The following is a 56586-nucleotide window of genomic DNA, read 5'->3' on the forward strand; positions in this document are numbered from 1 at the left end:
GAAAAATCGGTATCAACAAACTTGGCACACTATTGAGTTCTCAAACAACAGACACATTCGAATATTCCCGAAACAATCCACCTTCGTGAATTCCATTCCGTATTTCTTCGCTGCGATGTTTCAATCTTATTTGATTCAATTTCGCTTTGCAAATCCGGTTGTTTTCCCGGAATTCATCCTGCAAATAAATCCACCCGCCATAAAATGGAGCAATTCTTCGTTGGGTGCTTACGCACGTGCTGAAGTTGCTTCAGTTTTTGGTGGGGTTTGGCCGCTATTTTTCCGCTTCAGCGGCGGCGACTCAGAAAACAATACACGCTCCCACGCGGCCGTGCAAATCGGCCGCGGAGGAGCGTGCAGAGGTCTTTCGGGCGGTTGAAAAGAGCCTAGGGAACCAGTACCTCCACCGTGGCCAGGTTTTTCTTTCCGCGGCGCAGGAGCAGGTACTGCCCGTGCAGCAGTTCGGACTCGGAGATCACCGCTTCCGGGTCCGAGACCTTCTCGTTGTTGACGTAGGCTCCACCTTCGCCAACGGTGCGCCTGGCTGCGGACTTGCTTTCGGATAGCCCCGAAGCAACCAGCAGATCCACGATGCCCATGGCGTCGACCTGCACCGTGGCGGACGGCAGCTCGGACGTTGCCGCCTGGAGCGTTGCCTTATCCAGGGCAGAGAGGTCACCGTTACCGAAGAGGGCTGCGGATGCAGCAATCACTTTTTCAGTGGCTTCGACGCCGTGAACGAGGGAGGTCACTTCGTAGGCGAGCTTCCGTTGGCCTTCACGGGCGAACGGCCGTTCAGCCACAGCAACAGCAAGCTCTTCGATCTCGGCACGGGTTAGGAACGTAAACACCTTCAACCGGTCCACCACATCCGCATCGGCGGTGTTGAGCCAGAACTGGTAGAAGGCATACGGGCTGCACATCCCGGCGTCGAGCCAGATGGCGTTGCCCTCGCTCTTGCCGAACTTCGTGCCGTCGGCATTGGTAATCAGCGGTGTACCCAAAGCGTGGACACTCTTGCCCTCAACCTTGCGGATCAGTTCCGTGCCGCTGGTGAGGTTGCCCCACTGGTCGGATCCACCGGTCTGCAGCACGCAGCTGTAATCCCGGTAGAGCTGGAGGTAGTCCATGCCCTGCAGGATCTGGTAGCTGAATTCGGTGTAGCTGATGCCTTCGTCCGAATTGAGCCGTGAGGCGACGGCGTCCTTCCGCAGCATCGTGCCAACACGGAAGTGCTTGCCCACTTCACGCAAAAAGTCGATGGCACTCAGCGGCGCGGTCCAGTCCAGGTTGTTGACCATCCGCGCCGCGTTGTCTCCCTCGAAGCTGAGGAAGCGGCTCACCTGCGCCTGGAGGTATCCCACCCATTCGGCCACGGTGTCCTTGGTGTTCAAGGTGCGCTCGGCCGTGGGACGGGGGTCGCCGATCAGGCCGGTGGATCCGCCCACCAGCCCCAGCGGCTTGTGGCCAGCCAGCTGGAGGCGCCGCATGACGAGCAGCTGGACGAGGTTGCCCAGGTGCAGGCTCGGCGCGGTGGGGTCGAAGCCGCAATAGTATGTGACCGGTGCACCGGCAAGGAGCTTTTCCAGCTCTGCTTCGTCGGTGGACACGTGGACCAGGCCACGCCACTTCAGTTCCTGCCAGATGTTGGCGAAAGTGGGGTCGTTCTGCTGCGATTCGAGGCTGTTGATTTCCGGCACGTTTACTAAATTAGCAGTAATACCAGCCGCGGGATCAGCGCCGGATCCCTGCCGGCACCGGTTCTGCAGCAATAAGGCGCAACCGCTGGGTGGCGCGCGTCATGGCCACGTACAGGTCCCCCACCTTGCCGTGCTCATGGTTCAGCATCATGGCCGGTTCCAGCACCACCACACCGTCGAACTCCAGTCCCTTGGCCTCCCGCGGGCTGATCACCACGATGTCCTGTTCATAGCTGCCGGCACCCGTGCCCACCCGGCGCCCGTAGGCGGCGCGCAGGGCAGCGGTGGCCTCAGGCAGGAACTGGCCGTCGGCGATGACAGCCAGCAGGCCGCCGTCGAGCGCTTCCAGTTCCTCCGGCAGGACTTCGACCAGGCGCCTCACCACATCACCCGGGGCCACTTCGTCAATGACCGGCGACCAGCGCCCTTCACGGACAGCCTTGGGAGCGGAGACCACCAGGCCGGCTGCGTTCGCCATCCGGACCGCGGCTTCGGCGATCTGGGAAGGAGTGCGGTAATTGACCGTCAGCTCCTCCAGTTGCCAGCGGTCGCCAAACATGGGGGCGAGCGCGCCCTGCCAGGAATTGGCCCCGGCCACTGAACTTGTCTGGGCGATGTCGCCCACGATGGTGAAGGACTTCAGGGGGCAGCGGCGGACCAGCAGGCGCCATTGCATGGGCGACAGCTCCTGCGCCTCATCCACCACGATGTGGCCAAAGGCCCAGGTACGGTCACTCGTGGCGCGTTCAGCTGCAGTCAGCCGGGCTTCCTGTTCGCGGTTCTGCTCGGCAAGCTCTTCGGCGGACATCAGCGGATCCACGCCTGCAGCCTCCATGTTGACCAGCGTTTGCTTCGCATTGGCGAGGTCACGGGCACGGTCGTGTTCCTGCTGGGCGAGGCCGCGTCCGGCCGCAGGATCCAGCTCGCCCAGCAGTTCGGCAGCCTCATCCAGCAAGGGGACATCGGACTCGGTCCACGGCGCGTCGGCGGGGCGCAGCAGCATGGCGCGCTCCTCAGGCCTCAGGTTGGGCGTGCACGCTTCAAGGATCGCGGGCTTGCTGAACAGCTCGGAGATGAGCTTCTCCGGAGTCATGGGCATCCAGCAAAGGTTCAGGGCAATCCGCACGTCACGGGCAGTACGCACATCTTCCGCAAGATACGAGCGGTCCGCGTTGTTGCCGATGTTTCCGGCCTCAACCAGCTCCGTCATCTGTTCAGTGAGCTCCCGCAGCAGGATCTTGACGAACGTCACGCGTGCCTCGTTGTGCGGCTTGCCCGTGGAACGGGCCTTTTCCCTTGCCCGGCGCACCTGCCGCTGGGTCAGTACCAGCTTGCGGCCGTCAACCTCAAGGGACCGGTCCCCGGCGGGCATCCGCTGCCGGTTGGCCACGGCATTGGCCACGACAGCGGCCATGTCCAGCCGCCCCTTGATGGCGGCAACCGCGGAGTCCTGCTCGGCCACGGCGTGGATTCCGGGCATCAGGCGGCCCAGGCTGGCCATTACGACGCCGGTCTCACCGAGGGACGGCAGCACCCGTTCGATGTACTTCATGAACGACGACGACGGGCCCACCAGCAGCACCCCTGCGGTCTTGAGGCGGTCGCGGTGGGTGTAGAGGAGGTACGCGGCGCGGTGCAGCGCCACGGCGGTCTTGCCGGTGCCCGGCCCGCCCTGCACCACGAGGGCACCGGAAATCGATGACCGGATGATGCGGTCCTGCTCCGACTGGATGGTGCTGACAATGTCCGACATGCGGCCGGTGCGTTTGGAGTTCAACGCGGCCAGCAGGGCGCCTTCGCCCTGCAGCGATTCACTGTCCGCGAGCATCTCCGGATCAAGCACGTCGTCCTCGATGGCCTTGACCTCGCGGCCCTGCAGGATGAGGTGGCGGCGGCGCCGGACGCCCTGCCGGTCAAACGCCGTAGCCTGGTAGAAATGGCCGGCCTCGGGCGCGCGCCAGTCCACCATCAACCGCTGCAGGTCCTCGGTGGTAAGGCCAATGCGGCCAATGTACTGGGCTTCACCGGAATCCAGGTCCAGCCGGCCGAAGACCAGCCGGTCATCAACGGCGTCCAGCTGGGCAAGGCGGTCCTCATACAGTGCGGCGAACGCGTCGCGCTCGGAAACGTTCTGCATGGTGCCCACGGCCCCTGCCCGCCGGACCTGCGCCAACTGGCGGCGCTTCTCCTCGCGCAGCTCTTCCAGCCGCGCATACAGGCCGGCAACATAGTCCCGTTCGTGGGCCAAATCGGCGTCGTGCATCTAACGTTCCCCTATCGCAAAAGACAGACCTACCATTCTACAACCTTTTCCCCTCAACCCCGTTTCGGGGCTTCGCTGCCTTGTACTGCGAAACTGTGGGGTCGCCGGTGATCCAGAAGCGCCAGGAGTACTGGTCCGTGCCGCCGGCGCCGGAGACGCCCACCCTCGGCCCGGAGCTTACGGACCCGCTGGGCCCAGGCGGAAGCACCAGCCCAAAAGGGGGCGCCAGGGCGTCTCGCCCACTGTCCGCCGTCGTCAGGCCCAATGCCTTAGCCAGCCGCGCCGGACCCCTGGCCAGATCTGAGGGGTTATTCGACGTCGGCCTCCGCCGCCGGGCCAGTTCCACACCGTCCACGATTTCCCCTGCCCGCAGCAACAGTGCAGATGCAACCCCTTCCGGCCCGCAGACGAGGTTGGTGCAGTGGTGCATGCCATAGGTGAAGTAGACGTACAGATGGCCCGCGGGACCGAACATGGGGGCATTGCGGGGCGTGGGTCCGCGGTAGGTATGCGATCCCGGGTCCGGGTGCAGCGAATCCTCGGGCCCCAGGTAGGCCTCCAATTCCGTGAGCCGGACGGACACCGCACCGTCCCGGGACTCATGTGTCAGGACGGCGCCCAGCAGCAGCGGGGCCAGCTCCCGGGCGTCGCCTGAAAGGAACTCCCGCAGCGGCCGGCCGGCCGCCAGCGGATTTCTGCTCATGGGCAGACTCTATCCAATACTTGCGGCCGGACCCCGGTATTACGGCCTCCGGCAGCACCACGGCCGTGTCCGATTTCCGCTAGCTGAACCACCTGCGTGCTGGCAGGATGGAGGAATGGATTTCTGGCAGCGCTACCGGGCGATAGATGCCCGGGACACCCGCTTCGACGGGCAGTTCTTCACTGCCGTCCGCACCACTGGGATCTACTGCCGCCCGTCCTGCCCGGCGCGGACCCCCAAAGCTTCCAACGTCACCTTCTATGAAACGTCTGCCGCCGCCCATGACGCCGGCTACCGGGCCTGCAAGCGCTGCCTCCCCGAAGCAGTTCCCGGCACGCCCGCCTGGAACGTGCGCCAGGATGTTGCGGCACGGGCCATGCGCCTGATAAACGACGGAGTGGTGAACCGGGACGGCGTGGACGGACTGGCAGCGCGCCTCGGCTATTCCTCCCGCCAACTGAACCGCATCCTCAGCCACGAATTGGGGGCTGGTCCGCTGTCGCTCGCCCGCGCCGGACGGGCGCAGACGGCCCGGACCCTGCTCGTGTCCACATCCATGAAACTTGCCGACGTCGCCTTTGCTGCCGGATTCAGCAGCGTCCGGCAGTTCAACGAAACGATGGCCGAGGTCTTCGACATGACCCCCTCGGCCCTGCGTGCCGCCAGTCGCCCGAAAACCAGCGGCGGCGCCACCGCACTGACCCTCAGCCTCCCCTACCGTGAGCCGTTCCATCCCGGTATTTTCACCTTCCTGTCAGTGCGCGCCATCCCTGGAATCGAATCCGGGACGGCAACGTCCTATGCACGGATGCTGGCGCTGCCGCACGGCGACGCCCGCTTCAGGGTGGAGTACGACGCCGTCACGCCAGGGCGGCCGCTGACCCTCACTATCGGCGCAGTGGACTTGCGGGACCTGCCGGCCCTGCTGAGCCGCGTCCGGCGGCTCTTCGATGTGGATGCAGATCCGGTGGCCATCGATACAACACTGGCTGCCGATGCGCGGCTGGCAACGGCGGTGGCCGAGGCTCCGGGCATCCGCATGCCCGGAGCCCTGGACCCAGGCGAAATGCTGATCCGGGCCATGGTGGGCCAACAGGTCACCGTGGCTGCCGCGCGGACGGCACTGACCCGGCTTTCCGCCGTCGGACGTTCCAGCCAGAGCCCGGGCGAGGGCCTGGAGCACATGTTTCCTACTGCCGCCGAAATCGCTGCTGACGGCCATGCGCTGGTGCGCGGACCCCGGAAACGCGCCGAAGCACTTCGGGCGGCAGCCGCCGCCCTCGCTGACGGCAGCCTGGACTTCGGCTACGGCGACGACGTGGACAGCCTGGCCGCGAAGCTGCTGCCGCTGCCCGGGGTCGGACCCTGGACCGCCGGATACCTTGCCATGCGCGTGCTCGGCGCCCCGGATGTGTTCCTGGGCAACGACGCGGCGGTACGGAACGGGGTAAAAGCCTTGGCCGTGCCAACGCCTGCCACTGCGAGCAGCCCCGGCGGAACGGCCAGCCCGGACTTTCGCGAGGTAAGCCCATGGCGCTCCTACGCCACCATGCACCTGTGGCGGGCGGCAGCCCAACCCCGTACCAGGGCAGGAAATGTGCCCATAAAAAACAGCGTTGCCGCCAGCGTGTGAACTGCAGAGAAAGCGAATTGATGAAAGCCCAGTTGCTTCAGATCTCCACCCCTGACGGCCCGTTCACCGTCCTCGCCCGGGACGGCACTGTCCTCTCGAGCGGATGGACCGACAAGCCCGGCGACCTGACCGGGCAAATTCACCCTTCTCTGCGGCCCGCCACCGTCGAACTGGTCACTGAGCTGGGAGGAATCGCGGCCGCCGTCGAAGCCTTCTACGCCGGCGATCCACTGCCGGCAATGCAGGTCCCGGTACTGCAGAAGTCGGGCCCCTTCCGCGCGCATGCCTGGGACGTGCTGCGGCTGGTCCGGCCCGGATCCCCCGTTACGTACACCGAGTACGCGGGCCTCGCCGGCAACCCGAAAGCCGTCCGGGCAGCCGCCAGTGCATGCGCCTTCAACGCGGCAGCCCTGTTTGTCCCGTGCCACCGTGTGATCAGGACCGATGGTTCGCTCGGCGGTTTCCGCTGGGGGCTGCCCATCAAGGAAAGCCTGCTGGCGCGCGAGGCGGCCTGGCTGCGCCTGTGATCCCGCCGAGGTGGCAGTTCCCGGCAGTGTTGCGCAGCAGGATCGCCGCCAACTGTCATCTTGCCAAAGGCCCGGGGGCAACCGCTATTTCGGCCCCGGGGTTCCGGCCGGCCAGGGCAACAGGGCCGGCAGGTCGGCACCGTCGGCCGCCGCAGATGCCCGAAGGCTGCCCAGCGTTGGCTCACGGCCGGCAAGCCAGGCCGCAATATCGGTGATCATGCCGCTGATTACGGTGGACCTTTTGCCGGTTCCAATACTCACGGGCGGAAGGCCGAGCGGCTGCAGGATAAGCCTGTCGTCCGGCTGCACGCGGGCGGCGAGGAAATCGAACAGGTGCTCGCAGAAGGGGCGGCTCCAGGTTTCCGGTCCCCTGCCTGTCAACAGGTCTGCGTTGTGGATGACAAGTTCCCGCCACAGTGCAAGGCCCCCGTCCAGGACCACTCCACCCCGATAGGTGATGGGTGCCCACCAGCCCGTCCTGTTGGCGGAGGAATCCTTGACGCCGGGCAGCACATCGAACGCCTTCAGTGCCCGTGCCACGGCCTTGTTGAGGTCCTCGAGGTGTGTGGCGGCGTCGTGTCCGGCCGCAAGGTTGATCGCCTTGTTCCTGCCGTCCATGCCGCCGTCGTACAGCTCTACGGTTTCCCCGCGGGCGGCGTATTCAAGCTGCCGCGCCATGGCATTCGAGATTCCCGTGAGGTGCGCAAGCACGTGGCCGCGGGTCCAGCCAGGGAGCGCGGACGCCGCCCGCACATCCTCGTTGCTGAACCTGGCGGCATCGGAGGTGACGTCGGCGGCGGCCTTGTGAAGCCCTGCCAGCAGTTCATCAGGTGCGGGAGCTGTCATGGCGCTTATCCTAGCCCCGGACTGCGCCATCCGGCCCCAGGCGGTGCCGGACATGCTCGCCGTCGTTGCTGGCCTGCCAGAACTCGTACTCCGTGGGCTGGAGTGCATAAAGCTGCCAGTGCGGGTTGGTGCTGCCGTCCGCCCGCGGCCGCTCTGCCCAGTCCCGCGCCGAGGCCTCGGCCGACAGCTGGACGACCGGTCCGGCGAAACGGAGCTGCCGGCCGAGCGAAGGCCAGTAAAAATTCATGGCAGCCTGGGGCACGGTGGCCAGCTCCTGCCCCTTGCGGGAGGTGCGGGAGGTAGCGAAATGCCAGCCGTCGCCGTTGATATTTTTCAGGATCAGCATCCGTGATGATGGTTGCTGCCCGGCACTGACAGTGGCAAGGCTGAAGGCGTGCGGCTGCTGCTCCCCCGCGTCCAGCGCCTGGTCCAGCCACTGCTTGAACAGCTCCACGGGGCTCCGCGGCGCTGTGGCCGGATCGAAGGCGGGAAGATCAGCCGGAAAATCGGGCAGGCTGCGAAGGAACTTGCGGAAGGTTTCGCTCATGCGGCCATGGTAGCGGGCAGTGTTGCGCGCACACCGTAAACCCTCTCGCAGTTGATGCGTGAAAATTGGCAACGCTGTTTCACTTCCCTTGGGAGAGTGAGAGAGCGCTGGCCAAAAAGGGGCGTTAAGTGAGAGAGCGTTGGTCAAACCTGCGGCGAGTCCCCGCCCGCGCCCTGCGGACGGGGACTCCTTCGCGTGCCGGTTACCCCGCGTACTCGCGCACGCCGGCCAGCTCTGCTTCCAGCGCGGCCAACTGGCGTTCGACGGCGGCCGGTGCCGTTCCGCCCTGGGAGTTGCGGCTGTTCAGCGACCCCTCCGTGGACAGGACCGTCCGGACCTCAGGGGTGAGGTGCGCCGAGATGGCCGCATACTCGTCGTCGGTCAGGTCCCACAGCTCCACGCCGCGGGACTCCGCCTGCTTGACCGCGGCGCCGGAGAGCTCGTGCGCCTCACGGAACGGGACACCCTGGCGGACCAGCCATTCGGCGATGTCCGTGGCAAGGGCGAACCCCTGCGGCGCCAGCGATTCCATCCGCCCGGTATTGAACTTCAGCGTGGCAATCATGCCGGACACGGCCGGGAGCAGGAGCTCCAGTGTGTCTGCGGCGTCGAACACCGGTTCCTTGTCTTCCTGCAGATCACGGTTGTAGGCCAGCGGCAGGCCCTTGAGCGTGGCCAGCAACCCGGTCAAGTTTCCGATCAGGCGCCCCGCCTTGCCGCGTGCCAGTTCAGCCACGTCCGGGTTCTTCTTCTGCGGCATGATCGAGGATCCCGTGGAGTACGAGTCGTGCAGCGTGACGAAGGAGAACTCCTTGGTGGCCCAGAGGATGACTTCCTCGGAGATGCGGGACAGGTCCACCCCGATCATCGAGCACACCCAGGCGAATTCAGCGAAGACGTCGCGGGATGCGGTGCCGTCAATGGAGTTGTGGGCCGCTGAGTAGAAACCCAGGTCTGCTGCCACAGCCTCCGGATCCAGTCCCAGCGACGAGCCGGCAAGCGCACCGGAACCATAGGGCGAGACGCCGGCGCGCTTGTCCCAGTCCTGCAGCCGCTGCACGTCGCGCAGCAGCGCCCAGGCGTGGGCCAGGAGGTGGTGGCTGAGCAGTACCGGCTGGGCGTGCTGCAGGTGGGTACGGCCGGGCATTGCAACGCCGTGGTGGGCCCTGGCCTGCTCCACCAGCGCGTCCACCGTGGCCAGGACACCGCGGGCGATGATCCGGGCGTGGTCGCGCAGGAACATCCGGCCCAGGGTTGCCACCTGGTCGTTGCGGGACCGGCCGGCGCGGAGCTTGCCACCCAGCTGCGGTCCGGCACGCTCGATCAGGCCGTGCTCCAGCGAGCCGTGCACGTCCTCGTCGGATTCTGCCGGCACGTAGGCGCCCGAGGCCACGTCCTCATCCAAGCGGGTGAGGGCTTCGAGCATGCCTTCCAGTTCGGCGTCGTCCAGCAGGCCCGCCTTGTGCAGCACCCGGGCGTGGGCCTTGGAGCCGGCGATGTCATAGCGTGCGAGCCGCCAGTCGAAGTGCGTGGACTTGCTCAGCGCAGCCAGGGCATCGGCGGGGCCGCCGGCGAACCGGCCGCCCCACAAGGCGCCTGTGTTTGTAGCCTCGGATTTTGCTTCAGCCACAGGGGCTACTTTCCTGCGACGCGGATGTCGCGGCCGGAGGCGACCTTGGCGGACATGCCCCACAGCTCGATAAAGCCGCGGGCCATGGACTGGTCGAACGTGTCGCCTGTGTCGTAGGTGGCAAGGTTGAAGTCGTACAGCGACGTCTCGGAGCGGCGGCCGTTGACGATGGCCTGGCCGCCGTGCAGGGTCATGCGGATGTCACCGGAGACGTACTTCTGGGTGTCTTCGATGAAGGCGTCCAGGGAGCGCTTCAGCGGGGAGAACCACTGGCCGTCGTAAACCAGCTCGGCCCAGCGCTGGCCAACGGTGGCCTTGAAGCGGGCCTGCTCGCGCTCAACGGTGATGTCTTCGAGGTGCTTGTGCGCGGTGATCAGGGCCATAGCGCCCGGGGCCTCGTAGATTTCACGGGACTTGATGCCCACCAGCCGGTCCTCGACGACGTCGATGCGGCCAACGCCCTGCGCGCCGGCGCGGCGGTTGAGTTCCTTGATGGCCTGCAGCGGGGTGACCTTCACACCGTCGATCGCCACGGGAATGCCGGCCTCGAACGAGATGATGACCTCATCCGGCGCCGGCGGGAATTCCGGGGTGGCGGTGTAGTCGTAGATGTCCTTGGTGGGGGCGTTCCAGATGTCCTCGAGGTAGCCGGTTTCCACGGCGCGGCCCCAGACGTTCTGGTCGATGGAGTACGGGTTCTTCTTGGTGGTTTCGATCGGCAGGCCCTTTTCCTCGGCGAAGGCGATGGCCTTGTCGCGGGTGAGGGCGAGGTCGCGGACCGGTGCGATGCACTTCAGGTCCGGGCCGAGGGTCTGGATGCCCACTTCGAAACGGACCTGGTCGTTGCCCTTGCCGGTGCAGCCGTGGGCCACGGTGGTGGCGCCGAATTCGCGGGCGGCCTTGACCAGGTGCTTGACGATCACGGGCCGGGAGATAGCGGACACCAGCGGGTAGTGGCCCTGGTACAGTCCGTTGGCCTTCAGCGTGGGCATGCAGTACTCGTTGGCGAACTCGTCCGAGGCATCAGCCACGTAGGCTTCGACGGCGCCGCATCCGAGGGCGCGCTGGCGGATGGTCTCGAGCGACTCTCCGCCCTGTCCAACGTCGACCGCCACGGCGATGACTTCGGCGCCGGTGGCCTCACCGATCCAGCCGATGGCTACTGAGGTGTCCAGGCCGCCTGAGTAGGCCAGCACAATGCGTTCAGTCACTTCACATGCTCCTTTGTGGGGTGTTTTGGTTTGTCTTCAAGCTTATTGCCCGGCTTCTGCGGCCAGTTGCAGGAACTTGGCGGCGAGGTCCGGGCCGCCCTGCGGGTCACGGGCCACCAGCAGCACGGTGTCGTCCCCGGCGATGGTCCCCAGGATGGACGGCATCACCGAATGGTCGATCGCCAGGGCGAGGAAGTTCGCTGCACCCGGCGGCGTCCGGAGCACGGCGATGTTGGCTGAAGCTTCCGCAGTGACCAGCAGTTCACTGCAGAGCCTTGCCAGCCGGGCGTCCAGGATTTCCTGGCTTACCCCGCTTTTCGCAGTACGCTCACCGCCTTCGCCGGGTACCGCGTACACCAGCACGCCTTCCTTGCCGCGGACGCGGACAGCGCCGAGTTCCACCAGGTCCCGCGACAGCGTCGCCTGGGTGACCTGGACGCCGTCGTCCGCCAGCAAGGTTGCCAGCTCCGCCTGGGAACGCACGGATTCCCCGGTAAGGATGGCGGCGATGCGCGCCTGGCGCGCAGTCTTGGTGGCCGGGCTGGAGCCCGGCACCGACGGGCTGGTGGACACTAGAACGTGCTCTCCCCGGTACCTTCAACGGGGGCGAGGCCGTCCACGAACGCCAGGCCCGAGCGGTGCATCAGCCAGGCCATCAGGGCCTTCTGCGCGTGCAGCCGGTTCTCGGCCTCGTCCCAAACGATGGACTGCGGTCCGTCGATGACTCCGGCGGAGATTTCGTAACCCCGGTAGGCGGGCAGGCAGTGAAGGACGACGGCGTCTTCCGCCGCATGTGCCATTGCCTCCTCGTCCACGGAGTACTCGCGGAACAGCTGCAGCCGGGCTTCCTTTTCGGCTTCCTGGCCCATGGATACCCAGGTGTCCGTTGCCACGACGTCGGCCCCCTTCAGGGCTTCCGCGGCGTCCGTGGTAATCAACACGGAGCCGCCGGTTTCCGCTGCGCGCTCCTCGGCCGCAGCCACGATCTCCGCCGCCGGCAGGTAGCCCTCCGGCCCCGCGATCCGGACATGCATTCCCGCCGTGACCCCCGCCAGCAGGTAGGAATTGGCCATGTTGTTGGCGGCGTCCCCAAGGTAGCTCATGGTGAGGCCCGTGAGTTCGCCCTTGTGCTCCTTGACGGCCAGCAGGTCCGCGAGCAGCTGGCACGGGTGGTAATCGTCGCACAGCGCGTTGATGACGGGCACGCTGGAGTTTGCCGCCATTGCCACCAGGCCTGCGTGCGCCCCGGTCCGCCAGACGATGGTGGAAACCATGCGCTCCAGGACCTTGGCGGTGTCCTCCACGGACTCCTTGTGGCCGATCTGCGCCTCGCCCGGGTTGATGATGAGAGCGTTTCCGCCCATGTCCGCGATGCCCGTGGCGAACGAGACCCGGGTCCTGGTGGAGGTCTTGTCAAAGATCACGGCCACGGTTTTGCGGCCGCTTCCCTCGGCGGCGAAGGGCTGGACGCTGTAGGGCGCCGCCTTCATGCGGGCTGCGAGGTCCAGGACCTCCGCCTGCTCCGCCGGGCTGAGGTCCGTGTCCTTGAGGAAATGCCGGGTGGAGCTGGGCACTGATGTCACTGGGCGTCCTTAGCTGCTTGGAGGATGGCCGGAAAGGCGTCGAGGAAGGAATTTGCCTGGGCCACGGTGAGGACCAGCGGCGGGGCCAGGCGAATGGTGCGGGGTCCTGGGCTGTTGACGATGAACCCGGCATCCAGGCCGGCCTGGACCACGGCCGGGGCCACGTCTGCGTCCAGGTCGAACCCGACGAGCAGGCCTTCACCCCTGACTTCGGTGACGCCGGTGAGGGCGGCTAGGGCCGAACGCAGGTGCTCCCCCACCTCGGCAACGTTCTGCAGGATATGCTGGTTCTCAATTGCATGCAGGGTGGCCAGGGCGGCCGCTGTGGCTACAGGGTTCCCGCCGAAGGTTGTGCCGTGCTGGCCCGCGGTCAATAACGACGACGTCCCCGCACCGAACGTGATCAGCGCACCGATAGGGAATCCACCGCCCAGGCCCTTCGCCAGGGTGACGGCGTCCGGCGTGATCCCGGCGTCCTCGCTGGCCAGCCACTTTCCCGTGCGACCGATGCCTGTCTGCACCTCGTCAAGGATCAGCAGGGCTCCGGCTTTGCTGGTGAGCTCCCGTGCTGCCCGGAGGTACCCCGGGGGCAGCGGCCGGACCCCGGCCTCACCCTGGATGGGTTCCAGGAAGACCGCGGCAACAGTGTCATCAACGGCGGCGTTGAGTGCTTCCACGTCCCCGAAGGGGATATGGACCACGCCGCCGGGCAGCGGCTCGAACGGCGCCCGGTAGGCTTCCTTGGCGGTCAGGGCAAGGGCGCCCATGGTCCGGCCGTGGAAGGCTCCCTCAAGGGCGATGATCTTGGTCCGCTTGGCCGCCCCGCCACCCGAGTTGCGGCGGGCCAGCTTGAAGGCTGCCTCGTTGGCCTCGGTCCCGGAGTTGGTGAAGAACGCCTTGGACCCGGTTGGCGCATTGGTAAGCGCCAACAGCCTTTCGGCCAGCGCGATCTGCGTGGGGCTGGTGAAGAAGTTGGACACGTGCCCCAGGGTGGCAAGCTGGCTTGCGATAACCGAGGTGACGAACGGGTTCGCATGGCCGAGCGCGTTGACGGCAATGCCGCCCAGCAGGTCCAGGTACTCCTTGCCGTCGGCATCCCACACCAGGCAGCCGGCACCGCGGACCAGAACCCGCTGCGGAGTGCCGAACACCCCCATCAGCGAGGCGGAGTAGCGGGACAGCCACTCGGAGCCCGCATGGCCGGTGGTTTCCACCAGCTCAGCCACAGGTGTCCGGTGAGCGAGGTTTTCAGTCGTGTTCATCCGTCGATCTCCTCATCCGGGACCACCTGGGTGCCGATGCCGGCGGTAGTGAAGGTTTCCAGCAGCATGGAGTGCGCCAGCCGCCCGTCCACGATGTGCGCGCGTTCCACTCCCTCGTCGATGGCCTTGAGGCACGCAGCCATCTTGGGGATCATGCCCGACTCGAGCCTGGGCAGCATGTCCCGCAGTTCTGAGGCGGTGAGTGAGGAGATCAGGGACGACTTGTCCGGCCAGTTGGCGTACAGGCCCTCCACGTCGGTGAGGATCACCAGCTTCGAGGCGCCCAGCGCCGAGGCAACGGCGGCAGCGGCGGTGTCCGCATTGACGTTCAGGACCTGGCCGGTGGTCTGGAAACCTGCCGCGCCCAGGAAGCCGTCGCCAGCGTCCACGATTTCGGGCGCGACCGTGGAGATGACAGGGATGCGGCCGGCGTCGAGGATGTCCACGATGCCTGCCGGATCTACGCCCACCACTTCGCCCACCAGCCCGAGGTCCACTTCTTCACCGTCCACCACCGTCCCGGTGCGGACGGCGCGCAGCAGCCCGCCGTCTTCACCGGACATTCCGACGGCGTAGGGTCCGTGGGAGTTGATGAGCCCCACCAGTTCGCGCCCCACCTGGCCGGTGAGGACCATCCGGACCACGTCCATGGCCTCGGGCGTTGTGACGCGGAGGCCGCCCTTGAATTCGGACTCGATGCCGAGCCGGGCCAGCATGGAGTTGATCTGGGGTCCGCCGCCATGGACGACCACCGGGTGGATTCCCACGTGGTGCAGGAACACGATGTCCTCCGCGAAGGCCCGGCGCAGTTCGTCATTGACCATGGCGTTGCCGCCGTATTTGATCACCATGGTGGTACCGGCAAAGCGCTGGATCCAGGGCAGCGCCTCGATCAGGGTGGCGGCCTTGTCCTGGGCGTCGGACATGCTGGTGGTCTCGCGAGTCTGGGTGTTCATACCGTCTCTTCCGAAAGCTTCCACAAGGGGGTGCCTAGCTTGAGTAGGCGCTGTTCTCGTGCACGTAATCGTGGGTGAGGTCGTTCGTCCAGATGGTGGCCTCGGCGGTACCGGCCTGCAGGTCGATTTCCACCAGGACCTCGCGCGGCTCCAGGTTGACGAGGCTGCGGTCGTCGCCGATGCTGCCGTTGCGGCAGATCTGGACACCGTTCATGGCCACGTTCAGCTGGTCCGCCTCGAACACCGCGTCGGTGGTGCCCACCGCCGAGAGTACGCGGCCCCAGTTCGGGTCCTTGCCGAAGATGGCAGCTTTGAACAGGTTGGACCGTGCCACGGAGCGGCTGACGGTTTCGGCGTCCGCTTCGCTGGCGGCATTGAAGGTGCGGATGGCAATGTCGTGGCTGGCGCCTTCGGCGTCGGCAATCAGCTTGCGGGCAAGTTCGGCGCACACCTTGGTCAGGCCGGCGCTGAACACTTCGGCGGACGGCACTGCACTGGAAGCTCCGGAGGCCATCAGGACCACGGTGTCGTTGGTGGACATGCAGCCGTCCGAGTCTGTCCTGTCGAAGGTGACCCGCGTGGCGTCCCGCAGGACAACGTCGAGCAGCTCCGGTTCCACCACGGCATCCGTGGTAAGGACCACCAGCATTGTGGCCAGGCCGGGTGCCAACATGCCGGCGCCCTTGGCGATGCCGCCGATGCTGAATTCCTGGCCGTCCCCGTCCGTGCCGATGAACAGGGCGGACTTCGGGACCGAGTCGGTGGTCATGATGGCGGTGCCGGCATCCGGGCCGCCATCGACGCTCAGGGCAGCAGCAGCCGCCTCCACGCCCGGGAGGACTTTGTCCATGGGAAGCTGCTCCCCGATGAGGCCGGTGGAGCAGACAAAGACATCAGTGGCGGAAATCCCCAGCACTTCGGCGACCTTCTCCGCGGTGCCGTGCGTGTTCTGGAAGCCGGTGGGGCCGGTGCAGGCATTGGCCCCGCCGGAATTCAGGACCACGGCGTCGACGCGTCCGTCCGAGACAACCTGGCGGGACCAATGGACGGGGGCGGCGGCCACCCGGTTGCTGGTGAAGACGGCGGCGGCCGCCTTTGCGGGTCCGTCGTTGACCACGAGCGCGAGGTCCGGCTTGCCGGAGGCCTTCAAACCGGCGGCGACGCCGGAAGCACGGAAGCCCTGGGGTGCGGTAACGGTCACGGGGCTACTCCCTGCAGGTTGAGGCCGGCAGTTTCCTGCAGGCCGAGTGCGATGTTCATTGACTGGACGGCTCCGCCGGCCGTTCCTTTGGTGAGGTTGTCGATGACGCAGGTGACGATGACCCGACCGGTGTGCGGGTCGAAAGCCAGTTGCAGCGCGGCATGGTTTGATCCCTGCACGGATTTGGTGCCCGGCCACTGTCCCTCAGGCAACAGGTGGACGAACGGCTCGTCGTCGTAGGCGTCCGTCCATGCCTGGCGCAACTGCTCTCCGCTGGTGCCCGGCTTCACTCTGGCCGTGGCAGTGGTGAGGATGCCGCGGCTCATGGGCGCAAGCGTGGGGGTGAAGGACACAGTCACCTGTTCACCGGCGGCGTTGGAGAGGCCCTGCTCGATCTCGGGGGTGTGGCGGTGGCCGCCGCCCACGCCGTAGGGGCTCATGGAGCCCATGACCTCGGCGCCGATCAGGTTGACCTTGGCTGCCTTACCCGCACCTGAGGTGCCGGACGCTGAAACGATGACCACGTCGTCGGGCTGCAGCAGGTTAGCGGTGAATCCGGGCGTGAGGGCCAGCAGGGCCGACGTCGGGTAGCAGCCGGGAACGGCAATGCGTGTGGCACCCTTGAGCGCTTCGCGCTGGCCCGGCAGTTCGGGAAGGCCGTAGGGCCAAGTGCCGGCGTGGGCGGAGCCGTAGAACTTCTCCCACGCTGCGGCGTCCTCCAGGCGGTGGTCGGCACCGGCGTCAATCACCACCGTCCCCTCGGGCAGCCGGGCAGCGATCTCCGCTGATGCACCGTGGGGCAGGGCAAGGAACACCACGTCGTGGCCGGAAAGGTTTTCCACGGTGGTATCTTCAAGGATTCGGCTGGCCAGTCCGTGGAGGTGGGGCTGCAGCTCACCCAGCCGGGAGCCGGCGTTGCTGTGGGCGGTGATGGCCCCGATCGTGACATCCGGGTGCCCGGCGAGGAGCCGGAGGACCTCTCCCCCGGCGTAGCCGCTGGCTCCCGACACTGCAACAGAAATAGTCATGATCCGACTATACAGTAAAACTATGCACTGACTCCGATATTTATGCATGCCGCCGAATGGCTCTGCCGAAAAGTGTCCCTAGGATGGTTCCAGCAGGCCGGGGCGGACCACGCCGGGCCCTTGAAAGGAGAGCCAATGACGCATGCAATAGTCGCACGGGAAGCAGGCGGACCGGAAGTCCTCACCTACACCCAGGTTGACCCTCCGGCCCCGGGGCCCGGGCAGCTGCTGATCAAGGTGACCGCAGCTGGGGTCAACTTCATTGATACCTACAAGCGCAGCGGCACCTACAAGGTCCCTTTTCCCTTCACCCCCGGCTCCGAAGCTGCCGGAACAGTGGAAGCCGTGGGCGAGGGGGTCACCGCTTTCACCCCCGGCGACCGGGTGGCGACTGCCGAGGGCATTAACTGCTACGCCGATTATGCGCTGGTTGCCGAGGACGCCGCCCTGCCCGTCCCCTCCGGACTGGACGATTTCACCGCCGCCGCACTCCCGCTGCAGGGAATGACGGCGCATTTCCTGATGAATTCCACATTCAGGGTGGAACCCGGGCACAGGGTGCTGCTGCATGCGGGAGCCGGCGGGGTGGGCCTGCTCCTGACCCAGCTGCTGAAGGCAAGGGGCGCAGAAGTCATCACCACCGTCTCAACCGGGGAAAAGGAAGAACTGGCGCTGGGCGCCGGTGCGGACCACGTGCTGCCGTACAAGGGGTTCGCTGGACGGGTGAGGGAGATTACCGGCGGCACTGGTGCCGACGTGGTGTATGACGGAGTCGGAAAGGACACCTTCGACGGCTCGCTTGAAGCATTGCGGACACGCGGAATGCTGGTCCTCTTCGGTGCCGCGTCCGGACCGGTACCGCCGGTGGATCCGCAGCGCCTCAACTCGGGCGGCTCCCTGTTCCTCACCAGGCCCACCATTGCCCACCATCTGAGGGACGCAGCGGAACGGCGCTGGCGCTCGAGGGAAATCTTTGCCGCGGCTGCCGACGGCAGCCTCGACGTCCGCATCGGTGCCCGCTATCCGTTGGCGCAGGCAGCACAGGCCCACCGCGACCTCGAGGGGCGGCGCACCACCGGAAAGGCCCTCCTGGTCCCGTAGCTGCATGCGCCCGAAAAAACGGAGAGTCCCCGCCGCCGGCCAGCTGCGTGGACTCTCCGTTTCAGTAATGCGCAGCGTCAGCGCTGGACGGCTCCGAAACGCTCGCCGGCGAGTGCCACGGCGCTTTCGCGGGCTGCGGAAGCCTCGTCCGCCGTCAGTGTCCGGTCGGCGGCACGGAAGCGCAGGCTGAAGGCCAGGGACTTCCTGCCCGCCTCGATACCCTTGCCGGCGTAGACGTCGAACAGGGCGACGTCCTCCAGCAGTTCGCCGGCACCTTCGCGCAGTGCCACCAGGACGTCGTCCGCGGGCACGTCGGCGGGGACCACCAGGGCCACGTCCTGGGTTGCGACGGGGAAGGTGGAGATTTGCCGGGCCACGATCACGTCGGGTGCGGCGTCGAACAGCGCGTCTGCATTGATCTCGAGCGCAACCGAGCGGGCCGGCATGTCCGAAGCCGCCAGCAGCTTGGGGTGCAGCTCGCCTGCATAACCCACTACTTCGCCGGTCCGCAGTGACAGCTGGGCTGCCCGTCCGGGGTGGAACGCCTGGTGGCTGCCCTGCCGGACCACCAGTTCCACGCCCAGGATATCCCCGGCGAGCCGGGCAATATCCAGGGCATCTGCCCAGTCCCAGGTCCGGGGGGCATGTGCTGCTGCCGCCGGGGAATCATGTCCGGTAAGCACTGCGGCGAGGTGGAACGGCTGGGCCGGGACGCCGTCGTACAAGGCATCCAGTACCTCATCGGCGGGCTTGGCGCCCAGCGGCGGGATGGACTCGGTGCCCATTTTCCCAGCAGGCAGGAACACCAGGCCCGACTCGAAGAGCGCGAGGTCGCGGAAGCCCCGCGAGTGGTTGCGCTTCGCCACCTCGATCAGCCCCGGCAGGATGGAGGTGCGCAGGTAGCCTTGCTCCTCACTGATCGGGTTGGCCAGCTTGACGGCCGTCCTCGCCAAGCCCTGTTCAGCCACGCCGAAGGTGTCGTTGGCGGCCTTGGAGACAAACGGGTAGGACAGGACTTCGGTGAGCCCCGCGTCGGCGAGCGCCTGGACCAGGCGGCGGCGCTGCTGCTGGACCCGCGTCAGGCCACGTCCGGGGGGTGCCACGGGAAGCGTGGCGGGGATCTTGTCGTAGCCCACCAGCCGGGCAATTTCCTCGGACAGGTCTTCCTTGGTCTCCAGATCATTCCGCCAGCTGGGAGCCGTGACGGTCCAGCCGCCGTCGTTCTTCACTACTGCCGCACCGAGGTCCTCGAGGGACGTGACTATCTGCTCCTCAGTGAAGTCGATGCCGATCCTGGCGGCAGCGAAGGCCGCAGGCAGCTCGATCGTCACGGAGTCAGGTGCAGTTCCGACGTCGGTACCGGCCTCATCCGCCGTACCGCCTGCCAGTTCCACCAGGAGGTCGACGGCGCGCTGGGCGGCGATTCCTGCGACCTGCCAGTCCACGCCGCGCTCGAAGCGCTTGGACGCTTCAGAAGGCAGCTTGTGGCGCCGGCGGGAGCGGGCGATGGAGACTTCCTCGAAGTGCGCAGCCTCCACCAGGATGTTCGACGTCGTGTCCCCCACCTCGGTGGCGGCACCGCCCATTACGCCGGCGACGCCGATGGGGCCGGAGGCATCGGTGATCAGCAGGTCCTCGGGATCGAGCGGACGTTCCTTGCCGTCGAGAGTGGTCAGCTTCTCACCGGCAAGGGCGCGCCGGACCACAATGTCACCGGACAGCTTGTCCTGGTCATAAAAATGCAGTGGCTGGCCGAGTTCCAGCATGACGTAGTTGGAGATGTCCACCGGCAGTGAGATGGACCGGATGCCGGCCAGTCGGAGCCGGGACACCATCCACTGCGGGGTCGGCCTGTTGGCGTCTACTCCGCGGACAGTACGGGCAACGAAGCGGTCGCAGCCCGGCTTGCCGTAGATAGGGGCGTCATCGTTGATTTTGACGCCGTAGCCTCCGGAGAGTGCTGCAGGAGCCAGGACCTTGCTGGCCGGGTCCGTAAACACTGTCCCGGTGGCATGTGCGTACTCGCGTGCCACTCCGCGGATGGAGAAGGCATAGCCGCGGTCAGGGGTGACGTTGATTTCGGCGGCTTCATCGTAGAGGCCCAGGAGCTCCATGGCGTCGGCGCCCACCTCGGGGTCCAGCCCGATGCGCGACAGCACCAGGATGCCGTCGTGGTCCTCGCCGATCCCCAGCTCGCGGACGGAGGCGATCATGCCGGCTGAGAGGTGACCGTAGGTCTTCCGGGCGGAGATGTGGAAGTTTCCTGGCAGCACGGCGCCCGGAAGGGTCACCACTACCTTGTCACCCTCCACGAAATTGTGGGCGCCGCAGATGATGCCCTGCACACCGGAAGGGTCGATGCCCTTACCGGTGAGCTTCTGTTCCTGCCCCTCGGGGACAACCCGGACCTGGCACCAGTTGATGGTTTTGCCGTTGGTCTGCGGCTCCTTGACCAGGCTCAGCACCTGGCCCACCACGATGGGACCCTTCAGGGTGTCGGTGGGACGGTGGACGTCCTCTTCTTCGAAGCCGACCTTGACCAGCTCGGCCATCACGTCTTCGGCCGTCGCTCCGGCCGGTACCTCTGCGAATTCACGCAGCCAGGAAATTGGGATACGCACTGTTAGATCTCCATCCCGAAGTGCTCGCTGAAACGTACATCGCCTTCGATCATGTCGCGCATGTCCCCCACCTCGTTGCGGAACATGAGGGTGCGCTCGATGCCCATGCCGAAGGCAAAACCTGAATAGACGTCCGGGTCGATTCCGGCAGCGCGAAGGACGTTGGGATTGACCATGCCGCAGCCGCCCCACTCGATCCACCGGGGTCCACCCTTGGCGCCGGGGTGGAAGATGTCCAGCTCGGCAGAGGGCTCGGTAAACGGAAAGTAGTTGGGCCGCAGCCTGATCTGGGCCTCGTCGCCGAACATCTGCCGCGCGAAGTGCTCCAGGGTGCCCCGGAGATCGGCCATGCTGAGCTTCTTGTCGATGGCCAGGCCTTCGAACTGGTGGAACACCGGCGTGTGCGTGGCGTCCAGTTCGTCGGTGCGGAACACCTTGCCCGGGCACAGCACGTAGATGGGCAGCTCACGTTCGAGCATCGAGCGGACCTGTACAGGGGAAGTGTGCGTGCGCATCAGCAGGTGGGCCTCGGGCGGCTCGACGAAAAAGGTGTCCTGCATTTCGCGGGCGGGGTGGTCCGGCCTGAAATTCAACGCATCGAAGTTGAACCATTCAGATTCAACCTCGGGTCCTTCCGCAATTTCCCAGCCCATGCCCACGAAGATGTCTGCGACGCGGTCCTGCAGGGTGGACAGCGGGTGCCTGGCGCCGGCACGGCGACGCCGCGGGGCGGCCGTGACGTCAACTGTCTCTTCCAGGAGGATCCGGGCGTCGTTTTCCGCTTCCAGCTCGGCCGTGCGGTCCGCGAGCGCCTTATTGACCCGGCCGCGGGAGGCACCCATCAGCTTTCCGGCCACAGCCTTCTGCTCCTTGGGCAGCTTCCCAATCTCTCGGTTGGCAAGGCTAAGCGGGGACTTCTCGCCGGTATGGGCAAGCCTCACCGCCTTCAGCTCGTCAAGGTCGGCCGCGCCGGCGATGGCGGCGATGGCCTGGTCTACAGCGGCAGTAATGGCGGCTCCATCCGTGGGATTCGGGATGGCGGCGCCCGGCAAAGTTTCAGTCATCTACTGTTCTTAGCTACGAGTCGTGGCTGCCGGTGAACGGGCAGCCCTGTACGGTTCCCCGCGGCTTGTCCGTCACTGGCAGGTCATGGATGAATGCCCTCAACAATCAGCGCATCCAATGACCAGGTCAAGGCCCACCGGTGAAACCGGCGGCCACTGGCATCCAGTCTAATTCAAGGCCCCGGCTACCATGGTCTCATGACAGTGCTGCCGGGATCCGGAGGGCAGGGGCCCCTGACGGCTGCCCAGCGGCTGAGGCAGGGGGCAAACCTGGTAAACGGCACTACGCTCCTTGGCCTTGCTGTGGCCGTCGCGGCCCGGACTGATCTGGCCAAGGGCCCCCGGGGCCTGCTCATTGCGGGCGGGTACCGGTGGCGGCTGCCGTTTGCGGGGGCCTTTGCCTTGGGAAACGTGGTCCTTTGCCGTTCCACTGCCGGCGAACTGCTGGCCCGGCGTGAACTGCTCCGGCACGAGGAGAGACACTGCAGCCAGTACGCCTGGTGCCTTGGCGTGCCGTTCCTGCCGCTGTATCTCCTGGCTGCCGGCTGGTCAGTGCTGCGGACCGGAAACCCGGGCACGGCCAACGTCTTTGAGCGCCACGCGGGACTTGCCGCAGGAGGCTACCCCGCCAAGGGATCCCTTCGTCATGGGTCCGCCCCGCACGAGGTTCGGGACCCCCGGCTGTGGGGCCGGCGTCGTCGCCGCACGCCTTGACTTTTATTCGAACGTAACTTCGAATGGTCTTCATGAGATGGGACGCGCAGACGCTGACGCCGCCACCGGGCGAAGCTTCGGGGGGCGCCGCTCCGGCACTTCTGCCCCTGGCGGGACTGGTGCGCTCCGTCACCACTCCAGAGTTCGCAGGCATCACCTTCCACGAGGTCACCGCCAAGTCGGTTCTGAACAGGGTGCCTGCCGGCTCCCGGATGCCGTTCGAGTGGACCATCAATCCCTACCGGGGCTGCAGTCACGCCTGTGTCTACTGCTTCGCACGCAAGACCCACACCTACCTGGATTTCGACGCCGGGCTGGACTTTGACCGGCAGGTGGTGGTGAAAGTCAACAGTGCGGAAGTGCTGCGGAAAGAGCTGGCCAAACCGTCCTGGGGCCGCCACCAGGTTGCCCTGGGCACCAACACCGACCCCTACCAACGGGCCGAGGGCCGGTACCAGCTGATGCCCGGCATCATCACTGCTTTGGCCGAGTCCGGCACCCCCCTGTCCATCCTCACCAAGGGGACGCTGCTGGCACGGGACATTCCGCTGCTCAAGACCGCCGCCAGCCAGGTGCCGGTGGGCCTGGGCATTTCGCTGGCCATGACGGACGAGGCACTTTCGGAAGCCGTGGAGCCGGGAACGCCGGGACCGCGGGCCCGGCTCAAGCTCGTATCCCGCCTCCGTGAAGCGGGCCTTCCATGCGGCGTCATGGCCATGCCCATCCTGCCGTGGCTCTCGGACAGTGACGAGGCCCTGGATTCCCTCTTTTCATCCCTTGCGGCAGCAGGGGCCACCGGCGTCACCGCCGGCGCCCTCTACCTCAAGCCCGGCGGCACCAGGGAGTGGTTCATGAAATGGATCGCCGCCCATCATCCCGAACTCGCCGGCCGTTACCGCCGGCTCTACGGCTCAGGCTCCTATGCCGCCAAGGAGTACCGCTCCTGGCTGGCAGGCAAAGTCCGGTACTTCAAAGCCCGGCATGGTTTCGGCAATTCGTCCGGCTTCAGCCACAGGGACCTGGAGGACGATCCCCGGGGCGAGGAAGCCGAGTACCCCGCGGGCATCATCCCGCAAGGACCAGCGGGTACTCCGGGCTCCGGCACTCCTGCAGGCGCCGGCCAACTGACGCTGTTCTAGTTTCCTGGCGTTTGGATTGCCGGCGGTTCAGTTGGGCGGGTTGCTCAGTTTGCTGTTTGGCCCGCCGGCATACACAACGTAGACAACAGGGCCCGCACGATCGGAAAATCGGCCGGGATCCACGGCAGGCCAAGTACGGCGTCCGTTTCAGCCAGCGGCACCCAGCGCAGCTCGTCATGGTCTTCGAGCGGCCGGGCCACCCCGTGGGCGACCTCCGCAAACCACACCCGCATGCTGGCACGGTCGTTCAGCGGCCACCCGCTAGGCAATTCCGAAACCAACTCGTTACCCAGGCGGACTTCAATTCCCAGTTCCTCGGACAGCTCCCGGGCCAGTGCCTCCTCCGGCGCCTCGCCGGGTTCCACCTTGCCGCCCGGAAACTCCCACAGCCCGGCCAGGTTCTCAGGTGCGCTGCGCCTGGCCACGAGCAGCAGGGAAGGCTCCGCGAGGCTGTCCACCACCGCTCCGCCCACTACCTGTATCAGTCCGGTCACCGCCCTATTCTATGGGGGACAATGATGGAACCGGACCCCTTGCCCGCCTCGGGAATACCCCTCCACTATTCCGGGTTGTTTGCAGGGACCGGTCTGACCAGCCCCACTGCCGTGGCTTCAGCACCTTTCCCGTTCCAATCCCGAAAAAGCAGGCATATGAGCAGCGTCCTCGAAAAGTCCACGGCAGCCTCCACCAGGTCCTCCAACCTCGCGATGGCCATTTTCTCTCTGGCCATGGGCGGAGTGGGTATCGGGGTGACGGAGTTCACCATGATGGGCCTGTTAAAGGAAGTTGAGCAGGGACTTGCCATCTCTACGCCCGAAGCCGGCCACCTCATTTCGGCCTACGCGCTGGGCGTGGTAGTGGGAGCTCCCTTATTGGCCGCCGTCGGCGCCAAACTCCCCCGCAAGCATCTGGCACTCGGGCTGATGCTGTTCTTTACCGTCGCCAACTTCGCCTCCTACCTCGCGCCGGATTACGGAACGATGCTCGCCTCCCGGTTCGCAGCCGGCCTGCCGCACGGCGCCTTTTTCGGTGTGGCAGCTGTGATCGCTGCATCCCTGGTTCCGCCAAGCCGGCGTGGGTGGGCAATTTCCATGGTGATGGCAGGGCTGAGCATCTCGAACGTCGTGGGAGTTCCCTTCGCCACCTGGCTGGGGCAGACGTACGGATGGCGGCTGCTCTTTATCCTGGTGGGCTTCATTGGCCTTGCGACCCTGGCGATGGTGTGGAAATTTGTCCCCTTCCAGGAGGCCCATCCCGACGCCAGCATCAGGCGGGAGCTTGGCGCACTTAAACGGCTGCAGGTCTGGCTGGCCATCCTGATCGGCATTGTAGGTTTCGGTGGATTTTTTGCCACCTACACCTATATTTCCCATACCATGACGCTGGTCGCGGGCATCCCGTCGGCGCTGATTCCGCTGGTGGTGGCGCTGTACGGCCTGGGAATGGTGGCGGGCAACATCGTTGGCGGCAGGATTGCGGACAGGTCGGTCATGGGAACGCTGTACAACGTATTGCCCGCCATTGCTGTTGCTTTGGTGGTCTATGCTGTGGCCGCCCACTGGCCCTGGTCTGCATTTGTCATGGTGTTCGTGGTAGGCGCATCCGGATCCATGCTGATCCCGGCGCTGCAGACACGGCTCCTGGACGCATCGCCGGACGCCCCTTCCCTGGCCTCGTCGCTGAACCACGCGGCACTGAATGTCGCCAACGCCCTTGGCGCGTTCCTGGGCGGACTCGTCATCGCGCTGGGCTGGGGCTACGTGGCACCGGCGCTGGTGGGTGCCGTCCTCGCCCTGTTGGGGTTGGGCGTCGCCGTGGCGAGCGGCCTCCTCGAGCGCAAAAGGCCGCTGACTGCCTGATCCTGGACCCTGGCAGGAGCAGCCCGGTCAGCTGCGAAAACCAGCCCAGCACCGTGCCCGCAGGCCTCTGGGCAACCCCCGACCTGCCGGACAGAGGCTCTCCAGAAGCCTGCTGACTTTATGTCGGCGTTATGTTAGCTTGAGCCTCATCGGGACCATCACATCCCGGTAAACATAAGGAGGAGAGATGGGTTTTCTTGCTTGGATCATCCTCGGCCTCATTGTCGGGGCCATCGTTAAGGCGGTCATGCCGGGACGGGTTGGCGGCGGTTGGGTTACCAGTCTTGTTCTCGGCGTCGTGGGCGCCATCGTAGGCGGCTGGATCGGCAGCCTCCTGTTCAACCGGGGCGATCTGGCTTTCTTCGACCTCGGCACCTGGATTCTGGCCATCGTCGGTGGCCTGGTGGTCGCCGGCATCTACGGGGCCATCACAGGACGCGGAAAGGCAACCCGCGCACCCTGACGTGCACCGCGCCGAACATTTAGCACCACCAAGGCCCCGGCTCATCCGGGGCCTTATTTCGTTCCGCAACACTTCGTTCTGCACTGGACCGGAGACTTACTGATGTCCGAAGTGCCGGAAGGAGCCAGGAAGCGGTGCAGGTTCCTAGCTGCTGACCGCTGCGGGGACCTGTTGGGAACGTGCGCTGGCATAGAGGCAGACCGTGGCTGCTGTTCCCAGGTTGAGGCTCTCCGCGGATCCATAAACCGGTACCGCAACCCGGTGGTCGGCCAGTGCAAGTTCTTCCTCGGACAGCCCCTGGGCTTCATTCCCGAAGAGCCAGGCAGTGGGTCTCTCGAGGGCATAGGCTGATTCAGCGCCCTCCCCCGTGAGCCGCCGCCGGGCATTTTCATCCTGAAGGTTATCCAAATTAAGGGGTCCGTAGCCGTCGGCTGCAAGGATGCCGATCCCCCTGTCCCGGCAGGCAGCTGCAAGTTCCCCAATGTCTGCCCCAAGCACCACCGGAAGGTGGAACAGGGAACCAGCGGTGGAGCGGACAGCCTTGGGGTTGTAGATGTCAACGCTGGAAGCTGTCAGGACCACAGCATCCGCGCCTGCTGAGTCAGCCGCACGCAGGACCGTTCCTGCGTTCCCTGGATCCCTCACCTGGCAGAGGACGGCAATCAGGCGGGGACCGGCGTCGAGCACTTCCCCAAGCGGAACGTCCACGAAACGGCAGACGGCAATGATTCCTTGGGGATTGACCGTGTCAGCCATGGCAGCCAGGACCTCGTCGGTGGCAAGCCGGGAATTCACGCCTTGGGACAGCTCTACAAGTTCCGGAAAGCGGTCCAGGCAGCTGTCGCTCGCGAACACTTCGGTGACCACACCGGTCGCTCCTGCTGCCACACGCTGCTGATGGAGTTTGAGGGCTTCACGGACAGCCTGTGGCCCTTCTGTGAGGAAATGGCCCCGCTTTAAACGGGCCGGGCGCCCTGCAAGTTTCGCCACGTCCTTCACCCGATCAGCTCGGGGGTTGGACAGTGGAAAATCTTGCGGGCGCCCGGTTTCGTTCATATAAGAACTGTAGTGGCTGGGGCCACGGGTTCCTGAACTGCTCCTGGGAGGGACCTGCGGTTGCTAGGCAACAGCCTTCTTGGCTGAGGTGTCGGCAGGCAGGGAATCCTTGGCAACCTTGACCAGCGCTGCGAAAGCGTTGGCGTCGGAAACGGCCAGCTCGGCCAGCATACGGCGGTCAACCTCGACCTGGGCAGCCTTGAGGCCCTGGATCAGGCGGTTGTAGGTGAGGCCGTTGGCGCGGGAAGCAGCGTTGATGCGCTGGATCCACAGGCGGCGGAAGTCACCCTTCTTCTTCTTGCGGTCGCCGTAGCTGTACACAAACGAGTGCAGCAGCTGCTCTTTGGCCTTGCGGTACAGGCGTGAACGCTGTCCGCGGTAGCCCTTTGCGCGTTCGAGAACAACCCGGCGCTTCTTGTGGGCATTGACAGCCCTCTTCACACGTGCCACGTGCGTACTCCTTCGAAAATCTGATCCCAAGCATCTACTGCCGGTGTCCCGGCGGCCTGAGAAGGCTTTTTGGCAGTTGACCATCCACCAGGCGGTGGCTGGTCAAAGAACTTGGAAATTAGATGCCGAGCATCTTCCGGATGACCTTGGCGTCGCCCTTGAAGACGATCCTGTCACCGGCAAGGCGACGGGTCAGCCGCGAGGACTTGTGCTCGAGGTAGTGGCGGCGGTTGGCCTGCTGGCGGCGCAGCTTGCCGCTGCCGGTCAGCTTGAAGCGCTTCTTGGCACCACTGTGGGTCTTCATCTTCGGCATGGGAACCGATCTCCTTACGTATCCGCAGGCTGGGCCTGCAGCTCTATCACGCAGCCGCCCCTTCGGGCAGCGTGCTGGTTGCTGACTGCCGGAGGGATGAACCTCCGGCAGCTGTGGACTAAGTGGTCTTCTTACCGGCCGGCTTGGGCGCTGCCTTGGGGACAGGGCGGGCAGCAGGCTTGGGCGCAGCGGGCCTGGCCACGGGCTTCGGCGGAGCCGGAACCGCTGCCGGCTTCGGCGCAGCAGGTGTGGCTGCAGCAGGCTTGGCGGCTTCTGGCTTCGGGGCGGGAGCAGCCTTGGGCTCTGCGGCCTTTGGTGCAGCCTTTGCCGCGGCTGCCTTTGGAGCTGCCTTCGGCGCCTCCCGCCTGGGTGCTTCGGCAACCTCTGCGGGAGCCTCGGCCGCGGCAGGTTCGACGGCGGCAGCCGGCTCCTGCACCGGCGTTTCCGCTTCTGCAGCAGGCTCCGTGGAGACGGTGAACCCCTCGGGAAGCAGGTCCGCCAGTGACTGGGTCAGGGGGGCCTGGTCATTCCCGGAAGTGTCCACGCGGCCGGACGCCTTGGCTTCGTTCTGCGCTTTTGCCTCAGCACGCTGCGTGGCGCGGCGCGCTTCAGCCTTGGCCTCTGCCTTGTTCTTCAGCGGACCGACCACCATGACCATGTTGCGGCCGTCAATCCGGGGGCTGGACTCCACCACGCCAACTTCGGCAACGTCGTCGGCAAAGCGCTGGAGCAGGCGGATGCCCATTTCCGGACGCTGCTGCTCGCGGCCGCGGAACTGGATCATGGCCTTGACCTTGTCCCCGGCGCCGAGGAAGCGCAGTGCATGCCCGCGCTTGGTCTCGTAGTCGTGGGTGTCGATCTTCAGGCGGAAACGGATTTCCTTCAGAACGGTGTTCGTCTGGTTCTTCCGTGCTTCACGCGCCTTAACCGCAGCCTCGTACTTGTACTTGCCGAAGTCCATCAGCTTGCACACCGGAGGCTTGGCCTGAGGTGCAACTTCAACGAGATCAAGGTCGGACTCGGCAGCCAGACGCAGGGCATCCTCAATACGGACGATTCCTACCTGTTCACCTGCAGGGCCGACCAGCCGCACCTCGGGGACGCGGATACGCTCATTGATTCTTGGCTCGCTAATGTTAAAGCTCCTGTTGTTGTTGTGGAATCCCGGAAACTGGAGAAGGCCCCCAACTGCCGGAGCAATCGAAGGCCTCTAAAAGATTGGGATGCGGGTCCCCGTCAGGGACTGCATGCACGGGATCCGGCCAACGCCGTTTCCATGCCCAACCAGGTACCCGGCAACCTTACGTCCGGAGGTGTTCGTGATGAACGTCCGGAACAGCGGCTGACGCGGGTGGGAGAGAACTCCGCTTGCAAACTGCATGTCATTTTACAGAAAAAATTCCCGTCAACGCAGTAAGCGCCGGTGGGAACCTGATTGTTGGTGCAATCCTGAAATAACGACATCCAGTCGGTCTATGTCAAGCTTACCAGTATGAGCACCCCAGACAGTAATTCACACGTTTTCGAGCCGGCCGGCCCCGCGGATGTCTCCCAGCAAATCCGGGACATCTCCGAGGTGCCCGCCGTGGAGGTCATCACCACCGCTGCCGTCCACCTCATGAGCGCCGCTGCCGTCAAGCTTGGGCTTGCCGCCGAGGACAACGCCGAGGAACTCAAGGACCTGGACGAGGCCCGGAAACTTATCACCGCGCTGGCAGGCCTGGTCACGGCGGCCGCCCCGGAGATTGGGTCCCAGCATGCCGGCCCGTTGCGCGATGGCCTCCGTTCGTTGCAGCTGGCCTTCCGCGAAGAGTCACTGATCCCCGACGCCCCGGGCAAGGGTCCCGGTGAGAAGTACACGGGCGCAGTCAACTAAAGCTTTTTGGCAATCCGCGACGGCGGGCCGGCCTCCAAAGGCCGGCCCGCCGTCGCGCGTTTAACCCCACTCGCAGGAGAACCCTCAAGCCGGCCTACGCTGAAACCCTGCGCCGGCGCCGCTCCTGCAGGACCAGGCCCGCAAAGCAGAGCGCCACGCCGGCCACTCCCACTGAGACAAAACCTCCGGACGGGCCCGTGCTGTCGATGAAGACGCCCGCAAGCGGCGCACCTAAGGCAACCCCGGCGGTCAGCGCGGACCCGTACCAGCCCATGGCCTCCCCGCGCCGTTCCTCAGCCACCAGGTCGGCCACCTTTTCCGAAGCGGAGGACAGCACGGGTGCGCACAGCAGTCCCGGCAGGAGTGAGGCGAAGGCCAGCGTCCAGGTGTCGTGGGCGAATCCCATGGGGATGGTCAGGGCAGCCATGCCCAGCAACAGGACAATGGGCGAGACGGGCCGGTGCATTGCCCCGTATACGAGGCCGCCCACCACGGAGGCGGCGCACCAAAAGACAAAGACAATGCCGATCTCGCGCTGGTGCCCGCCCAGCTCCAAGGCGGCAACAATCCCGACGTCCGTCCCGCTCAACACCATGCCGGCACCTGCTGCAACGGCAAAAACGGCCGCGACCGCGGCAGTGAACCACGCAAAGTTGTGCGCCATCTTGCCCCGGAGGCCGGGCCTTCCACGTGCTTCCGCATGCGCCAGTTCCGCTGCCGGCTCCTGCAGGTGTGCGGGGGCGGCCGTGACCACAGCGGCTTCGGCAGCGTGACGCTCGTCGTCGCCGCATTCCACGGTCTGCGCGGCACTCCGGGTGGGCGGGTTGAACCACATCAGGAACAGCCCGGCCAGTGACGTGGATACCCCCACCACGGTCAGGCCCAGCACCGTGAATCCGCTGGTGGCCACGATGGCACCGGCAGCGGGACCGATCATGAACACCATCTCGGTGGTGATCGCATCCAGGGCGAAGGCGGTGCGCCGCTGGTCTCCGTCGGCCAGCACGCCGAGCGACTGGCGCACCACGCTGAAGATGGGGAGCGTCAGCAGGCCGCCCACAAACACCAGCGGCAGAAGCCATTGGTAGGACACATGGGGAACGATGGACCAGATGACGGTTTCCGAGATCACGGACGGGATCAGGGCGGTGCGCAGTCCGACGGTGTCCACCCGCCGCCCGCGCCAGGGAGCACCAACGGCGATACCGATGGTCATCACAGCGGCCGCAGCGCCTGCTGCGGCATACCCCTGGTCCAGGGTGAGGACGATGTGCAGGGTCAGCAGCACGCCTGCGGCGGAGTGGGGAACCCGGGCAACCATGCCCACCAGCAGCAGCCTGCGGATGGGCCGGACGGCGAGCAACTCCCGGTAGAGAGCGAAATTCACGAAAGTGATCCTTACGTCTGCCGCAGTGGGCCGGGGATCACCCCGCCTTGCTGCCGGCTAGTGGTCGGCGCGCCTCAACTTGATGTCTATCGAGTCGACGCGCTCCCCAAACAATACATTCCGCGACCACTGCGTCTGGAGCCCCGTCACCAGCTCCTGCACCCCGGCGGCGTCCAGTCCGTCCTCAAGGTAAAGCACTACCTGCAGTTCGGGACCTGCGCCGCCGCCGGCCACGACAGATCCGTCAGCTGCCCGCGAGGCCACTCCCCTGCCGGGTACCAGTTCAATGTTCCGCACCGCGGAAAAATCCGCGGCGGCGCGGCCCATTTCGGCAGCGAGTTCCTCGTCTGCGTAGGACGGGATCCAATCATGCTGCTGCGCCAGCGCCCATACTGCCGGACGGCGGACAACAAAGGTGAAGTCCGAGCCGGGGTCCAGGACCAGCAGCTCCGCGCCTTCTGCAACGGCGGAAAGGGCAGCCCGGGCAGCGAAGACGGCGACTGGCCTCGCTTTAGGATGCCAGGCCGTCAACGCGGCGGTGGAAGTGAAGGCGGGCAGTGCAGTCCTGCCGTCGGCCGCCTTGAGCGTGACGAGTGCCATGTCCGCCTGCTTATCGGAGTGCAGCCCATGCAGTCCGTCCGCCTCCTCGGCGAGCTGGGCGACGATGGGGATGAAGACGCGCGCCGTCGCCAGCGAGGCGATCACGCCGGCTTCATTCCCTGTTCCGCCCCGAAGCGCCGCTACCGCGGCGAGGTAGCCGTCGTCGGCCGTTCCGTCGTCGTCGTCAAAGTTATGAATTCTGGCCTGCTCGCCTGCCAGGCTCCGGCCCGCCCAGGGCTGGCCGGCAGAGTCCGCCGGACCGCCCGCACCGGCCAGCGCAGCAGCGATATGCCCGGGAAGCGGGCGCGGGGACGGAGCTGCGGGTTCGTTGCTGGCCATGGCGGTCCTTCGGTCCGGGCGGGAAGCCTAGCGGCGGCCGGCGACGTCGAGTGCTTCGGGCAGCGTGAAAGCGTTGGCGTAGAGTGCCTTGCCCACGATGGCGCCTTCAACGCCCAAGGGAACCAGTGAACGCAGGACCTTGAGGTCGTCGAGGCTGGAGATGCCGCCCGATGCCACCACCGGCTTACCGGTCTTCTCCACCATTTGGCGCAGGAGTTCCACGTTGGGCCCCTGAAGAGTGCCGTCCTTGGTGACGTCCGTGACCACATAACGGCTGCATCCGGCTTCCTCAAGGCGGCCCAAAACATCCCAGAGGTCACCGCCCTCCTTGGTCCAGCCCCGGCCGGCGAGGGTGGTGCCGCGCACATCCAGGCCGACGGCGATTTTGTCGCCAAAGCGCTCGATGGCCCGGCGGGTCCACTCGGGGTTCTCCAAAGCGGCTGTTCCCAGGTTGACGCGGGCGACGCCCAGGTCCAGGGCCGCTTCAAGGGTCTGGTCGTCCCGCAGTCCGCCGGAAAGCTCCACCTTAATGTCCAGCCGGCCCACTACTTCGCGGAGCAGCTCCGCATTGGAGCCGCGGCCGAAAGCGGCGTCAAGGTCCACCAGGTGCACCCATTCTGCGCCCTGCTGCTGCCAGTTCAGCGCGGCTTCCAGCGGGGTTCCATAGCTGGTCTCACTGCCCGCTTCCCCCTGGACCAGCCGGACGGCTTGGCCGTTGACGACATCGACGGCGGGCAGCAGTTCAAGAACCGGCAGTTCGGTGGCGGTGGTCATGTCTATCCTCAGGGTTGGGGGATGTGGGGTAGCGCCGGTCAGGCGGCCGGCAGCGTCAGCAGGTAGGCGGCCAGCAGCGACATGCCCGCCAGGACGTAAAACGAAATCTGGGTCCAGAGCGGCTTGTGCTGCTGCCTAAAGGACAGGGCGCCACCAATGAGCAGTCCGGCGAGCCCCATGAGGAGGATGGACCACATCTACGCTGTGCCGCCGGCCGGTGTCTGTGTGGTGCTGCCCGGTTCCGGGGTGCCTGCCGGCCTGCGCAGGGCCTCGACCCAGTTATGCAGCAGGCGGGCGCCGGCGTCCCCGGATTTCTCCGGGTGGAACTGGGTGGCACACAGCGGACCGTTTTCGACGGCGGCGATGAACGGCGCGCCGTGCTCGGACCAAGTCACCAGGGGCGGAGCCATCCGCGGCTGGACAACGTCGAAGTTCCATTCCTGGACACCATACGAGTGCACAAAGTAGAACCGCTCGCTCTCGACGCCGGCAAACAGCTTGGAGCCCTCCGGCACCTTTACGGTGTTCCAGCCCATGTGCGGCACAACCTCCGCCGGCAGGAGCTCAACCTTCCCGGGCCACTCACCGATGCCTTCCGCCTCAGTGCCGTGTTCGACACCGGCCTCAAAGAGAACCTGGAGGCCTACGCAGATGCCCAGGACGGGCCGTCCGCCTGCAACGCGCCTGCCGATGAGGCGGATGCCGTCCACGGCTTTGAGCTCACGCATCACAGTCTCGAAGGCGCCGACGCCAGGAACCACCAGGCCATCCGCGTTCAGGACGTCCTCCGGCTTTGAGCTGAGGATGACTTCTGCGCCCGCCCGCTCCAGGGCGCGCACGGCCGAGCGGACGTTGCCTGAACCGTAGTCCAGGACGGTGACCGTCGGCTTTCCCTCGGGCGAAGGCAGCTTCCGGGAGGCGGAGGGGTCGATGATGGCGCCGTCCCGAAGGACCTGGCCGCTCACAGTGCACCCTTGGTGGAGGGGATTCCCTCAACGCGGGGGTCCGGTTCCACGGCCGCGCGCAGCGCCCGGGCGAACGCCTTGAACTGGGCCTCGACGATGTGGTGCGGGTCCCGGCCGGCGATGACGTTCATGTGCAGGCAAATTCCTGCGTGCAGCGTGATTGCTTCGAAAACGTGGCGGGTGAGGGACCCGGTGAAGTGTCCGCCGATCAGGTGGTACTCCTGGCCGGCGGGCTCGCCGCCGTGCACCAGATAGGGACGCCCGGAAACATCAACGACGGCGTGGGCCAGAGCTTCATCCAAGGGGACGGTAGCTTCGCCGAAACGGCGGATGCCCGCCTTGTTGCCCAGTGCGGTGCGCAGCACCTCGCCGAAGGTGATGGCGACATCTTCCACTGTGTGGTGGACATCGATGTGGATGTCCCCCGTGGCCTTGACCGTCATGTCAATCAGGGAGTGCTTGCAGAGAGCCGTCAGCATGTGATCGTAGAACGGCACCGACGTGTCGATGTCCGCGCTGCCGGTGCCGTCAAGGTTGATTTCGACAAGCACGGACGACTCGCTGGTGGCGCGTTCCATGCGGGCAGTCCGGGCCGCAGCCACGTTCGATCCGGTGGTACTCATGCTTAGGGTCCTTTTGGGCAGGAAATGGGTTTGTTCGGGCGTCCAGCGCCGTACTTCCAGTCTAGGCGGGAAGCGCGGCCTGGTTTGCAAGGATGTTTTCCAGGGAGGTGAGGAAGGCTGTGGTTTCGGTCTCAGTTCCCGCGGTGACACGCAGATGGCCAGGAATCCCCACATCGCGGATGAGCACACCGGCGTTCAGCAGTTCCTGCCAGACGCGGTGGGGGTCTTCCAAGCCGCCGAAGAAGACATAGTTGGAGTCTGAGGCGGCAGGCTTGAGCCCCATCCGCGTTAGCTCGGCTACGATACGGTCCCGCTGCTTTTTGATGTCTTCCACATCCGCCATCAGCGCCTCACGGTGCTGGAGCGCAGCGAGGGCCGTTGCCTGCGTAATGGCGGAGAGGTGGTATGGAAGCCGGACAAGCCGCAGGGCATCAGTAACTTCGGGGGCCGCCGCCATATAGCCGAGCCGGGCCCCGGCCAGGGCGAACGCCTTGCTCATGGTCCGGGAAACGATCAACCGTTCCCGCCCGGGGAGCAGCGTCAGGGCGCTGGGCGTTCCGTCATGGGCGAACTCGTGGTACGCCTCATCAACGATGACGATGGTCCGGCTGGCTTCGCCGGCCTCGTAGACTGCTTCCACCACATCCAGTCCCAGGCCCGTTCCCGTGGGGTTGTTGGGCGAGCAGAGGAACACAATGTTGGGACGCAGTTCCCCGACCTGCCGTGCAGCAGATTCCGCGCTGAGGTCATATCCTTCAGCCCGCTCCCCCACGATGTATTCGGTGTCCGTTCCGCTGGCGAGCAACGGATACATGGAGTACGTGGGCGGGAAGCCGAGCGCTGTACGCCCCGGGCCACCGAAGGCCTGGAGTATCTGCTGGAGCACCTCATTGGACCCGTTGGCGGCCCAGAGGTTGGACTCATCCAACCCGTGGCCCAGGTATTCCGCCAGCGCTTTCCGCAGCTCGGTGAATTCGCGGTCGGGATAGCGGTTGAGTCCCGCGGCAGCCTCGGAAACAGCCTTCGTGATCGCTGCCCGGACGTCCGCCGGGACACCATGGGTGTTCTCGTTGACGTTGAGGAGAATGGGGACATCCAGCTGCGGTGCACCGTAAGGGGTAAGCCCGCGAAGGTTGCTGCGGAGGGGAAGCCGGTTCAGGCGCTCTAGCTGGTCATTCACCTGAACAGTTTAGTGCCCCTGCAGGACACCCGAAAATGTGACGGCCCCTGTTCGCCTTCAGCGTCGCCTCCCGGCGGCGACTCCAGCAGGCAGAGCATGATGGCCTACGCGGCCGGCACGAACAGCCGCTGGCCAGGGAAGACAGCGCCGGACGAAAGGTTGTTCAGCTGAACGATGTCCGCAACAACGTCGCGCGCATCCCGTTGCGGCGCCACGTTGGCCGCAATGCCCCACAGCGACTCGCCGGACTGGACCGTCACCGGGACCGTGGGCGTGGCGGTGAGATCCTCGGCAGAGTCCGACGCCTTGGCCGGCGCGTTGAAAAAACCTGCCAGTGAGAGCAGCAGGGCTGCCAGCAGGATGAGTGGAATTCCAATCAGCACGATACGCCCGCGGCGGGTGAGCCGCAGGGGCGGAAGGGGCGCCTGGCGCACCTCCGGCCGCATTCCCGATTCGGAGAAGAGGTGCTGCACCGGGTGCAGTTGTTGACGTGGACTCCGCGAAACAGATGTAGCTGACATGACCTTAGCCCTCCTGGACCATACTGTGCTGCCCGGATGTCTTCCCTTTGCCTGCCTTCCAGGGCTGGCTGCCTTCCGGCGCCGACCCCTTTCCGACAACATCTTCGAATTCCTCAGGCATTGAGTAGAACACATATTCGAACTTTGCTTTCTCTGTTTTAGCACTTATCGACGAACAATGTCGAGACTCGCTAGAACAAATGTTTGAAAAAGCCCTGCGGCTGGCCTAGCTTTGAACGAAAGAACAACCACCCGGACAGTCGATCAGCAGGGTCTGACATTGGGGCGGGATCTTCCAGTGCACCGCCGCGGGAAGTCCCGGTGGAAAATGAAAGGCATTGGCGAATATGGCAGCAGCAGCCGCCGGGAGCAGGGGAACCGCGCAACCAAGGAAGACCGCCAAGGGCCTGACGCCACGGCAAAAGAAAATCCTCGAGACCATCCAGCGCTCCGTCAACGAGAATGGATATCCTCCCTCGATGCGGGAAATCGGGGACATCGTTGGCCTGGCGAGCCTTTCCAGCGTCACGCACCAGCTGTCCCAGCTCGAAAAACTCGGCTACCTCCGCCGCGATCCCAAGCGGCCGCGGGCCATGGAAGTGCTGATGCCCCTGACCCTGGACGGCGGTGCCGCAAAGATGCCTGCACAGCCTGACAGCCTGCTTTCAGCGGCCACCGCAACGGTCACGGAACTGCCCACCGCACTGGACACCGCCATGGTTCCCCTGGTGGGCCGGATCGCTGCGGGCGGTCCCATCCTTGCGGACCAGCTCGTGGAAGACGTCATGCCCCTCCCGCGCCAACTGGTGGGCCAGGGCGAGCTGTTCATGCTCAGGGTCGCCGGGGACTCCATGGTGGATGCTGCCATTTGCGATGGTGACTGGGTGGTGGTCCGCAGGCAGGCGGACGCAGCCAACGGTGACATCGTGGCAGCCCTCCTGGATGACGAGGCCACAGTGAAAACGTTCCGGCAGCGGGACGGCCATACCTGGCTGCTCCCCCAGAACACGCAGTACGAGCCCATCCTTGGGGACCATGCCACCATCATGGGCAAGGTCGTTTCAGTGCTCCGTTCCCTGTAGCCGGTAGCCGCCCACTCAGGCGTTTTCCCGGGCCAGCCTCTCCAGCGCCGCCACTGCCGTCTTCCGGTCTGTTGTCGGCCAGAAGGGCGGCAGGGCCGCGCGGAGGAACCCCGCGTAACGCTCGGTGGCAAGCCGCGAGTCAAGCACGGCCACTACTCCCTTGTCCCCCGTGGACCGGATCAGCCGGCCTGCCCCCTGGGCAAGGCGGATGGCGGCATGGGTGGCAGACACGGACATGAAGCCGTTTCCGCCCGCCTGCGCGACAGCCCGTGAGCGGGCTGTCATGAGGGGATCGTCCGGCCTGGGGAACGGGATGCGGTCTATGACCACCAGGCGGCAGGAACCCCCGGGCACGTCAACGCCCTGCCACAGGGACATGGTGCCGAAGAGGCAGGTGTCGGGCTCGTCCGCGAACTGCTTCACCAGGGCCGTCATGGTGGAATCGCCCTGGCACAGGATGGTCATGCCCAGCTTTGGCCGCAGGGCTTCCGCAGCTTCCTCTGCGGCCCGCCGGGACGAAAACAGGCACAATGCACCGCCGTTGGAGGCCCGGATCAAGGATTCCAGTTCCGCCAGCGATTCCGGAGATGCCCCTCTGCCCGGCTTCGGCAGATGGCCGGCGACGTACAGAATGCCCTGTTTCGGATAATCGAAGGGAGACCCCACGTCCACGCCGGTCCAGCTGGGGGCTCCTTCCCCGACAAGACCCAGCCCGCCGGCGGCAGGTTCGAAGGCGGAACCAATAGCCAAGGTTGCCGAGGTAAGCACCACGGTATGCCCGGAAAAAAGGCCCTCCCGCAGCCTGCCTGCTACAGAAAGCGGGGCAACGTTGATCAAGGCCGGCGCCGTGTCATCCGGCTGGGAGTATCCCTGCTGCGGGTCAAAGGAACTGGGCCGGGAAATCCATACCACCTCCCTGTTTTCACGGGCTGCGAGGAGCCTTTCACACAATTCAAGGATGAGCGTCAGCCGGGAGCGGGCAAGCTGCCTCCCGCCGTCGGCTGTTGTGCTGCTGTCCCCCTTTGAATCGGAGAGCGCGGCACGGCAGGCCTCACGCAGCTGGTCCACGCAGTCCAGCTGCCCGTCGTTCAGCCCATTGGGCAGCAGGCCGTTCGGCACTCCGGCAAGGGCAACCTCCAGGTTGGCGGCTGCCGCGTTGAGGGCGTCAACGGTGATGGCTGTGTGTTTCCGGGCACCGGCGGCCGCAGCGTGCACCATGGCCACCGACAGCTGGCCGGAAACCGCTCCGGTGACCCTGTCCTGCAGTTCGTGGGCCTCGTCCACCACCACGACGTCGTACTCGGGAAGGACTGCCAGTCCTTCGAAGGCGCTGACCGCGAGCATGGCATGGTTGGTGACCACCACGTCCGCCTCCGCCGCGTCTTGGCGGGCAAGCTCGCTGAAGCATTCAGCTGCCATGGGGCACTTCTGGGCGCCCAGGCACTCCATCGATGTGACGGAGACCTGACGCCAGGCCCGGTCCGTGACACCGGGCAGGAGTTCATCGCGGTCACCGGTGACAGTCTTTTCCGCCCACTCCCGCAGCCGCACCACCTCCTTGCCGAGCTGGGATGAGGGGCCGCCCGCCGCAGCAGCAAAATGCGGAACGCTGGTGTCCTCGCCCAAGGAGAACAGCTGGCCCTCGGCCGGTTCCTCTGAAGGAAAGCCGCCTTCCAGCTTGTGCAGGCAGACGTAGTTTGACCGTCCCTTGACGAGGGCGACCTTGACGGGCCTGTCCAGGGCCGGGGTGATCGCCTTGAGCAGCCGGGGCAGGTCACGGCCCACGATCTGCGTCTGCAGTGCCAGCGTTGCGGTGGATACCAGGGCGGGCTTGTCGCTTTCCAGAGCGTGGGCGATAAGCGGGATCAGGTAGGCCAAGGACTTTCCGGTTCCCGTGCCGGCCTGGACCAGCAGGTGGTCCCCGCTTTCGATGGCGCGGGCCACCTGCCTGGCCATCTCGTGCTGACCGTCCCTGCTCTGCCCGCCCATGGCGGCGACAGCCCGGTCGAGCAGGTCGATGACGAACTGCTCGCCGGGCGTACCCGTGGCCTGGTCAGCCACGGGGTCAGTCATTGCTGGCGAAGGGTTCCAGTTCAGCCGCGAGGCCTTCCCGGACTTTAACAACGGCCCGGGTACCGGCTTCATCGTGGTCAACGCTGATGATTTCGGCGTCGGATTCGTGCAGTTTGCTGACCAGGTCCCCGCGGTCGTAGGGAATAAGCAGCTCGAGCTTCACGGAAGGCCGCGGAATGGCGTTACTGATGGCCTTGAGCAGTTCCTGGATGCCTTGACCGGTGCGTGCCGACACCACAACGTGGCGCGGTTCGCGCTGCTTGAGCCGCTCCACCACAAAGGGATCGGCGGCATCTGCCTTGTTGAGGACGATGATCTCCGGGACCTTGCGGGCGTCCACCTCGCTGAAGACCTTCCGGACGGCCGCGATCTGGCCTTCAGGGTCCGGGTGCGACACATCCACAACGTGCAGGATCAGGTCCGCGTCCGCAACCTCTTCCAGGGTGGAGCGGAACGCCTCCACCAGCTGGGTGGGCAGGGACCTGACGAAACCCACGGTATCGGCCAGCGTGTAGCCCAAGCCATCGGCAGTCTCCGCCTTGCGCACGGTGGGATCCAGGGTGGCGAACAGCGCGTTCTCCACCAGGACCCCGGCATCGGTGAGGCGGTTCAGCAGCGAGGACTTGCCGGCGTTGGTGTACCCGGCAATTGCCACCGAAGGCACTTCATTACGACGGCGGTTCGCCCGTTTGGTCTCACGCGCGGGCTTCATCCCGGCGATCTCGCGCCGCAGCTTGGCCATGCGCGTACGGATCCGGCGGCGGTCCAGCTCGATCTTGGTTTCACCGGGACCGCGCGAGCCCATGCCGGCGGCGGCGCTGCCCACCTGGCCACCGGCCTGGCGGGACATCGACTCACCCCAGCCGCGGAGGCGCGGCAGGAGGTACTCCAGCTGCGCCAGCTCCACCTGGGCCTTGCCCTCGCGGCTCTTGGCGTGCTGGGCGAAAATGTCCAGGATCAGGGCAGTCCGGTCGATGACCTTGACCTTGACGATGTCCTCCAGGCCACGACGCTGGGAGGGTGCAAGCTCAGCGTCCACCACCACTGTGTCAGCGCCGGTGGACATCACGATGTCCCTAAGTTCAAGGGCCTTGCCTGACCCAAGGAAGGTTCCGGGGTCCGGCTTGTCCCGGCGCTGGACCAGTCCGTCCAGGACCTCGGAGCCGGCTGTTTCGGCGAGGGCGGCGAGTTCCCGTAGGGAGTTCTCGGCATCTGCAAGGGTTCCCTCGGACCACAGCCCCGCCAGGACCACCCGTTCCAGGCGCAGCTGGCGGTACTCAACCTCGGTGACGTCTTCAAGCTCGGTGGAAAGGCCGGCCGTGCGGCGCAGCGCGCGGCGTTCCTCCAGATCCTGCTGGTCGCCGTCATACGTTGTGTGTTCTGCTTCCAGGCTGGATATTGCCTGCGCCTTGCCGAACAACGCCTTGCCGCCCCGGCTTTCCTCACCCCCGCCCGCGGTGCTGAGGTTCCTGGCCGGTACGTCCTTGGAGAGGATCCGGTCGATTACAGCCTGGATTTCCTCAGGGCTCATGTCCTGGGCGGCTGGATCTGATCCGGTGTTGGGCTGGCTGGTCATGGTCTCCTTTGAAGATTCGGCAGTTCCAGAATAGTGCTGATTAATGCTGATTGGGGAAGTATTCGCGCTGGGCTGACGGCCTGCGGTCATTCAAGCCTCCTGGCTTGTTGGGCCGGACGATGCTGAAAGCGTCGACGGCGGACGTGCCACGCCTTTGATGCGTGGCAGATGCGGAAGCAGCCGGAAACGGCGGGAAGTCCAAATAAAAGCTGGTTCTCGAGTGTTGTCCGGCGACCGGATCAAACGGGAGCGTTTGGTCCGGTGCACGCAGCGGAAGGTACAGAAACCTGCGTCGCTGGGTGGGACAGGCTGTCGCTGGAAGGACAGGCTTCGATACGGGCTTTGCCCGTGCCGGTTACTCGAAGATCAGGAACATGCCATTCAGGGTAGCAGAGCAGCCCGGGGCGAATTTTCACTTTAAGCTGCAGGGGGAACTACTCTGGCCAGTTATGGAGTCCGCACATTATTTCAGCGCAACACCCGCCGGCCCGTTCACCCGCAAGCCCCTCATGGTCGAGCTCGCCGGGCAGACGCGCAGGCTGCAGACTTCCAGCGGCATCTTCAGCCCGGACGGCATCGACAAAGGCACAGCCATCCTCCTTGCCGACGTTCCGGCGCCGGCGCCGCAGGGAAACCTCCTGGACATCGGCTGCGGTTGGGGGCCGATTGCCCTGACCATGGCCCTGCGGGCACCCTCCTCCAAGGTCTATGCAGTGGACGTCAACGAGCGCTGCATCACGCTGACCAACGAGAACGCCGCGGCACTGGGACTTACCAACGTCACGGCCAGCACGCCCGAGGCGGTGGACCCGGCGATCCGTTTTGACACCATCTGGTCCAACCCGCCCATCCGCATTGGCAAGGACGAACTGCACTCGCTCCTGATGATGTGGCTGCCGCGCCTGGCGCCGGGGGGAACGGCGTGGCTGGTGGTCCAGAAAAACCTGGGTTCGGACTCGCTTCAGCGCTGGCTCGCTGCTGAGCTGGACGAGTCGTTCAGCGTCAGCCGGGAAGCGACGTCCAAGTCGTTCAGGATCCTGAAGATCAGGAAAGCGTCCCAGTTGCCACAATGACTGCGGGGCCGCTGAGTTCCACATGCTCGTGGCCGCCTGGGCCAGCGAAGAACTTGACGCCCACCACTCCTCCCGGGACGTGGATGCGCCAGGCATCGGGGGCTTCTGCGCCCGCCCAGTGCCGGATGGCAACCGCCGCTGCGCACGCCCCCGTTCCACAGGACTGGGTCTCCCCCACGCCGCGTTCGTGCACGCGCATGGTCACCGAGCCGACGCCGTCATGGACCAAAGGTTCGGCCGGGACCACGAACTCGACATTGGTGCCGTTAGCCGGGACAGGGTCCACGACGGGCGCGGTAAACAGCCTGGTTCCGGCAAGTTCGGAGAGTTCCGCGAGGGCAACAACGGTGTGCGGGTTGCCCATGCTGACGGAAAGTGCGGGGCGCGGAACTTCCAGGCCCTCGGCGGTCACCAGCGAGTCCATCGCCTTGGCGGTCGCTTCGCCGGGGAAGATGAACTGCCAGGGTCCCATGTCCACGGCATAGTCGTCGCCTGTCCGCACGACGGTCTTGACCCCGGCCCGGGTACCGATGGTGAGGGCGCCGCCATCGGGCAGGTCAATGAAGCCCTCCGTGCGGAGGAAATGGACGAAGACGCGGACGCCGTTGCCGCACATCTCGGACAGGGAACCGTCGCCGTTGCGGTAATCCATGAACCACTCGGCGTCGGGGGCCGCGGCCAACAGTTCGCGGCCTTCGGGCAGAAAGCGCGATGGAACCGCGCGGATGAGCCCGTCACCACCGATGCCCCGGTGCCTGTCGCACAGCGCTGCCACTTCCGCGGCCGCGATGGTGTGGACGCCTTCGGGATCCGCCACCAGGACGAAATCGTTGCCGGTACCGTGCCCCTTCGAAAAGCGGAGCCCGCTGAGGGTACGGAAGGCCGGCTCGGTGGTCTTTGCGAGGGTGGTGTCCATGGTTTCTAGGGTACCGGCCGGGCGGAGCGGGTTTAGAACGGCCGGATGCCCTTTACCTGCAGAGCGAGGCGGCGCGGGCAGTCAGTTCAGGGTCCTGCCAGTCCAGCCACTGGATGCGGGGATCTGCGCGGAACCAGGTGAGCTGGCGCCGGGCAAACTGGCGGGTGGCGATGATGGTGTCCTCCGCGGCCTCGGGTATGGTCACCTCCCCGTCGATGACGCGCAGGAACTGCGAGTAGCCAAGGGCCCGGGGAGCGGTCTTCCCTTGCCGCAGTCCTTGGGTGTCGAGGCGTTGGACTTCCGCGAGCAGGCCGCTGTCCACCATGCGGTGGACCCGGCGGGCGAGCCGCTCACGGAGTACGTCGCGGTCCACCGTGAGCCCGATTTGGATGGCCGGCTGGAAGTACTCGCGCTGCGGCATGAAGGAACTGAAAGGGCGGCCGGTCAGTTCGTAAACCTCCAATGCACGGATGATCCGCCTTGCGTCGGAGACCCTTCCCGCGGACTCCGGGTCCACCGCGCGCAGGCGTTCCAGCAGCGCCGGAGCCCCCTTGGCCGCGAGATCGGCTTCCAACTGCTGCCGGAGGGCTGCATCTGTTCCCGGAAACTCGAGGACATCCAAGACTGCCCGCACATAAAGGCCAGAGCCGCCGGCGAGAATTGCTCGCTTGCCTCGGGCGTGGACGTCGGCAATGGTGGCCCTGGCCTGCTGCTGGAATTGCGAAACGCTGGCTTCCTGGGTGACGTCCAGGATGTCGAGCAGATGGTGCGGCACTCCCCTGCGCTCCGCCCAGGTGATCTTGGCCGTGCCGATATCCATGCCGCGATAGAACTGCATGGCATCGGCGTTAATGACCTCGCCGTCGAGCTCCAGGGCAAGGCTGACCGCGAGATCCGATTTCCCTGAACCGGTGGGGCCGACGACGGCGATGACTGGCGGTGCGGGCACCGGTCAGCGGGTGCGCACTGGCAGCGACGGCATTCCGAGCGACACACCCTTTGCGCCTGTGCCTGAATCCGGCGCCGGTGCCCCGCAGGAATCCGCCTGCGACCTGTCCCAGGCGTCACCTGCACGGGAGCGCCTGAGGCGGTATTCCTCAAGGGTGGGGTCCGCTATGAGGTGGAACGAAGCGGCCTCGGTGATGGTGACCGTGACGAGGTCTCCCGGGCGCGGGGCAGGAGCGCCGTCGGGAACCGAGAAGTGGACCAGCCGCTGGTCACGGGAGCGCCCGGAGAGCCGGTGGGTTTCCCCTGCCTTGCGTCCTGACTGTGCCGTCACCATGACCTCAACACTGCGGCCCAGCTGCTTGCGGTTCTCCTCCGCTGCAATCCGGTCCTGCAGGGCGGTGAGCCGTTCAAACCGTTCCTGCACCACGGACTTGGGCAGCTGGTCCGGCAGTTCAGCAGCAGGGGTGCCGGGGCGCTTGGAGTACTGGAAGGTGAAGGCGGTAGCGAAGCGGGACTGCTCCACCACGTCCAGCGTCGCCTGGAAGTCCTCTTCGGTTTCCCCGGGGAAGCCTACGATGATGTCCGTGGAGATTGCTGCGTGCGGAATTTTCTCCCGGACCTTGTCCAGGATGCCGAGGAACTTGGTAGACCGGTAGGACCGTTTCATCGCCCGCAGGATGCTGTCCGATCCCGATTGCAGCGGCATATGCAGCTGCGGCATGACATTGGGGGTCTCGGCCATGGCGTCGATGACGTCGTCGGTGAAGGCGGCGGGGTGCGGGCTGGTGAAACGGACCCGTTCCAGGCCCTGGATGTCGCCGCAGGCCCGAAGCAGCTTCGAGAACGCCTGCCGGTCGCCGAACTCCACGCCATAGGAGTTGACGTTCTGGCCAAGGAGCGTGACCTCGATGGCGCCGTCGTCCACCAGCGCCTGAATCTCCGCGAGGATCTCGCCCGGCCGGCGGTCCTTTTCTTTGCCGCGCAGGGCGGGGACGATGCAGAAGGTGCAGGTGTTGTTGCAGCCTACAGAGATGGACACCCAGCCCGAATAGACCGAGTCGCGTTTGGTGGGAAGGGTGGACGGAAAGACGTCAAGCGACTCCAGGATCTCCAGCTGCGCCTCGTCGTTGTGCCGGGCCCGGTCCAGCAGGGCTGGCAGGGCGCCGACATTGTGGGTGCCGAACACGGCATCCACCCACGGTGCCTTCTTCAGGATGGTTTCCCGGTCCTTCTGCGCCAGGCAACCGCCCACGGCAATCTGCATGCCGGGGTTTGCCGCCTTAACGGGAGCCAGGATCCCCAGGTTGCCGTAGAGCTTGTTGTCGGCATTCTCGCGCACGGCGCAGGTGTTGAACACCACGACGTCGGCCTGGCCGCCCTCCGCCGGTACATATCCTGCGTCCTCAAGCAGGCCGGCCATACGCTCAGAGTCGTGGACGTTCATCTGGCAGCCGAACGTGCGGACTTCATAGGTGCGCGGCTTTGAGGCACCTGACGGTGGGGCGCCGACGGCTTCTGGGGAGGGGCCGGCACCGGAAAGGGAGGAAGGGATGGTCAAACTCACCTGTTAAGGGTACCGGCTTTACGCTTGGCCACTGTCGGAAAAAGCATGCGCTTCCAGGACCTCGTTCACGATCCGGAACGCCTGGGACGGCTGGTAGCCCTTGCGCGCCAGCATGGAGGCAAGCCGCCGGGCCACCTTGTCCCGATCAGCCCGGTCCTGAAGATCCAGGCCCGGGCGGATCTTCCGCTCCACCAGTTGCCGTGCTGCAGCTTCTTCATCGGCGTCCGAAAGCTGTTCCAAGGCTGCAGCGGCAGTTTCCTGGTCGATGCCCTTGTCCGCCAGTTCACGACGAAGGGCGCTTCTCGCCAGTTTCCGCGACTGGGCACGGCTCCGGACCCACATGTCCGCGAACTCGGCGTCGTTGATCAGGCGGGCCTCCTGGAACCTGTCCAGTACTTCCTCAGCAACGTGCCCGGGAATGTTCCGCTCGGCCAGCTTCTGCGCGAGCTGAAGCCTGCTCTTCGCCGAAGCGGTCAGCTGCCGGTAGACAATGGACTGCGCCACGGAAACAGGGTCCGGTTCTGCATCGGCGGCAACCGGGCCGTCCTGGGAGGCCCTGCCAGAGGACGCGCCTTCGAAGGTTGCACCACCCCGCCCGCCGGCCTTCCGCCGGCGGGGGCGGGTGCTGTCAAAGCCTGTCAACGGCTAGAACCCGTCAACGGCCTTCAGCTTCGGGGAGTCCTTGGACTCCGGCTCCGCAGGCTTCACACCTACGCCAAGCTTTTCCTTGATCAGCCGCTCAAGTTCGGCGGCCAGCTCCGGGTTGTCGCGCAGGAACCGGCGGGAGTTCTCCATGCCCTGGCCGAGCTGGTCGCCATCGTAGGTGAACCAGGAGCCGGACTTCTTGATGATGCCGTGCTCCACGCCCATATCGATGATGCCGCCCTCACGGGAAATGCCCTGGCCATAGATGATGTCGAACTCGGCCACCTTGAAGGGCGGGGCCATCTTGTTCTTGACGATCTTGGCCTTGGTGCGGTTACCCACGGAGTCCGCGCCTTCCTTGAGGGTCTGGATGCGCCGGACGTCGATGCGGACAGAGGCATAGAACTTCAGCGCCTTACCACCCGTGGTGGTTTCCGGGGAGCCGAAAAAGACACCGATCTTTTCGCGGAGCTGGTTGATGAAGATTGCGGTGGTCTTGGTCTGGCTGAGGCGGCCGGTAATTTTACGCAGTGCCTGGCTCATGAGCCGTGCCTGGAGGCCGACGTGGCTGTCGCCCATGTCGCCTTCGATTTCCGCGCGCGGCACCAGGGCTGCCACGGAGTCGATAACGATGATGTCCAGCGAGCCGGAGCCGACCAGCATGTCCATGATCTCCAGGGCCTGTTCACCGGTGTCCGGCTGCGAAACGAGGAGGGCGTCCGTGTCCACGCCAAGCTTGGCAGCGTAATCCGGGTCCAGTGCGTGCTCGGCATCAATGAAGGCCGCGATGCCGCCGGCGCGCTGGGCGCTTGCTACCGCATGCAGGGCAACGGTGGTCTTACCGGAGGATTCCGGCCCGTAGATTTCGATGACCCGGCCTCGGGGCAGGCCGCCAATTCCGAGGGCAACGTCGAGGGCTATGGAGCCGGTAGGAATAACCTCGATCGGGGCCCGGACTTCATCGCCGAGCCGCATGACCGACCCTTTACCGAACTGCTTGTCGATCTGGGCAAGGGCTGCTTCGAGCGCTTTTGCACGATCCGGGGCTGCCGCCATGGTTCACACCTCTAATGCTTTCTCGCTGTGGAGTGGCCTCAGCGGCCGTTTATTGGTCATCTCTGACGCTAATGGGACCCACTGACATTCCGGCCGGAAGACGGCGGTTATGTGGATAACCCGCTGGGAAAAGCATAGCTTTACCCGAACAGGTATTCGAACAGGAGCGCGGCGTGTCCGGGGAATCCGGCTAGTCCGTGCGGGGCTTGATGTCCCGGCCAAGCCTGCGCTCAGGGGGTACATCCTGCACGTCGCAAACAGCCAGCCACACCTTGCGCGGCTCGACGCCGGCAGCAAGCGCCTGGTCTGCGGTGCGTCCGCCCACTCCGGCAAGAACAAGGCTGCTGCTGAGGACCCGCGAGTACCCGGCACCAAACTCGTCGTCCATGAGTCGCCAATAGTCGCTGATTCGCACCAGAAAATTCTCTCACGAACGCACGTCCTAGAATTGTTGCCATGAGCAACTCCCCTGATGCCCCCTCCGTGGAAGGCCGCCCGGACGAAGCGGACGTGGACGCAGCCGTGCAGAACGTGGAACACCAGATCAGCCTTTTTTGGCGGCGCGCACGGGCAGTTTCCAACCAGCTCTCCCGGCAGGTCCATCCGGATATGGAGCCGGCAGCCTATGGCCTGCTGGCAGTGATCCGCCGGGAGGGACCCATTCGCCTCACTGATCTCGCCATGAACATCGGCGTGGGGAAACCGTCCGTCAGCCGGCAGATCGCTTTCCTCGAAAGCCTCGGGCTCGTGTCCAAGGAGGCCGACCCGCTGGACGGAAGGGCACAGGCAATCCGCCTGACGCCCAAGGGGGAAGAGAAGATGCATCAGGTCCAGGATGCCCGGCGGCAGGTCTTCCGCGAACGGCTGGGCGAATGGCCGGTGGAGGACCTGCAGGAACTCGCGCGGTACATGGCCAAGCTCAACGCTACCTACGAGCGTGACGGGTTCCCGAGGGATGGCTTGGTGGCTAACCCGGACGGCACGCAGCAGTAGGCATGCTGAAGCCCCCGGCGGGTTGCCAGGGGCTTCAGTCTGATCAGCTTTTGGTGGGTGTTCCCCTGCCTTGCCCTTCGGCGTAACCGCTACCGGGCGCCGGAGAGAAGGCCGGTGGAAAGTTCGTCGTTGAGGTCAGTGTTCAGGTCGCGCTCAAGGTCACGGCCGTAACGCTGGGAGAATTCCTGGGGAACGGTGTCCGGAACCGCAACGCCTTCCGCCACTGCCACCCGGTCGCTCACTTCGCGAAGCATGCTGGACAACGGAACATCCAGTGCCGAGCAAATCGAGGACAGAAGCTCGGACGACGCCTCCTTCTGGCCGCGCTCCACTTCACTGAGGTAACCCAGGGAGACACGGGCGCTGTGCGAAACTTCACGGAGCGTACGCCCCTGGCGCTGGCGGACATCGCGCAGGACATCACCAATTTCGTGACGAAGTACAACCATCTTGCGCTCCTTCTGTTCGCTCTTACCCTGATCGGCGAGGCCCACATCCTTCCAGCGGACAACGCCGTTTACGGATACGGGCTGTTTTACCATCTGTATCGCCTTGCTCCCTCATAGGTCAGGTCCGCCGTGAAGCGAACCGTCGTGGTGATTTCATCCTAGGCGCCTCCACTCTCCGGAAGCGACACAATGTAATAACTAATCGGTACCGGCTTTTGTTCCCGTCAACTTTACGCCCGGTAACATAGTCCGGCCAGCGTCATGCGGACAGGACTTCGAGAAGCCTTTCCAGGGCCGCTCCGCAGGCCTGCGCGCGGATTTCTGCCCTGCCTCCTGAAAACAGGTACTGGAAGCCATTTGTTCCCGCCGCCGTGGCGATGCCGATGTACACAGTTCCCACCGGCTTGCCGTCGTGCGCTTCCGGCCCGGCCACTCCCGTTGTGGCCACGCCGATATCAGCGCCCAGGGCCGTGCGGGCGCCTGCGGCCATGGCGGCGGCCACTCCGCCGTCAACGGATCCGACGTCGGCCAGCAGCTCCTGGGAGACCTTCAGCAGGTTCGCTTTCACCGAGTTCTGGTAAGCCACCACGCCGCCCTGCAGCATCCCGGAGGCGCCCGGCGTATCGGCCAGGACTGCGGACACCATGCCGGCGGTCAGGGATTCCGCCGTCGCTACGGTCCGCCGAAGCTCCAGGGCTTTCCGCACCGCCTGTTCAGACAGCTGGTGCAGAGAAAAATGGTGCTGGTTGCTCACGCCTGCTCCTGTCCATTGCCGGCCTTTGCCTGCAGCTTTCCCTTGGCCCGCAGGCGCATCGCCTCAACAACGTAGTCGACGCCGGTCCAGACGGTGATGACCACCGCAGCAAGCATCACGGCAAACGCCACCCACGCCAGCCATGGGGCGAACGCCGCCAGTGGCAGGAGGTAGAGGAAGATCGCGGCAGTCTGCACTACAGTCTTTAGCTTGCCGCCGCGCGAAGCCGGGATCACCCCGTAGCGGATCACGAAGAAACGCAGCCCGGTAATGCCCCATTCCCGGACCAGGATCACCAGGGTCATCCACCAGGGCAGCTCGCCCAGTACCGACAGCATCACCAGCGCGGAGCCGGTGAGGAGCTTGTCCGCTATGGGGTCGGCGATCTTGCCGAAATCCGTGACGAGGTTCCGGCTCCTGGCGATGTCTCCGTCGAGCTTGTCGGTGTAGATGGCAACGGCGAAGGCCACCACGGCTGCCCAGCGCCAGGGTCCGGACTCGCTCTCCAGCCCGGGAGCATCGGCGATCAGGAACCACACGAAGAACGGCACCAGCGCGATGCGGATCATGGTCAGGATATTGGGAAGGTTCCAGACCCCGGCACGGCCTGGGCCGGCCGCGGTGGCATCGGTGCTAGTCACGTTTCTAGGCTACAGTCTCTGGGCTAGCGGCCGGTGAGGGACCAGGCGTCCTCGGAGCCGTCGTCGTCATCATAGCCGCCAGGCGCGGAATCCGAGCCGTCGTAATATTCGACGTTTTGCTTGCGCTTGTCGAGGTCGGCAGCGACCAGGTCCTCGGCGTAGCCGCCCTGGGCGATGTTGGCGTTGGCGTTGTCGCTCAGTGCGGCCGTCTGGGCGTCCGGCGCGGCGGGGGGCTCCTGGCCCTTCATGGCCGCCAGGACCGGTGCAAGGTCGTCGGGCTTGACCAGCACGTCGCGGGCCTTCGAACCCTCGGACGGACCCACCACTCCCCTGGACTCCAGCAGGTCCATGAGCCGCCCAGCCTTCGCGAAGCCGACCCGCAGTTTGCGCTGGAGCATGGAGGTGGATCCGAACTGCGTGGTGACCACGAGCTCCGTGGCTTGCAGCAGCACCTCGAGGTCGTCCCCGATGTCGTCGTCGATCTGCTTCTTTTCCGCTTCGGGAGCGACGTCGTCACGGTAGACGGCCTGGAGCTGTGTCTTGACGTGCTCCACCACTTTGTGGATCTCGGATTCAGTAACCCATGCGCCCTGGACACGCATGGCCTTGGATGCGCCCATCGGCAGGAACAGCGCGTCACCCTGGCCAATGAGCTTCTCGGCGCCCGGCTGGTCCAGGACCACGCGGGAGTCGGTAACGGAGGACGTGGCAAAGGCCATGCGGGAGGGCACGTTTGCCTTGATCAGTCCGGTGACAACATCCACGGACGGGCGCTGCGTAGCCAGGACCAGGTGGATGCCTGCCGCACGGGCCAGCTGGGTGATGCGGACAATCGAGTCTTCCACGTCCCGCGGCGCCACCATCATGAGGTCGGCTAGCTCGTCCACGATCACCAGCAGGTAGGGGTACGGCCGGATGACGCGCTTCGAGTCCGGCGGCGGCTGGACCTTGCCGGCCCGCACGGCCTTGTTGAAGTCGTCGATGTGCTTGAAGCCGTAATTGGCGAGGTCGTCATAGCGGGCGTCCATCTCCCGCACCACCCACTGCAGGGCTTCCGCCGCCTTCTTGGGATTAGTGATGATGGGGGTGATGAGGTGCGGGACGCCCTCATAGGCAGTCAGTTCCACACGCTTGGGGTCCACCATCACCATGCGCACTTCGTCCGGGGTGGCCCGCATCAGGATGGACGTGATCATCGAGTTCACGAAGGAGGACTTACCGGCGCCCGTGGCGCCGGCCACCAGCAGGTGGGGCATCTTGGCGAGGTTGGCCACCACGTAGCCGCCCTCCACGTCCTTGCCCACGCCCATCACCATGGGGTGGTCCGTCCGCCGGGCGTTCTGGCTGCGGAGGACGTCGCCCAGGGACACAGTCTCGCGGTCCGTGTTGGGGATCTCGATGCCGATGGCCGACTTGCCCGGGATGGGGCTCAGGATGCGGACGTCGCTGGAAGCCACCGCGTAGGAGATGTTCTTGGACAGTGCCGTGACGCGTTCCACCTTGGTGCCCGGCGCCAGTTCGATCTCGTACCGCGTGACGGTGGGACCGCGGCTGAAGCCGGTCACGGTGGCGTCGACATTGAACTGCTGGAGGGTGTCCGTCAGGGCGGCGACGACGGCGTCATTGGCTTCGGTGCGCTCCTTGGGGATGGAGCCGGGGGTGAGGTAGTCCGAGGCAGGCAGCGTGTAGGTGACGTCGCCGGCGAGCGACAGCTGCTCGGTGCGCTGCGGGATGGGCACGGGCGGCGGTGCGGGCGCCACAGGATTGGAGGGCACGGTGGGTGGGGCGGCAGGCTTGGCCGCGGCTGCAGCCACCCCGGGGGTGATCATGGGAATGGCTTCGGTTGCATTTTCCGCGCCTGAAGCAGCCGGGGAGGAAGCGGCAGCCAGGCCCTGGGCCGCTTTGATCTTTTCGACGGCGATCTCGGCCTGGGTGGGGCGGCGCACGCCCGGCGCGGGGCGCGGCTGCTGCGGTTCTTCGTCGTCGATCACTGCGTGCTCGAAGGCTTCGTCGCCCACGTAGCCGTCCAGGCCGGCGTCGCCCTCCTCCTCGTCCCTGCCGAACAGGCGGCGCTTCTTTTTCTTCGGCGTGCTCTTGGCCGGGGCCTGCGCCGTCCGCTCCAGGTAGCTGCGGTCGTGGGTGTTCCGGTCCTGCTCATCCATCAGGTCGAGGCCCATCAGGTGCTCGTAGGCAGCGCGCAGCCGGCGCGGAATCGCGGTGAACGGGGTGGCGGTGATGATCAGCAGTGAAACGAAGGCCAGCAGGGAGTACAGGACGAGCGGAACTGCCGGGTGGATGGCGGCCAACGGCGATGCGGCAAGAAACCCCAGCATGCCGCCCGCCTGCCGGAGCCCGTCGAAGCCCTGGGCGACGGTGGGTTGCCCACCCAGGACGTGGGCCAGCCCGCAGCCGGCGAACGTCATGATGAGGAAACCGATGCCCACCCGGTTGTTGCCGCGGCCGTCTGCGGGCTGGCGGAAGAGCCGGAAGGCGCACGCAAACAGCATCAGGGGAAGCAGCAACGAGACCCAGCCGAAGGTGCCGTTGACTACGGCATAGACGGCGTCCGGGAACCAGCCGGTAAGGCCCCACCAGGCAAAGGTGGCGATGAAGATGCCGAGGGCAAGGTTGAACAGCGCCGCGCCGTCACGGCGCTCGTCGGCGGGCAGGTCGCTGACGTCGTGGCCGATCCGCCGCACTCCTCCGCCCACCAGGTGGCCGAGGCCCAGCCATGCCCCGCCCACCACGCGCAGCAGCCACGGCTGGTGGTGTTCGACGGCGGGAAGCTGGCGGGTGCGGGCAGTGCTGGACGAGCCGCCGGCTCGTCCAGTTTTAGCGGCCGTGGAGCCTGAACCGCGTCCGGAGGAGCGGCCGGTCTTGCTGCCGGCACTGCCCCTGCTGGATCCATTGGGCGCGGAAGTAGTACGTGTGGCCATGTTGGCAACGCTACCGGAGTTCGGCTGGTTTTCCGGGGATTTGGGGCCCTGCGGGCCCTGGTTCCCGCTCTTAATGGGCTGGGGCCGGCATCCCCGCTGGTACAGGAATGCCGGCCCCTTGTCTTGGATGGCCGTCAGGCCTCGAGCACCACGGGAATGATCATGGGCCTGCGTCGCAGCTTGCGGTTGACCCAGGTGCCCACCACGCGGCGGACCACCTGCTGGAGCTGGTGGCTGGTATGGTCCGCGTGGTTCAGGACAGCCTCCTCCAGAGCGGCATTGATCTTGGGGATGATGTCGTCGAACACGGAGTCGTCTTCGGCCACGCCCCGGGCGTGGATCTCGGGCCCGGAGACCACCTTGCCGGTGGCGCGGTGAATGACGGTGATGATCGAGATGAAGCCTTCGTCGCCCAGGATGCGGCGGTCCTTGAGGTCGGCGTCAGTGATCTCGCCCACGCTGGAACCATCCACATAGATGAAGCCGACTTCAACCTGTCCCACCACGTCAGCGCGGTGGTCCTTGAGGTCGATGACTGTGCCGTTGTCGGCGAGGATGACGCTCGCCTCCGGCACGCCGGACTCGATGGCAATTTTTCCGTTGGCGATCAGGTGGCGGGTTTCCCCGTGCACCGGCATGGCGTTGAGCGGCTCCAGGATGTTGTAGCAGTACAGCAGTTCACCGGCGGCGGCGTGGCCGGAAACGTGGACCTTGGCATTGCCCTTGTGGATGACGTCGGCGCCGAGCTTGAGCAGTCCGTTGATGATCCGGAAGACAGCGTTCTCGTTGCCTGGGATCAGGCTCGAGGCCAGGATGACGGTGTCACCTTCGCCCACCACCACACGGTGGTCGCCGTTGGCCATCCGGGACAGCGCGGCCATGGGCTCGCCCTGGGAACCGGTGGACATCAGCACCACGCGGTTGTCCGGCAGGTTGTCGATGTTCTTGATGTCCACGATCAGGCCCGGCGGGACGTCCAGATAACCCAGCTTTTCCGCAATCGCCATGTTCCGGACCATGGAGCGGCCAACGAAGGCCACTTTGCGGTTGTGCTTGGCCGCCGCGTCCAGCACCTGCTGGACCCGGTGCACGTGGGACGAGAACGAAGCGACGATGATCCGCTTGGTCGCCTGGCCGAAGAGCCGTTCCAGCGTGGGGCCGATTTCCTTCTCCGCGGTGGTGAAGCCGGGGATGTCCGCATTGGTGGAGTCGGACATGAAGAGGTCCACGCCCTCCTCGCCGAGTTTGGCGAAGTGGCGGAGGTCCGTGATGCGCCCGTCCAGCGGAAGCTGGTCCATCTTGAAATCGCCCGTGTGCAGGACAGTGCCGCCTGCGGTACGGACGAACACGGCCAGGGCGTCGGGAATCGAGTGGTTGACGGCCACGAATTCGCACTCGAACGGGCCAAACTTTTCCACCTGTCCTTCCTCCACCGTGAGCGTGTACGGCCGGATGCGGTGCTCCTGCAGTTTCGCTTCGATCAGGGCAAGGGTGAGCTGCGAGCCTACCAGCGGGATGTCGTTGCGGCGGCGCAGCAGGTACGGAACGGCTCCGATGTGGTCTTCGTGGCCATGGGTGAGCACCACGGCCACGACGTCGTCCAGGCGGTCCTCGATGTAGGAGAAATCGGGCAGGATCAGGTCGACGCCGGGCTGCGTTTCCTCCGGGAAGAGGACACCGCAGTCAACGATCAGCAGCTTGCCGTCGATTTCGAACACGGCCATGTTCCGGCCGATCTCCCCCAGCCCGCCGAGCGGAACGATCCGCAGCGTGCCCTGGGGCAGGCGGGGAGGGGTGACAAGGCCGGTGAGGGCGGTTTGGGTCATATTGCACTACTTTCCAGGCGGAAGGTGCCGGTCTTAGTCCTCAGGAAAAGACCAGCCCCCCTTCCGCCAAATCCCCGCGGATGGTTTCGATCTCGGCTTCGTCCGGCTCCACGAGGGGCAAACGGACAATCGAGTTGGGCAGGACTTCCTGCCATTTAAGAATCTGCTTGGCCGCCACAGCACCCTGGACCCGCGTCATGGTGGCGCGGACTACAGGCTGGAGTTCAAAGTTGATCTTCCGGGCGGTGCTGAGGTCGTTCGCGTTGACGGCGTCGATGAGTTCACGGAAGCGGCGGGTGGCCACGTGCGTTGTGACGCCCACCAGGCCGACGGCGCCGAGGGCCATCCACGGCAGGGTCAGTCCGTCGTCGCCCGAGTAGAACAGAAGGTCCGTCTCGGCCATGACACGCGTGGCGGCGACGAAGTCAGCCTTGGCGTCCTTGACCGCAACAATGTTCGGGTGCTGCGCAAGCCGGATCATGGTGTCCGGCTCGATGGCAATGGAGGAACGGCCGGGAATGTCGTACAGCATGACGGGGACGTCGACGGCGGAGGCGATCGTCTCGAAGTGTGCGCGGACGCCTGTCTGGCTGGGCTTGTTGTAGTAAGGCGTTACCAGGAGGAGGCCGTCGACGCCGAGGGCTGCTGCCTGCTGGGAGAGGTGGACAGAGTGGGCGGTGTCGTTGGTGCCCGTGCCGGCGATGACCGCTGCCCGGCCGCCCACCGCATCCTTGACGGCGCGGAACATGCCGAGGTTCTCCTCGTCGGTCAGCGTGGACGTTTCGCCGGTGGTGCCGGTGACCACCAGGCCGTCACAGCCGTCGTCGACCAGCTTGCTCGCCAGCGCCGCCGCCTGCTCGTAATCCACTGCGCCGTCCTTCGTGAACGGCGTGACCATTGCGGTCAGAAGAGTACCGAGGGCAGGGAGATGCGCGGATGTGTCAGCCATGGAAAAAACGTTACCCTGTCCGCGGCTGGTTAGGACAATGCCGCGGGCGTGATGCACGTCAAATTACCCCAGGACGCCCGCCGCCAGTCGCACTTCCCCGGCGCCGGAGCCCTCTGCGCCGCGGACGGCTGCGGCAGTCAGGACGCGGGGCGGCTGGCGGGACGGGGCGCTGCCGCGGGTGGGTGGCAGTAGCGGCCTACCGCTGCCTGCCGCAGCCCCTCCGCCCACGAGGCGAGCCGTTGGGCGGCCCGGACGTAGTGGAACAGCTCCACGGGCGTGAGGGCGTCAATGTCCGTCTCGGAAAGCCGGCGCGCAAGTTCGGCACCCTCAGGCTGAGCGTCGAGGCTGATACCCTCCTGTTCCCACTGGACATCCTCCGGCGGACGGCCAGTGACCAACTGGCGGAAAAGGTAGTCAACGACACTTGGGCTCATGGCCTTCAAGAGTCCGCCACTGCCCGGCTCGGAAGCAGAAATTCCTGGCGATGGATTGTTCATGCCGCAATAGTATTCGAACATATATTCGAAGACAAGGAGGATTTCCTGACGACCAGGGCACAGGCAGGTGTGAGACGATCTGGTCATGACGTCCCCTAACGCGGCAAGATCAGCGCGCACAACCGGCAGTCAGCCCGGTGCGGGACGCCTCCATGGAATCGACGCCGCCCGCGGCATCGCTCTGCTGGGCATGATGGCCACGCACCTGCTCCCTACCTTCGAGTCGAACGCCGACCTGACCCCTACGTGGATTGGGCTCACGTTCTCCGGACGGGCGGCGGCCCTGTTCGCCGTCCTGGCGGGCGTGGGGCTGGCCTTGTCCACGGGGAAGCAGAAGCCGCTGGCGGGTCCGGAACTCTCGGCGGCCCGGTGTGGGGTGGCCCTGCGTGCCTTGGTGATTGCCGCCGTCGGACTTACTTTGGGCGGGGTGGAGGTCAACCTGGCCATCATCCTGGTCCATTACGGGGTGCTGT

General features: G+C 65.6%; 56 protein-coding genes (1 of these 56 only partly in view). 13 read left to right on the forward strand and 43 right to left on the reverse strand.

Annotated features, from left to right (window positions below; translation table 11 throughout):
- Nucleotides 1-379: hypothetical protein (locus FDW84_RS17275; protein WP_205754761.1), on the forward strand; the 379-nt coding region annotated here is incomplete at its 5' end.
- Nucleotides 380-386: 7 nt separating this feature from the next.
- On the opposite strand, the gene tyrS is transcribed toward FDW84_RS17275, so the two are convergent.
- The 3 genes from tyrS to FDW84_RS17290 are packed head-to-tail and all read right to left on the reverse strand — an operon-like array spanning nt 387 to nt 4666.
- The gene (tyrS, locus tag FDW84_RS17280) at nt 387-1700 is read right to left on the reverse strand and encodes a tyrosine--tRNA ligase (RefSeq protein WP_138610731.1); all 1314 of its coding nucleotides are present in this window, start codon (nt 1698-1700) and stop codon (nt 387-389) included.
- 34 nt (nt 1701-1734) lie between these two features.
- The gene (locus FDW84_RS17285; protein ID WP_138610732.1) at nt 1735-3963 is read right to left on the reverse strand and encodes a HelD family protein; all 2229 of its coding nucleotides are present in this window, start codon (nt 3961-3963) and stop codon (nt 1735-1737) included.
- 37 nt (nt 3964-4000) lie between these two features.
- The gene (locus FDW84_RS17290) at nt 4001-4666 is read right to left on the reverse strand and encodes a DNA-3-methyladenine glycosylase (protein WP_138610733.1); all 666 of its coding nucleotides are present in this window, start codon (nt 4664-4666) and stop codon (nt 4001-4003) included.
- Nucleotides 4667-4781: 115 nt separating this feature from the next.
- On the opposite strand from FDW84_RS17290, the gene FDW84_RS17295 reads away from it, so the two are divergent.
- Nucleotides 4782-6299 carry a DNA-3-methyladenine glycosylase 2 family protein gene (locus tag FDW84_RS17295; protein ID WP_138610734.1) on the forward strand — a complete coding sequence of 506 codons (1518 nt, stop codon included), beginning with the start codon at nt 4782-4784 and terminating at the stop codon, nt 6297-6299.
- Nucleotides 6300-6319: 20 nt separating this feature from the next.
- The gene (locus FDW84_RS17300; RefSeq protein WP_138610735.1) at nt 6320-6826 is read left to right on the forward strand and encodes a methylated-DNA--[protein]-cysteine S-methyltransferase; all 507 of its coding nucleotides are present in this window, start codon (nt 6320-6322) and stop codon (nt 6824-6826) included.
- An 84-nt stretch (nt 6827-6910) separates the two neighbouring features.
- Here FDW84_RS17300 and FDW84_RS17305 read toward each other — a convergent pair whose 3' ends face one another.
- The 10 genes from FDW84_RS17305 to argC form a co-directional block, all read right to left on the reverse strand.
- Nucleotides 6911-7672 (reverse strand): maleylpyruvate isomerase family mycothiol-dependent enzyme, encoded by a 762-nt coding sequence (locus FDW84_RS17305; protein ID WP_138610736.1) that lies wholly within the window; start codon nt 7670-7672, stop codon nt 6911-6913.
- A 10-nt stretch (nt 7673-7682) separates the two neighbouring features.
- A complete protein-coding gene (locus FDW84_RS17310) occupies nt 7683-8219 on the reverse strand; it encodes a pyridoxine/pyridoxamine 5'-phosphate oxidase (protein WP_138610737.1) in 537 nt (178 codons plus the stop codon).
- Nucleotides 8220-8421: 202 nt separating this feature from the next.
- Entirely contained in the window at nt 8422-9849 is a 1428-nt protein-coding gene (argH, locus tag FDW84_RS17315) for an argininosuccinate lyase (protein WP_138610738.1), read from the reverse strand.
- A gap of 5 nt (nt 9850-9854) precedes the next feature.
- On the reverse strand, nt 9855-11060 hold the full coding sequence (locus FDW84_RS17320) for an argininosuccinate synthase (RefSeq protein WP_013600590.1): 1206 nt from the start codon (nt 11058-11060) through the stop codon (nt 9855-9857).
- Between the two features lie 42 nt (nt 11061-11102).
- Nucleotides 11103-11633: an arginine repressor gene (locus tag FDW84_RS17325; RefSeq protein WP_138610739.1), complete on the reverse strand. Its 531-nt coding sequence runs from the start codon at nt 11631-11633 to the stop codon at nt 11103-11105.
- Entirely contained in the window at nt 11633-12634 is a 1002-nt protein-coding gene (argF, locus tag FDW84_RS17330; protein ID WP_138610782.1) for an ornithine carbamoyltransferase, read from the reverse strand. Before argF ends, FDW84_RS17325 begins: the two co-directional genes overlap by 1 nt.
- 5 nt (nt 12635-12639) lie before the next feature.
- Nucleotides 12640-13905 (reverse strand): acetylornithine transaminase, encoded by a 1266-nt coding sequence (locus FDW84_RS17335; protein WP_138610740.1) that lies wholly within the window; start codon nt 13903-13905, stop codon nt 12640-12642.
- On the reverse strand, nt 13902-14861 hold the full coding sequence (gene argB, locus FDW84_RS17340) for an acetylglutamate kinase (protein ID WP_138610741.1): 960 nt from the start codon (nt 14859-14861) through the stop codon (nt 13902-13904). The genes FDW84_RS17335 and argB overlap by 4 nt, the downstream gene beginning before the upstream one ends.
- Before the next feature lie 34 nt (nt 14862-14895).
- The gene (argJ, locus tag FDW84_RS17345; RefSeq protein ID WP_138610742.1) at nt 14896-16062 is read right to left on the reverse strand and encodes a bifunctional glutamate N-acetyltransferase/amino-acid acetyltransferase ArgJ; all 1167 of its coding nucleotides are present in this window, start codon (nt 16060-16062) and stop codon (nt 14896-14898) included.
- Nucleotides 16059-17090, reverse strand: coding sequence for an N-acetyl-gamma-glutamyl-phosphate reductase (gene argC, locus FDW84_RS17350; RefSeq protein ID WP_138610743.1), 1032 nt, complete (start codon nt 17088-17090; stop codon nt 16059-16061). The genes argJ and argC overlap by 4 nt, the downstream gene beginning before the upstream one ends.
- Nucleotides 17091-17225: 135 nt before the next feature.
- Here argC and FDW84_RS17355 point away from each other — a divergent pair, with 135 nt between their 5' ends.
- Nucleotides 17226-18191 carry a quinone oxidoreductase family protein gene (locus FDW84_RS17355; RefSeq protein WP_138610744.1) on the forward strand — a complete coding sequence of 322 codons (966 nt, stop codon included), beginning with the start codon at nt 17226-17228 and terminating at the stop codon, nt 18189-18191.
- A gap of 77 nt (nt 18192-18268) precedes the next feature.
- On the opposite strand, the gene pheT is transcribed toward FDW84_RS17355, so the two are convergent.
- Nucleotides 18269-20812: a phenylalanine--tRNA ligase subunit beta gene (gene pheT / locus FDW84_RS17360; protein ID WP_138610745.1), complete on the reverse strand. Its 2544-nt coding sequence runs from the start codon at nt 20810-20812 to the stop codon at nt 18269-18271.
- A gap of 2 nt (nt 20813-20814) precedes the next feature.
- Nucleotides 20815-21876, reverse strand: coding sequence for a phenylalanine--tRNA ligase subunit alpha (pheS, locus tag FDW84_RS17365; RefSeq protein ID WP_138610746.1), 1062 nt, complete (start codon nt 21874-21876; stop codon nt 20815-20817).
- 198 nt (nt 21877-22074) lie between these two features.
- Here pheS and FDW84_RS17370 point away from each other — a divergent pair, with 198 nt between their 5' ends.
- Together FDW84_RS17370 and FDW84_RS17375 are read left to right on the forward strand one after the other, a co-directional pair.
- Nucleotides 22075-22590 (forward strand): hypothetical protein, encoded by a 516-nt coding sequence (locus tag FDW84_RS17370; protein WP_240721576.1) that lies wholly within the window; start codon nt 22075-22077, stop codon nt 22588-22590.
- A gap of 32 nt (nt 22591-22622) precedes the next feature.
- Nucleotides 22623-23729, forward strand: a complete 1107-nt coding sequence (locus FDW84_RS17375; protein WP_138610747.1) for an Rv2578c family radical SAM protein — start codon at nt 22623-22625, stop codon at nt 23727-23729.
- Between the two features lie 44 nt (nt 23730-23773).
- Here FDW84_RS17375 and FDW84_RS17380 read toward each other — a convergent pair whose 3' ends face one another.
- Complete coding sequence (locus tag FDW84_RS17380) at nt 23774-24223, reverse strand: (deoxy)nucleoside triphosphate pyrophosphohydrolase (RefSeq protein ID WP_138610748.1); 450 nt, start codon at nt 24221-24223, stop codon at nt 23774-23776.
- Between the two features lie 156 nt (nt 24224-24379).
- Here FDW84_RS17380 and FDW84_RS17385 point away from each other — a divergent pair, with 156 nt between their 5' ends.
- Nucleotides 24380-25588 carry an MFS transporter gene (locus FDW84_RS17385; RefSeq protein WP_138610749.1) on the forward strand — a complete coding sequence of 403 codons (1209 nt, stop codon included), beginning with the start codon at nt 24380-24382 and terminating at the stop codon, nt 25586-25588.
- Nucleotides 25589-25775: 187 nt separating this feature from the next.
- Complete coding sequence (locus tag FDW84_RS17390) at nt 25776-26051, forward strand: GlsB/YeaQ/YmgE family stress response membrane protein (RefSeq protein WP_009358633.1); 276 nt, start codon at nt 25776-25778, stop codon at nt 26049-26051.
- 144 nt (nt 26052-26195) lie between these two features.
- Here FDW84_RS17390 and FDW84_RS17395 read toward each other — a convergent pair whose 3' ends face one another.
- From FDW84_RS17395 to infC, 4 genes are all read right to left on the reverse strand, one after another.
- The gene (locus tag FDW84_RS17395; RefSeq protein WP_138610750.1) at nt 26196-27107 is read right to left on the reverse strand and encodes a TrmH family RNA methyltransferase; all 912 of its coding nucleotides are present in this window, start codon (nt 27105-27107) and stop codon (nt 26196-26198) included.
- Nucleotides 27108-27170: 63 nt separating this feature from the next.
- Nucleotides 27171-27557: a 50S ribosomal protein L20 gene (gene rplT / locus FDW84_RS17400; RefSeq protein WP_138133233.1), complete on the reverse strand. Its 387-nt coding sequence runs from the start codon at nt 27555-27557 to the stop codon at nt 27171-27173.
- 118 nt (nt 27558-27675) lie between these two features.
- Nucleotides 27676-27870, reverse strand: coding sequence for a 50S ribosomal protein L35 (gene rpmI, locus FDW84_RS17405; protein ID WP_018771575.1), 195 nt, complete (start codon nt 27868-27870; stop codon nt 27676-27678).
- A gap of 118 nt (nt 27871-27988) precedes the next feature.
- The gene (gene infC / locus FDW84_RS17410) at nt 27989-28963 is read right to left on the reverse strand and encodes a translation initiation factor IF-3 (RefSeq protein WP_240721577.1); all 975 of its coding nucleotides are present in this window, start codon (nt 28961-28963) and stop codon (nt 27989-27991) included.
- A gap of 399 nt (nt 28964-29362) precedes the next feature.
- Between infC and FDW84_RS17415 the strand changes: the two genes are divergently transcribed.
- The gene (locus FDW84_RS17415) at nt 29363-29746 is read left to right on the forward strand and encodes a DUF1844 domain-containing protein (RefSeq protein ID WP_138610752.1); all 384 of its coding nucleotides are present in this window, start codon (nt 29363-29365) and stop codon (nt 29744-29746) included.
- Between the two features lie 94 nt (nt 29747-29840).
- On the opposite strand, the gene FDW84_RS17420 is transcribed toward FDW84_RS17415, so the two are convergent.
- The 8 genes from FDW84_RS17420 to FDW84_RS17450 all read right to left on the reverse strand — a co-directional run bounded on the left by FDW84_RS17420 (nt 29841) and on the right by FDW84_RS17450 (nt 36060).
- A complete protein-coding gene (locus FDW84_RS17420; RefSeq protein ID WP_138610753.1) occupies nt 29841-31133 on the reverse strand; it encodes an MFS transporter in 1293 nt (430 codons plus the stop codon).
- A 57-nt stretch (nt 31134-31190) separates the two neighbouring features.
- Nucleotides 31191-32072 carry an SseB family protein gene (locus FDW84_RS17425; protein ID WP_138610754.1) on the reverse strand — a complete coding sequence of 294 codons (882 nt, stop codon included), beginning with the start codon at nt 32070-32072 and terminating at the stop codon, nt 31191-31193.
- Nucleotides 32073-32099: 27 nt separating this feature from the next.
- Nucleotides 32100-32846, reverse strand: a complete 747-nt coding sequence (gene priA, locus FDW84_RS17430) for a bifunctional 1-(5-phosphoribosyl)-5-((5-phosphoribosylamino)methylideneamino)imidazole-4-carboxamide isomerase/phosphoribosylanthranilate isomerase PriA (protein ID WP_138610755.1) — start codon at nt 32844-32846, stop codon at nt 32100-32102.
- 38 nt (nt 32847-32884) lie between these two features.
- Nucleotides 32885-33043 carry a hypothetical protein gene (locus tag FDW84_RS19405; protein ID WP_171046827.1) on the reverse strand — a complete coding sequence of 53 codons (159 nt, stop codon included), beginning with the start codon at nt 33041-33043 and terminating at the stop codon, nt 32885-32887.
- On the reverse strand, nt 33044-33811 hold the full coding sequence (gene hisH, locus FDW84_RS17435) for an imidazole glycerol phosphate synthase subunit HisH (protein WP_138610756.1): 768 nt from the start codon (nt 33809-33811) through the stop codon (nt 33044-33046).
- Nucleotides 33808-34434 (reverse strand): imidazoleglycerol-phosphate dehydratase HisB, encoded by a 627-nt coding sequence (gene hisB / locus FDW84_RS17440; protein ID WP_138610757.1) that lies wholly within the window; start codon nt 34432-34434, stop codon nt 33808-33810. Before hisB ends, hisH begins: the two co-directional genes overlap by 4 nt.
- A gap of 61 nt (nt 34435-34495) precedes the next feature.
- On the reverse strand, nt 34496-35614 hold the full coding sequence (locus FDW84_RS17445) for a histidinol-phosphate transaminase (RefSeq protein ID WP_138610758.1): 1119 nt from the start codon (nt 35612-35614) through the stop codon (nt 34496-34498).
- A gap of 104 nt (nt 35615-35718) precedes the next feature.
- A complete protein-coding gene (locus FDW84_RS17450) occupies nt 35719-36060 on the reverse strand; it encodes a LysM peptidoglycan-binding domain-containing protein (RefSeq protein ID WP_138610783.1) in 342 nt (113 codons plus the stop codon).
- A 422-nt stretch (nt 36061-36482) separates the two neighbouring features.
- On the opposite strand from FDW84_RS17450, the gene lexA reads away from it, so the two are divergent.
- Complete coding sequence (gene lexA, locus FDW84_RS17455; RefSeq protein ID WP_138610759.1) at nt 36483-37217, forward strand: transcriptional repressor LexA; 735 nt, start codon at nt 36483-36485, stop codon at nt 37215-37217.
- Nucleotides 37218-37232: 15 nt separating this feature from the next.
- Here lexA and FDW84_RS17460 read toward each other — a convergent pair whose 3' ends face one another.
- Nucleotides 37233-39290 (reverse strand): ATP-dependent DNA helicase, encoded by a 2058-nt coding sequence (locus FDW84_RS17460; RefSeq protein WP_138610760.1) that lies wholly within the window; start codon nt 39288-39290, stop codon nt 37233-37235.
- Nucleotides 39283-40866, reverse strand: coding sequence for a GTPase HflX (gene hflX / locus FDW84_RS17465; protein WP_138610761.1), 1584 nt, complete (start codon nt 40864-40866; stop codon nt 39283-39285). Before hflX ends, FDW84_RS17460 begins: the two co-directional genes overlap by 8 nt.
- Before the next feature lie 449 nt (nt 40867-41315).
- Between hflX and FDW84_RS17470 the strand changes: the two genes are divergently transcribed.
- Complete coding sequence (locus FDW84_RS17470; protein ID WP_138610762.1) at nt 41316-41939, forward strand: class I SAM-dependent methyltransferase; 624 nt, start codon at nt 41316-41318, stop codon at nt 41937-41939.
- On the opposite strand, the gene dapF is transcribed toward FDW84_RS17470, so the two are convergent.
- From dapF to FDW84_RS17500, 6 genes are all read right to left on the reverse strand, one after another.
- Nucleotides 41911-42855, reverse strand: a complete 945-nt coding sequence (gene dapF / locus FDW84_RS17475) for a diaminopimelate epimerase (RefSeq protein ID WP_138610763.1) — start codon at nt 42853-42855, stop codon at nt 41911-41913. The two genes, FDW84_RS17470 and dapF, sit on opposite strands and share 29 nt — an antisense overlap.
- Nucleotides 42856-42907: 52 nt before the next feature.
- Nucleotides 42908-43804, reverse strand: coding sequence for a tRNA (adenosine(37)-N6)-dimethylallyltransferase MiaA (miaA, locus tag FDW84_RS17480; RefSeq protein WP_138610764.1), 897 nt, complete (start codon nt 43802-43804; stop codon nt 42908-42910).
- A 3-nt stretch (nt 43805-43807) separates the two neighbouring features.
- Nucleotides 43808-45367, reverse strand: coding sequence for a tRNA (N6-isopentenyl adenosine(37)-C2)-methylthiotransferase MiaB (gene miaB, locus FDW84_RS17485; RefSeq protein WP_138610765.1), 1560 nt, complete (start codon nt 45365-45367; stop codon nt 43808-43810).
- Nucleotides 45368-45385: 18 nt separating this feature from the next.
- Entirely contained in the window at nt 45386-45871 is a 486-nt protein-coding gene (locus FDW84_RS17490; protein ID WP_138610784.1) for a regulatory protein RecX, read from the reverse strand.
- A gap of 141 nt (nt 45872-46012) precedes the next feature.
- Entirely contained in the window at nt 46013-47068 is a 1056-nt protein-coding gene (gene recA / locus FDW84_RS17495; RefSeq protein WP_138133250.1) for a recombinase RecA, read from the reverse strand.
- Nucleotides 47069-47258: 190 nt separating this feature from the next.
- Nucleotides 47259-47483, reverse strand: coding sequence for a DUF3046 domain-containing protein (locus FDW84_RS17500; protein ID WP_138610766.1), 225 nt, complete (start codon nt 47481-47483; stop codon nt 47259-47261).
- 41 nt (nt 47484-47524) lie between these two features.
- Here FDW84_RS17500 and FDW84_RS17505 point away from each other — a divergent pair, with 41 nt between their 5' ends.
- Nucleotides 47525-48061 carry a MarR family winged helix-turn-helix transcriptional regulator gene (locus FDW84_RS17505; RefSeq protein WP_138610767.1) on the forward strand — a complete coding sequence of 179 codons (537 nt, stop codon included), beginning with the start codon at nt 47525-47527 and terminating at the stop codon, nt 48059-48061.
- Between the two features lie 89 nt (nt 48062-48150).
- Here the strand turns inward: FDW84_RS17505 and FDW84_RS17510 are convergent, their stop codons facing one another.
- The 7 genes from FDW84_RS17510 to FDW84_RS17540 form a co-directional block, all read right to left on the reverse strand.
- Nucleotides 48151-48603: a helix-turn-helix domain-containing protein gene (locus FDW84_RS17510; protein WP_138610768.1), complete on the reverse strand. Its 453-nt coding sequence runs from the start codon at nt 48601-48603 to the stop codon at nt 48151-48153.
- Nucleotides 48604-48769: 166 nt separating this feature from the next.
- Nucleotides 48770-49264 (reverse strand): CinA family protein, encoded by a 495-nt coding sequence (locus FDW84_RS17515; RefSeq protein WP_138610769.1) that lies wholly within the window; start codon nt 49262-49264, stop codon nt 48770-48772.
- The gene (pgsA, locus tag FDW84_RS17520) at nt 49261-49905 is read right to left on the reverse strand and encodes a CDP-diacylglycerol--glycerol-3-phosphate 3-phosphatidyltransferase (protein WP_138133255.1); all 645 of its coding nucleotides are present in this window, start codon (nt 49903-49905) and stop codon (nt 49261-49263) included. Before pgsA ends, FDW84_RS17515 begins: the two co-directional genes overlap by 4 nt.
- A gap of 23 nt (nt 49906-49928) precedes the next feature.
- On the reverse strand, nt 49929-52841 hold the full coding sequence (locus tag FDW84_RS17525) for an FtsK/SpoIIIE family DNA translocase (RefSeq protein ID WP_138610770.1): 2913 nt from the start codon (nt 52839-52841) through the stop codon (nt 49929-49931).
- A 134-nt stretch (nt 52842-52975) separates the two neighbouring features.
- Nucleotides 52976-54667, reverse strand: a complete 1692-nt coding sequence (locus tag FDW84_RS17530) for a ribonuclease J (RefSeq protein ID WP_138610771.1) — start codon at nt 54665-54667, stop codon at nt 52976-52978.
- A 40-nt stretch (nt 54668-54707) separates the two neighbouring features.
- Complete coding sequence (gene dapA, locus FDW84_RS17535) at nt 54708-55616, reverse strand: 4-hydroxy-tetrahydrodipicolinate synthase (RefSeq protein ID WP_138610772.1); 909 nt, start codon at nt 55614-55616, stop codon at nt 54708-54710.
- Between the two features lie 137 nt (nt 55617-55753).
- Nucleotides 55754-56113, reverse strand: coding sequence for a hypothetical protein (locus tag FDW84_RS17540; RefSeq protein ID WP_371419185.1), 360 nt, complete (start codon nt 56111-56113; stop codon nt 55754-55756).
- An 85-nt stretch (nt 56114-56198) separates the two neighbouring features.
- Here FDW84_RS17540 and FDW84_RS17545 point away from each other — a divergent pair, with 85 nt between their 5' ends.
- Nucleotides 56199-56586: the 5' portion of a heparan-alpha-glucosaminide N-acetyltransferase domain-containing protein gene (locus FDW84_RS17545; RefSeq protein WP_138610774.1), read on the forward strand. It continues 848 nt past the right edge of the window; the window shows 388 of its 1236 coding nt (coding positions 1-388); the start codon lies at nt 56199-56201; its stop codon lies beyond the right edge, outside the window.

The sequence above is a fragment of the Pseudarthrobacter sp. NamE5 genome (genome assembly GCF_005796225.1).
Classification (GTDB): Bacteria; Actinomycetota; Actinomycetes; order Actinomycetales; family Micrococcaceae; genus Arthrobacter.

What these genes read in the sequence shown, in the direction of transcription:
- FDW84_RS17390 (WP_009358633.1), top strand. Translation starts at nt 25,776, where the DNA reads ATGGGTTTTCTTGCTTGGATCATCCTCGGCCTCATTGTCGGGGCCATC.
- FDW84_RS17530 (WP_138610771.1), bottom strand. Translation starts at nt 54,667, where the DNA reads ATGACCCAAACCGCCCTCACCGGCCTTGTCACCCCTCCCCGCCTGCCC.
- FDW84_RS17295 (WP_138610734.1), top strand. Translation starts at nt 4,782, where the DNA reads ATGGATTTCTGGCAGCGCTACCGGGCGATAGATGCCCGGGACACCCGC.
- FDW84_RS17470 (WP_138610762.1), top strand. Translation starts at nt 41,316, where the DNA reads ATGGAGTCCGCACATTATTTCAGCGCAACACCCGCCGGCCCGTTCACC.
- pheS (WP_138610746.1), bottom strand. Translation starts at nt 21,876, where the DNA reads ATGACTGAAACTTTGCCGGGCGCCGCCATCCCGAATCCCACGGATGGA.
- FDW84_RS17525 (WP_138610770.1), bottom strand. Translation starts at nt 52,841, where the DNA reads ATGGCCACACGTACTACTTCCGCGCCCAATGGATCCAGCAGGGGCAGT.
- FDW84_RS17375 (WP_138610747.1), top strand. Translation starts at nt 22,623, where the DNA reads ATGAGATGGGACGCGCAGACGCTGACGCCGCCACCGGGCGAAGCTTCG.
- FDW84_RS17310 (WP_138610737.1), bottom strand. Translation starts at nt 8,219, where the DNA reads ATGAGCGAAACCTTCCGCAAGTTCCTTCGCAGCCTGCCCGATTTTCCG.
- FDW84_RS17505 (WP_138610767.1), top strand. Translation starts at nt 47,525, where the DNA reads ATGAGCAACTCCCCTGATGCCCCCTCCGTGGAAGGCCGCCCGGACGAA.
- FDW84_RS17510 (WP_138610768.1), bottom strand. Translation starts at nt 48,603, where the DNA reads ATGGTAAAACAGCCCGTATCCGTAAACGGCGTTGTCCGCTGGAAGGAT.
- FDW84_RS17290 (WP_138610733.1), bottom strand. Translation starts at nt 4,666, where the DNA reads ATGAGCAGAAATCCGCTGGCGGCCGGCCGGCCGCTGCGGGAGTTCCTT.
- hisB (WP_138610757.1), bottom strand. Translation starts at nt 34,434, where the DNA reads ATGAGTACCACCGGATCGAACGTGGCTGCGGCCCGGACTGCCCGCATG.
- FDW84_RS17285 (WP_138610732.1), bottom strand. Translation starts at nt 3,963, where the DNA reads ATGCACGACGCCGATTTGGCCCACGAACGGGACTATGTTGCCGGCCTG.
- priA (WP_138610755.1), bottom strand. Translation starts at nt 32,846, where the DNA reads ATGACCACCGCCACCGAACTGCCGGTTCTTGAACTGCTGCCCGCCGTC.
- lexA (WP_138610759.1), top strand. Translation starts at nt 36,483, where the DNA reads ATGGCAGCAGCAGCCGCCGGGAGCAGGGGAACCGCGCAACCAAGGAAG.
- recA (WP_138133250.1), bottom strand. Translation starts at nt 47,068, where the DNA reads ATGGCGGCAGCCCCGGATCGTGCAAAAGCGCTCGAAGCAGCCCTTGCC.
- FDW84_RS17450 (WP_138610783.1), bottom strand. Translation starts at nt 36,060, where the DNA reads ATGCGGCCGGAGGTGCGCCAGGCGCCCCTTCCGCCCCTGCGGCTCACC.
- FDW84_RS17300 (WP_138610735.1), top strand. Translation starts at nt 6,320, where the DNA reads ATGAAAGCCCAGTTGCTTCAGATCTCCACCCCTGACGGCCCGTTCACC.
- dapA (WP_138610772.1), bottom strand. Translation starts at nt 55,616, where the DNA reads ATGGCTGACACATCCGCGCATCTCCCTGCCCTCGGTACTCTTCTGACC.
- FDW84_RS17540 (WP_371419185.1), bottom strand. Translation starts at nt 56,113, where the DNA reads ATGAACAATCCATCGCCAGGAATTTCTGCTTCCGAGCCGGGCAGTGGC.
- dapF (WP_138610763.1), bottom strand. Translation starts at nt 42,855, where the DNA reads ATGGACACCACCCTCGCAAAGACCACCGAGCCGGCCTTCCGTACCCTC.
- FDW84_RS19405 (WP_171046827.1), bottom strand. Translation starts at nt 33,043, where the DNA reads ATGTGGTCCATCCTCCTCATGGGGCTCGCCGGACTGCTCATTGGTGGC.
- argB (WP_138610741.1), bottom strand. Translation starts at nt 14,861, where the DNA reads ATGAACACCCAGACTCGCGAGACCACCAGCATGTCCGACGCCCAGGAC.
- FDW84_RS17305 (WP_138610736.1), bottom strand. Translation starts at nt 7,672, where the DNA reads ATGACAGCTCCCGCACCTGATGAACTGCTGGCAGGGCTTCACAAGGCC.
- FDW84_RS17460 (WP_138610760.1), bottom strand. Translation starts at nt 39,290, where the DNA reads ATGACTGACCCCGTGGCTGACCAGGCCACGGGTACGCCCGGCGAGCAG.
- FDW84_RS17385 (WP_138610749.1), top strand. Translation starts at nt 24,380, where the DNA reads ATGAGCAGCGTCCTCGAAAAGTCCACGGCAGCCTCCACCAGGTCCTCC.
- hflX (WP_138610761.1), bottom strand. Translation starts at nt 40,866, where the DNA reads ATGACCAGCCAGCCCAACACCGGATCAGATCCAGCCGCCCAGGACATG.
- FDW84_RS17355 (WP_138610744.1), top strand. Translation starts at nt 17,226, where the DNA reads ATGACGCATGCAATAGTCGCACGGGAAGCAGGCGGACCGGAAGTCCTC.
- FDW84_RS17370 (WP_240721576.1), top strand. Translation starts at nt 22,075, where the DNA reads ATGACAGTGCTGCCGGGATCCGGAGGGCAGGGGCCCCTGACGGCTGCC.
- rpmI (WP_018771575.1), bottom strand. Translation starts at nt 27,870, where the DNA reads ATGCCGAAGATGAAGACCCACAGTGGTGCCAAGAAGCGCTTCAAGCTG.
- argC (WP_138610743.1), bottom strand. Translation starts at nt 17,090, where the DNA reads ATGACTATTTCTGTTGCAGTGTCGGGAGCCAGCGGCTACGCCGGGGGA.
- FDW84_RS17415 (WP_138610752.1), top strand. Translation starts at nt 29,363, where the DNA reads ATGAGCACCCCAGACAGTAATTCACACGTTTTCGAGCCGGCCGGCCCC.
- FDW84_RS17425 (WP_138610754.1), bottom strand. Translation starts at nt 32,072, where the DNA reads ATGGCCAGCAACGAACCCGCAGCTCCGTCCCCGCGCCCGCTTCCCGGG.
- FDW84_RS17335 (WP_138610740.1), bottom strand. Translation starts at nt 13,905, where the DNA reads ATGAACACGACTGAAAACCTCGCTCACCGGACACCTGTGGCTGAGCTG.
- FDW84_RS17395 (WP_138610750.1), bottom strand. Translation starts at nt 27,107, where the DNA reads ATGAACGAAACCGGGCGCCCGCAAGATTTTCCACTGTCCAACCCCCGA.